Origin of the sequence: Streptomyces sp. CB01201 (genome assembly GCF_002803085.1) — a bacterium.
GTDB lineage: Bacteria > Actinomycetota > Actinomycetes > Streptomycetales > Streptomycetaceae > Streptomyces > Streptomyces hundungensis.
In genome coordinates, this window is the sequence record NZ_NNBJ01000007.1 from 345,616 (window position 1) to 402,109 (window position 56,494).

Annotated in this window: 44 protein-coding genes and 1 pseudogene (1 of these 45 cut by a window edge); 25 read left to right on the forward strand and 20 right to left on the reverse strand. The window is 71.5% G+C overall.

The window, feature by feature from the left end:
* Positions 1–2,363, reverse strand: the 5' portion of a protein-coding gene (locus tag CG740_RS17280) for a GH92 family glycosyl hydrolase (RefSeq protein ID WP_100576028.1). It extends 1,465 nt beyond the left edge of the window; only the first 2,363 of its 3,828 coding nucleotides appear in the window; the start codon lies at positions 2,361–2,363; its stop codon lies off the left edge, out of view.
* A 484-nt stretch (positions 2,364–2,847) separates the two neighbouring features.
* On the opposite strand from CG740_RS17280, the gene ngcE reads away from it, so the two are divergent.
* The 11 genes from ngcE to CG740_RS17335 all read left to right on the forward strand — a co-directional run bounded on the left by ngcE (position 2,848) and on the right by CG740_RS17335 (position 17,787).
* Positions 2,848–4,272 carry an N-acetylglucosamine/diacetylchitobiose ABC transporter substrate-binding protein gene (ngcE, locus tag CG740_RS17285; protein ID WP_100576029.1) on the forward strand — a complete coding sequence of 475 codons (1,425 nt, stop codon included), beginning with the start codon at positions 2,848–2,850 and terminating at the stop codon, positions 4,270–4,272.
* Positions 4,273–4,317: 45 nt separating this feature from the next.
* Positions 4,318–5,244, forward strand: coding sequence for a carbohydrate ABC transporter permease (locus CG740_RS17290; RefSeq protein WP_100576030.1), 927 nt, complete (start codon positions 4,318–4,320; stop codon positions 5,242–5,244).
* A gap of 10 nt (positions 5,245–5,254) precedes the next feature.
* Complete coding sequence (locus tag CG740_RS17295) at positions 5,255–6,169, forward strand: carbohydrate ABC transporter permease (protein ID WP_100576031.1); 915 nt, start codon at positions 5,255–5,257, stop codon at positions 6,167–6,169.
* A gap of 227 nt (positions 6,170–6,396) precedes the next feature.
* Complete coding sequence (locus tag CG740_RS17300) at positions 6,397–7,596, forward strand: ROK family transcriptional regulator (protein WP_100576032.1); 1,200 nt, start codon at positions 6,397–6,399, stop codon at positions 7,594–7,596.
* 133 nt (positions 7,597–7,729) lie between these two features.
* Entirely contained in the window at positions 7,730–8,833 is a 1,104-nt protein-coding gene (locus CG740_RS17305) for a substrate-binding domain-containing protein (RefSeq protein ID WP_199846488.1), read from the forward strand.
* A gap of 194 nt (positions 8,834–9,027) precedes the next feature.
* Positions 9,028–9,816: an ATP-binding cassette domain-containing protein gene (locus CG740_RS17310; RefSeq protein ID WP_100576034.1), complete on the forward strand. Its 789-nt coding sequence runs from the start codon at positions 9,028–9,030 to the stop codon at positions 9,814–9,816.
* A complete protein-coding gene (locus tag CG740_RS17315) occupies positions 9,813–11,117 on the forward strand; it encodes a sugar ABC transporter permease (protein WP_100576035.1) in 1,305 nt (434 codons plus the stop codon). The genes CG740_RS17310 and CG740_RS17315 overlap by 4 nt, the downstream gene beginning before the upstream one ends.
* Positions 11,118–11,294: 177 nt before the next feature.
* Entirely contained in the window at positions 11,295–13,220 is a 1,926-nt protein-coding gene (dxs, locus tag CG740_RS17320) for a 1-deoxy-D-xylulose-5-phosphate synthase (protein WP_100576092.1), read from the forward strand.
* 149 nt (positions 13,221–13,369) lie between these two features.
* Positions 13,370–14,863, forward strand: coding sequence for an amino acid permease (locus tag CG740_RS17325; protein WP_100576036.1), 1,494 nt, complete (start codon positions 13,370–13,372; stop codon positions 14,861–14,863).
* Between the two features lie 73 nt (positions 14,864–14,936).
* Complete coding sequence (locus tag CG740_RS17330) at positions 14,937–16,433, forward strand: ArnT family glycosyltransferase (RefSeq protein ID WP_100576037.1); 1,497 nt, start codon at positions 14,937–14,939, stop codon at positions 16,431–16,433.
* Positions 16,434–16,635: 202 nt separating this feature from the next.
* On the forward strand, positions 16,636–17,787 hold the full coding sequence (locus CG740_RS17335) for a hypothetical protein (protein ID WP_234376303.1): 1,152 nt from the start codon (positions 16,636–16,638) through the stop codon (positions 17,785–17,787).
* Between the two features lie 161 nt (positions 17,788–17,948).
* On the opposite strand, the gene CG740_RS17340 is transcribed toward CG740_RS17335, so the two are convergent.
* The 5 genes from CG740_RS17340 to CG740_RS17360 all read right to left on the reverse strand — a co-directional run bounded on the left by CG740_RS17340 (position 17,949) and on the right by CG740_RS17360 (position 25,081).
* Complete coding sequence (locus CG740_RS17340) at positions 17,949–20,081, reverse strand: 3-hydroxyacyl-CoA dehydrogenase NAD-binding domain-containing protein (RefSeq protein WP_100576038.1); 2,133 nt, start codon at positions 20,079–20,081, stop codon at positions 17,949–17,951.
* Positions 20,078–21,304 carry a thiolase family protein gene (locus CG740_RS17345; RefSeq protein WP_100576039.1) on the reverse strand — a complete coding sequence of 409 codons (1,227 nt, stop codon included), beginning with the start codon at positions 21,302–21,304 and terminating at the stop codon, positions 20,078–20,080. Before CG740_RS17345 ends, CG740_RS17340 begins: the two co-directional genes overlap by 4 nt.
* Before the next feature lie 837 nt (positions 21,305–22,141).
* The gene (locus tag CG740_RS17350; RefSeq protein ID WP_100576040.1) at positions 22,142–23,425 is read right to left on the reverse strand and encodes an HRDC domain-containing protein; all 1,284 of its coding nucleotides are present in this window, start codon (positions 23,423–23,425) and stop codon (positions 22,142–22,144) included.
* 78 nt (positions 23,426–23,503) lie between these two features.
* On the reverse strand, positions 23,504–24,166 hold the full coding sequence (locus CG740_RS17355; RefSeq protein ID WP_100576041.1) for a response regulator transcription factor: 663 nt from the start codon (positions 24,164–24,166) through the stop codon (positions 23,504–23,506).
* Between the two features lie 261 nt (positions 24,167–24,427).
* On the reverse strand, positions 24,428–25,081 hold the full coding sequence (locus tag CG740_RS17360; RefSeq protein ID WP_100576042.1) for a DUF3000 domain-containing protein: 654 nt from the start codon (positions 25,079–25,081) through the stop codon (positions 24,428–24,430).
* Positions 25,082–25,172: 91 nt separating this feature from the next.
* On the opposite strand from CG740_RS17360, the gene hemE reads away from it, so the two are divergent.
* Positions 25,173–26,240, forward strand: coding sequence for a uroporphyrinogen decarboxylase (gene hemE, locus CG740_RS17365; protein ID WP_100576043.1), 1,068 nt, complete (start codon positions 25,173–25,175; stop codon positions 26,238–26,240).
* 28 nt (positions 26,241–26,268) lie between these two features.
* Here hemE and CG740_RS17370 read toward each other — a convergent pair whose 3' ends face one another.
* Positions 26,269–27,663 carry an FAD-dependent oxidoreductase gene (locus tag CG740_RS17370; protein ID WP_100576044.1) on the reverse strand — a complete coding sequence of 465 codons (1,395 nt, stop codon included), beginning with the start codon at positions 27,661–27,663 and terminating at the stop codon, positions 26,269–26,271.
* 206 nt (positions 27,664–27,869) lie between these two features.
* Between CG740_RS17370 and hemG the strand changes: the two genes are divergently transcribed.
* Both hemG and hemQ read left to right on the forward strand, forming a co-directional pair.
* Entirely contained in the window at positions 27,870–29,300 is a 1,431-nt protein-coding gene (gene hemG, locus CG740_RS17375; RefSeq protein WP_100576045.1) for a protoporphyrinogen oxidase, read from the forward strand.
* Positions 29,301–29,304: 4 nt separating this feature from the next.
* Positions 29,305–30,030 (forward strand): hydrogen peroxide-dependent heme synthase, encoded by a 726-nt coding sequence (hemQ, locus tag CG740_RS17380; protein ID WP_100576046.1) that lies wholly within the window; start codon positions 29,305–29,307, stop codon positions 30,028–30,030.
* Between the two features lie 63 nt (positions 30,031–30,093).
* Here hemQ and CG740_RS17385 read toward each other — a convergent pair whose 3' ends face one another.
* The 6 genes and pseudogenes from CG740_RS17385 to CG740_RS17410 form a co-directional block, all read right to left on the reverse strand.
* Positions 30,094–31,692 carry an alpha/beta hydrolase gene (locus tag CG740_RS17385; RefSeq protein ID WP_100576047.1) on the reverse strand — a complete coding sequence of 533 codons (1,599 nt, stop codon included), beginning with the start codon at positions 31,690–31,692 and terminating at the stop codon, positions 30,094–30,096.
* A 106-nt stretch (positions 31,693–31,798) separates the two neighbouring features.
* Positions 31,799–32,557: a TIGR04222 domain-containing membrane protein gene (locus CG740_RS17390; protein WP_100576094.1), complete on the reverse strand. Its 759-nt coding sequence runs from the start codon at positions 32,555–32,557 to the stop codon at positions 31,799–31,801.
* Between the two features lie 74 nt (positions 32,558–32,631).
* Positions 32,632–33,441, reverse strand: a complete 810-nt coding sequence (locus CG740_RS17395; RefSeq protein WP_100576048.1) for a DUF4142 domain-containing protein — start codon at positions 33,439–33,441, stop codon at positions 32,632–32,634.
* 180 nt (positions 33,442–33,621) lie between these two features.
* The gene (locus CG740_RS17400) at positions 33,622–34,902 is read right to left on the reverse strand and encodes a DUF692 domain-containing protein (protein ID WP_100576049.1); all 1,281 of its coding nucleotides are present in this window, start codon (positions 34,900–34,902) and stop codon (positions 33,622–33,624) included.
* 50 nt (positions 34,903–34,952) lie between these two features.
* Positions 34,953–35,668, reverse strand: a pseudogene (locus CG740_RS17405) (DUF4142 domain-containing protein).
* Positions 35,669–35,818: 150 nt separating this feature from the next.
* Positions 35,819–36,568: a peptidyl-tRNA hydrolase gene (locus CG740_RS17410; protein ID WP_234376304.1), complete on the reverse strand. Its 750-nt coding sequence runs from the start codon at positions 36,566–36,568 to the stop codon at positions 35,819–35,821.
* A 70-nt stretch (positions 36,569–36,638) separates the two neighbouring features.
* On the opposite strand from CG740_RS17410, the gene CG740_RS17415 reads away from it, so the two are divergent.
* From CG740_RS17415 to CG740_RS17430, 4 genes are all read left to right on the forward strand, one after another.
* Positions 36,639–37,316 (forward strand): AIM24 family protein, encoded by a 678-nt coding sequence (locus tag CG740_RS17415; protein ID WP_100576051.1) that lies wholly within the window; start codon positions 36,639–36,641, stop codon positions 37,314–37,316.
* A gap of 23 nt (positions 37,317–37,339) precedes the next feature.
* Positions 37,340–38,137: an ATP-binding cassette domain-containing protein gene (locus CG740_RS17420; RefSeq protein WP_376213567.1), complete on the forward strand. Its 798-nt coding sequence runs from the start codon at positions 37,340–37,342 to the stop codon at positions 38,135–38,137.
* A complete protein-coding gene (locus tag CG740_RS17425) occupies positions 38,134–38,811 on the forward strand; it encodes an ABC transporter (RefSeq protein WP_100576052.1) in 678 nt (225 codons plus the stop codon). Before CG740_RS17420 ends, CG740_RS17425 begins: the two co-directional genes overlap by 4 nt.
* Positions 38,812–38,889: 78 nt before the next feature.
* Positions 38,890–39,096 carry a hypothetical protein gene (locus CG740_RS17430; RefSeq protein WP_100576053.1) on the forward strand — a complete coding sequence of 69 codons (207 nt, stop codon included), beginning with the start codon at positions 38,890–38,892 and terminating at the stop codon, positions 39,094–39,096.
* Positions 39,097–39,131: 35 nt separating this feature from the next.
* Here CG740_RS17430 and CG740_RS17435 read toward each other — a convergent pair whose 3' ends face one another.
* A complete protein-coding gene (locus CG740_RS17435) occupies positions 39,132–40,010 on the reverse strand; it encodes a polysaccharide deacetylase family protein (RefSeq protein ID WP_234376305.1) in 879 nt (292 codons plus the stop codon).
* A gap of 247 nt (positions 40,011–40,257) precedes the next feature.
* Here CG740_RS17435 and CG740_RS17440 point away from each other — a divergent pair, with 247 nt between their 5' ends.
* Positions 40,258–41,037, forward strand: a complete 780-nt coding sequence (locus tag CG740_RS17440; protein WP_100576054.1) for a hypothetical protein — start codon at positions 40,258–40,260, stop codon at positions 41,035–41,037.
* Between the two features lie 50 nt (positions 41,038–41,087).
* On the opposite strand, the gene CG740_RS17445 is transcribed toward CG740_RS17440, so the two are convergent.
* From CG740_RS17445 to zapE, 3 genes are all read right to left on the reverse strand, one after another.
* The gene (locus CG740_RS17445; protein WP_100576055.1) at positions 41,088–41,972 is read right to left on the reverse strand and encodes a PPK2 family polyphosphate kinase; all 885 of its coding nucleotides are present in this window, start codon (positions 41,970–41,972) and stop codon (positions 41,088–41,090) included.
* A 78-nt stretch (positions 41,973–42,050) separates the two neighbouring features.
* The gene (locus CG740_RS17450; RefSeq protein ID WP_100576056.1) at positions 42,051–42,476 is read right to left on the reverse strand and encodes an OsmC family protein; all 426 of its coding nucleotides are present in this window, start codon (positions 42,474–42,476) and stop codon (positions 42,051–42,053) included.
* Positions 42,477–42,542: 66 nt separating this feature from the next.
* Entirely contained in the window at positions 42,543–43,649 is a 1,107-nt protein-coding gene (zapE, locus tag CG740_RS17455) for a cell division protein ZapE (protein WP_100576057.1), read from the reverse strand.
* Between zapE and CG740_RS17460 the strand changes: the two genes are divergently transcribed.
* The 6 genes from CG740_RS17460 to CG740_RS17485 all read left to right on the forward strand — a co-directional run bounded on the left by CG740_RS17460 (position 43,648) and on the right by CG740_RS17485 (position 52,305).
* Positions 43,648–44,466: a pyrimidine reductase family protein gene (locus CG740_RS17460; RefSeq protein ID WP_100576058.1), complete on the forward strand. Its 819-nt coding sequence runs from the start codon at positions 43,648–43,650 to the stop codon at positions 44,464–44,466. The genes zapE and CG740_RS17460 overlap by 2 nt on opposite strands.
* Before the next feature lie 152 nt (positions 44,467–44,618).
* Positions 44,619–45,086, forward strand: a complete 468-nt coding sequence (locus CG740_RS17465; RefSeq protein WP_100576059.1) for an indole-3-glycerol phosphate synthase — start codon at positions 44,619–44,621, stop codon at positions 45,084–45,086.
* Positions 45,087–45,184: 98 nt separating this feature from the next.
* Positions 45,185–46,579, forward strand: a complete 1,395-nt coding sequence (gene murC, locus CG740_RS17470; RefSeq protein ID WP_100576060.1) for a UDP-N-acetylmuramate--L-alanine ligase — start codon at positions 45,185–45,187, stop codon at positions 46,577–46,579.
* Positions 46,580–46,618: 39 nt separating this feature from the next.
* Positions 46,619–47,023, forward strand: coding sequence for a peptide-methionine (R)-S-oxide reductase MsrB (gene msrB, locus CG740_RS17475; protein ID WP_100576061.1), 405 nt, complete (start codon positions 46,619–46,621; stop codon positions 47,021–47,023).
* Positions 47,024–47,124: 101 nt separating this feature from the next.
* Positions 47,125–50,115, forward strand: coding sequence for an AfsR/SARP family transcriptional regulator (locus CG740_RS17480; RefSeq protein WP_100576062.1), 2,991 nt, complete (start codon positions 47,125–47,127; stop codon positions 50,113–50,115).
* A gap of 165 nt (positions 50,116–50,280) precedes the next feature.
* Positions 50,281–52,305, forward strand: coding sequence for an AfsR/SARP family transcriptional regulator (locus tag CG740_RS17485; RefSeq protein WP_100576063.1), 2,025 nt, complete (start codon positions 50,281–50,283; stop codon positions 52,303–52,305).
* Positions 52,306–52,373: 68 nt separating this feature from the next.
* Here CG740_RS17485 and CG740_RS17490 read toward each other — a convergent pair whose 3' ends face one another.
* From CG740_RS17490 to CG740_RS17500, 3 genes are all read right to left on the reverse strand, one after another.
* Positions 52,374–54,341, reverse strand: coding sequence for an FtsX-like permease family protein (locus tag CG740_RS17490; RefSeq protein ID WP_100576064.1), 1,968 nt, complete (start codon positions 54,339–54,341; stop codon positions 52,374–52,376).
* Positions 54,341–55,114 (reverse strand): ABC transporter ATP-binding protein, encoded by a 774-nt coding sequence (locus CG740_RS17495; protein ID WP_100576065.1) that lies wholly within the window; start codon positions 55,112–55,114, stop codon positions 54,341–54,343. Before CG740_RS17495 ends, CG740_RS17490 begins: the two co-directional genes overlap by 1 nt.
* A 291-nt stretch (positions 55,115–55,405) precedes the next feature.
* Entirely contained in the window at positions 55,406–56,140 is a 735-nt protein-coding gene (locus CG740_RS17500; RefSeq protein ID WP_234376306.1) for a 4'-phosphopantetheinyl transferase family protein, read from the reverse strand.
* Positions 56,141–56,494 lie beyond the last annotated feature (354 nt).

Sequence of the window (56,494 nt, forward strand, 5' to 3'; positions counted from 1 at the left end):
GTCATCAGGTCCGCGTAGCCGGGCGAGGACCAGCGTGAGATCCAGCCGCCGTCCTTGTACTGCTGCACGAAGCCGTCGATCATCTCGCCGGCCTTCTTCGGGGTGAACAGCGAGTAGGCCGGCCAGGTCGTGCGATAGGTGTCCCAGAAGCCGTTGTTGACGTAGACCGTGCCGTCGACGACCTTCGATCCGGTGCGCGTCGGGGTGTCCTCGCCGGCCTTCGGCGCGAACGGGCTGGCGTACTGGTTCTTGGAACCGACCTTCTCGAAGCCGGAGTTGGGGTACAGGTACAGCCGGTAGAGCGAGGAGTACAGGGTGGTCAGCTGGTCCTGGGAGGCGCCCTCGACCTCGATGCGTCCCATGATCTTGTCCCAGGCTCCCCGGGCCCGGTCCTTGACGGCGTCGAAGCCGGTCCGCGCGGGGATCTCCGCGGCCAGGTTCGCCTTCGCCTGGTCCACGCTGATGAGGGAGGTCGCCAGGCGCAGCGTGACGGTGCGGTCCTTGCCGGGCTCGAACCGCGCGTAGCCGGTGACGTCGGCGCCGCCACCGCCGGGCAGCTTGCCGCTCGCGGTCACCGCCGTGTCGAAGACGCCGTACACGAAGAGCCGTCCGGCGCCCGCGGAGAGACCGCTCTTGACGTCCGAGAAGCCGGTGAAGGAACGCGTCCCCGGATCCAGGGTGAGGCCGCCCTGGTTGGTCACGTTGTCGAGGATCAGGCTCGCGTCGTCACCGGGATAGGTGAACCGCATCATCGCCGCGTGGTCGGTCGGCGTGATCTCCGTCTTCAGGCCGTTCTCGAAGGTGACGCCGTAGTAGTACGGCTTCGCGGTCTCGTTCTCGTGCCGGAAGGGCAGCGCGCGGGCGGTGCGCGATGCGTCCGGGGTGCCGGCCGCCGCCGAGGGCATGACCTGGAAGGTCTGCCGGTCGCCCATCCAGGGGCTCGGCTCGTGGCTGGCGCTGAAGGCCTGGAGCGTGGGCAGGTTGTCGGCGTTGTTGCGCCGCGCGTAGTCGTACAGCCAGTCCTGCGAACCGGCGTTGGTGACCGGGGTCCAGAAGTTGAACCCGTTGGGGACGGCCGTCGCGGGGAAGTTGTTGCCGCGCGAGAAGGAGCCGCTGGAATTGGTGCCGCGGGTGGTCTGCGCGTAGTCCGACAGATGCGCGAGGGGCTTGGCGGGCTTCTTCGGCGCGATGCTGAGGTCGTCGATCCAGCCCTGGAACTTGGCCGGGCCCCTGGGGGAGTCGTAGGCGACCAGGATCCGGTCCACGCGCCTGCCGGCGGCGACCGTGCCGATCACCGAGGAGACCTGGTTCCACTGGTTGACGTAGAGCGTCTTGGCGGCGCCCTGGCCCTGCGGGCTGAGCACCCCGCCGTGCGAGTCGAGCGCCTTCAGGTCACTCAGATAGGTGCCGTCGGTGAAGGCGAGGTCCACGGACACGTTGGTGGCCGGGTAGCTGAGGTCGGTCTCCGCCATCGACGGGAAGACCTTGTAGTCCAGTTCGGTGTCCCGGGTGACCGGCAGGTCGACGTCGAAGACCTTGTTGTAGGAGTAGGCCCGCCCGTCCGCCTTGTGCGTACCGGCGTAGCGAAGCGCCCGCTTCCCGGTGAAGCCCGCGTTCGCCTTGGCGGTGGGGGAGCCGCCCGGTCCGCGGTCCGGCGCGGTGAGCATGTCGGGGGCGGCCGGGGTGGCGGTGTCGCCGTTGGAGAACTGGATGTCGCCGAGCTGGGTGATGGGGGCGCCGCCGTTGGCGGTGATCTCCAGGCGGTAGTGCGCGTAGGCCGTGGTGTTGGCGAAGTCGTACGTCCTGGTCTGGAAGCGGTCCTTGAAGCTCTCGCCGGAGCGGCTGTCCAGGGTCTTCCAGTCCTTGCCGTCCGTCGAGCCCTTCAGGGTCCAGTCCCTGGGGTCGCGTTCGGGGGCGTCGTTGGCCGACGTCAACGCGTAGGTGAGGGTCTTCACCGGTTCGGACAGGTCGAATTCGAGCCAAGCCGTGGGCTGGAAGGCCAGCCATTTCGTGCTGGGCTGGCCGTCGACGAGGTTCTCCTTCACCTCGCCGCCGTCGGTGTTCTCGGCGCTGGCCCGGACATCGGTGACCTTGTCGGTCACATTGCCCGGTATCCCACTGGTGAACGCGCCGTCGACCCCGGAGGCCCGCTTGGTCCCCGTGCGGTCCGTATCTACGGTATTGGTCCAGTCCGGCTGGGGCTGACCGGTTTCGAACGAGGTGCTGAACCGGCCGCCGGACAACGGGGGTTGGGCCGTCGCGGACGGCGCTCCGACGGCGGAGGGGGCCGTCACTACGAGCAGGAACGAGGCGGCGGCCAGGGCGGCCGCCGGCGCTCGTCGGTACCGGGATCTGGGCAGCATGCGGGCCCTTTCCTTCGGCGCCCGCCGGGTTCGGTCGGCGGATGCGAGGTGGACAACGTTGTCAGAGCGGAAACGCAGGATCCAGTAGCGCGGCAAGTGCCGGTTGGTGTCAAGGGCGTTGGGAAGGAATGGATGGCCGGAATCGACGGGGCAATGCGGACGTCAAGGTGTGTAATGCGCGTCAAAAGCAACAGCCTGATCCACATTGGTACGTACCAAGAGATATATCCGCGAGGTCTCAACTCGGGAAAGACTGTCGGCCAACCGTGCTTTCGATCTTGCTCAGTTGACGGGAAGTGGACTATACCTGTCGGCGTCCGGGCAACCCGCTGAACGCGGGCGGGGGGAACGCGTGCGGGCCGGTCGGCCCGGGACCGGGCAGCCTCCGCGATGGATGTACGAGATCACTCACGCTTCAACTGTTCGCGGGCGCCGGCGGATTCCGCTGCACCGCATGAGTCCTGGAGAAGGCGAGGACTTGAGCATGGGATCCGAGATCAACCGCCGTGACGCACTCAAGCGGGCCATGGCAATCGGCCTGTTCGCGGTGCCGGCGACGTCACTGCTGAGCGCATGTGCCAGTTCCGACAGCGGTGACACCAGCAAGAAGCCGAGCTCGCAGGGCACCAAGTCGGCGGACAATCCGCTGGGTGTCAACAAGGGCACGGCTCTTGAGGCGTTCGTCTTCAAGGGCGGCTTCGGTGACGACTACATCAAGTCCGCCGAGGCCGACTACAACGCCAAGTACGGCATCACCATCAAGCACACCGGCACGCAGGCCATCGGCCCGAAGCTCCAGCCGCGGTTCGCCAGCAGCACCCCGCCGGACTTCATGGACAACTCCGGCGCCGACAACCTCGACACCGCGGCCCTCGCCAAGACCGGCAAGCTCCAGGACCTCACCCCCCTCCTGGACGCGCCGACCATCGACGACCCCTCGAAGAAGGTGCGCGACGTCCTGATCGCCGGCACCGTCGAGCAGGGCCAGTTCGGATCCAAGGAGATGTACGCGTTCAACTACGCGTTCACCGTCTACGGCACCTTCTATTCCAACAAGCTGTTCAAGGACAAGGGCTGGACCTACCCCCAGACCTTCTCGGACATGCTGGCGCTCTGCAAGAAGATCAAGGCCGCGGGCATCGCCCCGTTCACGTACCCGGGCAAGTACCCGTACTACGTGCACTTCGACCTGCTGCACCAGATCGGCAAGGTCGGCGGCAAGGAAGCGCTCAACGCGATCGACAACCTCGACGACGGCGCCTTCAAGACCGACGCGGTCAAGGAAGTCATCTCGTACTACGAGGAGCTGGCCGGCCAGGGCTACTTCCTCCAGGGCTCCGAGGGCATGACCCACATCCAGATGCAGACCGCCTGGACGCAGGGCCGCGCCGCGATGGTGGCCGACGGCTCCTGGGTGGAGAACGAGGCCGCGCCCACCATGCCGAAGGACTTCGACCTCGCGGTCGGCTCCCTCATCGGCTCCGGCCCGAACGACAAGCTGCCCTTCGGCGCCCTGTACGCGGCCGCGGGCGAGCCGTTCATCGTGGCCAAGGACGGCAAGAACCCCACCGGTGGCATGGAACTGCTGCGCATCATGCTCAGCAAGAAGCAGACCACCAACTTCACCAACGCCATCAAGTCGCTGACCTGTGTCCAGGGCGCCGCCGACGGCCTCTCCCTGACGCCGGGCCTGACCTCGGCGAACGCCGCGTTGAAGGCGGCGGGGCCCAACGTCCTCAACTCCCGGCTCCAGGACTGGTACAAGAAGCTCAACAACGAAACCATCGGCAACCTGACCCTGGATCTGCTCACCGGCAAGATCAAGGCCGCCGAGTGGATCGACAAGGCCCAGAAGGCCTCGGACGACACCAAGAAGGACTCCTCCGTCCCGAAGTTCAAGCACCTCTGACGAGGTCGCTTACCACTACTGGCTGAGACGAGAGCGACCGGCGACATGCGACACGGCAAGTACCGGTTCATCATCGGATTCCTGGCAATTCCCCTGGCGCTGTACGGGGTCCTCGTGATCTCGCCCTTCCTCCAGGACTTCCAGATTTCGCTGACGAGCTGGAGCGGACTGACCCCCGAGAAAAACTTCATCGGGCTGGACAACTATCAGAAGCTGATGCACAACGACCTCTTCTGGAAGGCGTTGTGGCACAACGTCCTTCTGCTGCTCTTCGTGCCGGTCGTCACGCTCGGTTTCGGTCTCTTCTTCGCCTTCATGCTGAATGTCGGCGGCCGCCGCAGAGGTTCTGCGGGGGTCGCCGGCGTGCGGGGCTCCGGCCTCTACAAGGTGATCTTCTTCTTCCCGCAGGTCCTCTCGATCACGATCATCGCGATCCTGTGGCAGCAGATCTACAACCCCGACCCCGAGAACGGGATGCTCAACTCCCTGCTCTCCAGCGTCGGTCTGAGCTCGCTCCAGCAGTCCTGGCTCGGCGACTCCAGCATCGCGCTGATCTGCATCATGGTCGTGATGGTGTGGGCCAACGTCGGCTTCTACGTCGTCCTGTTCTCCGCCGGAATGGCCTCCATCCCGGGCGAGATCTACGAGGCCGCCCTCCTGGACGGCGCCTCCCGGGTCAAGACGTTCTTCCGGATCACCCTGCCGCTGCTGCGGGACACCGTCGCCACCGCCTGGGTCTACATGGGCATCATCGCGATGGACGCGTTCATCTACGTACAGCTGATGTCGGTGAACGTCGGCGGCCCCGACGAATCCACCGACGTGGTCCCGCTGCTCCTCTACAAGACGGCGTTCCGGGACAACAGCCAGTACGGAATGGCCGCCGCCATGGGTGTCGCGATGCTGATCGTGACCCTGGTGTTCGCCATTCTCAGCATGCGGCTCTCGCGCCGCGAGCGGATCGAATTCTAGGGGTGGCGCGATGACGACCGAAACCATGCAGGTGGACGGCGAGAAGGCCGCCGTACCGCCCACCGCCAGCGCAGCCCGCTGGAAGTGGCGCAGCAGCGAGGGAGGCGTGCTCAACGCCTTTTCCCACGTGTTCCTCCTGGTCTGGGCGCTCATGGTGGGCGTGCCCCTGCTGTGGGCGCTGTGGAGCTCGTTCAAAACCTCCGGCGAGATCCTCACCCACCCCTGGTCGCTGCCCACGGACTTCCACTTCGACAACTGGTCGCGGGCCTGGAGCAAGGCCAACATCGGGCAGTACTTCCTCAACACGGCCTTCGTGGTGGGCCTTTCGACCTTCGGCACGATGCTGCTCGGCTCGATGGCGGCCTATGTGCTGGCCCGCTTCGAGTTCCCCGGCAACCGGTTCATCTACTTCCTGTTCGTCGGCGGCATGGCGTTCCCCGTGGTGATGGTGCTCGTCCCGCTGTTCTTCGTGACCAAGAACCTGGGCATCCTGAACACGCTGCCCGGCCTCGTCCTCATCTACATCGCGTACTCGCTGCCGTTCACGGTCTTCTTCATGACGGCGTTCTTCCGGACGCTGCCGACCACCGTCGCCGAGGCCGCGCTGATCGACGGGGCCTCGCACACCCGGACGTTCTTCCAGATCATGCTGCCGATGGCCAAGCCCGGCATCATCAGCATCGGCATCTTCAACATCCTCGGCCAGTGGAACCAGTACCTGCTGCCCCTGGTGCTCAACCAGGGCGACACCAAGAACTGGGTGCTCACCCAGGGCCTCGCCGACCTCGCCGTGCAGCAGGGCTACCAGGGCGACTGGGGCGCGCTCTTCGCGGGTCTGTCGATCGCGATGCTGCCCGTGCTCGCCGTGTACATCGTCTTCCAGAAGCAGGTCCAGGCGGGCCTGACCGCGGGAGCGCTCAAGTAGCCGCCCCCTCGCAGCCGCCTTCTTCCCCCGACCGCCCGCGGGCCCCGTGCCCGCGGGCGGTCGTGCGTTCCCCGATCGGTACCGCGTCTGCTCAGGTCTTGACGGGAGACCACCCTGAAGGCTGAGCTTAGGGTTCACATGTTGGAGAAAAGACGGGGCCTCATTGCTGCGGCTCCGTGCGGGGGCGGCCGTCGCGCCGCCCGCCTACGGTGGGAGTGGATGAGTCGATGGAGACTCCGGGGTCGCAGACGTCTTTGCACCGGGCCAACCTTGAGCGGGTCGTACGGGCCGTGCGCATGGCGGGCTCGCTCACCCAGGCCGAGATCGCCAGAACGACGGGCCTGTCCGCGGCCACCGTCTCCAACATCGTGCGCGAGCTGAAGGACGGCGGGACCGTCGAGGTCACCCCCACCTCGGCCGGCGGCCGACGGGCCCGCAGCGTCTCGCTCAGCGGCTCGGCCGGCATCGTCATCGGCGTCGATTTCGGCCATACGCACCTGCGGGTCGCGGTCGGCAACCTGGCCCACCAGGTGCTGGCCGAGGAGTCCGAGCCGCTCGACGTCGACGCCTCGTCGGCGCAGGGCTTCGGCCGGGCGGAAGAGCTGGTCAACCGGCTGATCGCGGCCACCGGCATCGGCCAGGACAAGGTCATCGGGGTGGGCCTTGGCGTCCCCGGGCCCATCGACGTCGAGTCGGGCACGCTCGGCTCCACCTCGATCCTGCCGGGCTGGACCGGCATCAACCCCAGCGAGGAGCTCGCCGGACGCCTGGGCGTGCCGGTGTACGTCGACAACGACGCCAACCTGGGCGCGCTCGGCGAGCTGGTCTGGGGCGCCGGGCGGGGGGTGCGCGACCTGGCGTACATCAAGGTCGCCAGCGGTGTGGGCGCAGGCCTGGTGATCGACGGGCAGATCTACCGGGGGCCCGGCGGCACCGCGGGGGAGATCGGGCACATCACCCTGGACGAGTCGGGGCCGGTGTGCCGCTGCGGCAACCGCGGCTGCCTGGAGACGTTCACCGCGGCCCGCTATGTGCTCCCCTTGCTGCAATCCAGCCACGGGGCAGACTTGACCATGGAGCGTGTGGTGCGGATGGCCCGCGAGGGCGACCCGGGCTGCCGCCGGGTGATCGCCGACGTAGGACGCCACATCGGCAGCGGCGTCGCCAACCTGTGCAACCTCCTCAACCCCAGCCGGGTGGTCCTCGGGGGCGATCTGGCGGAGGCCGGGGAGCTGGTTCTGGGTCCCATCAGGGACTCCGTGTCGCGGTATGCGATCCCCAGCGCCGCGCGGCAGTTGTCGGTCCTTCCGGGGGCCCTGGGAGGACGTGCCGAAGTGCTCGGCGCGCTGGCCCTCGTCCTGAGCGAAATGGGGGATTCGACCCTGTTGGACAGTGCACTCCCCGCCTCGGCGCCTGCCTTCACTTAGATAACGGATGGCACCGTTGTCATCTCGTTAAGGATTTACTCCTTGACGGTGGGCTTAACGCCGAGTTGACTTCCAGCCACCTCGGCCGCAACGTCGCGGCCTCGTCAGGGAGGTTTCTGAAGTGAACACGAACATGCGTCGTGCCGCTGTAGCCGTTGCCGCCACCGCGATGGCCGTCACACTCGCCGCCTGTGGCAGCGCCAAGGAGTCGGGCGGCGGCACCAAGTCGTCCGACAGCGCCAAGAAGGGCGACGACCTCAAGATCGGTCTGCTGCTCCCCGAGAACCAGACCGCGCGCTACGAGAAGTTCGACAAGCCGCTCATCGAGGCCAAGGTCAAGGAACTGACCAACGGCAAGGGCCAGATCGTCTACGCGAACGCCAAGCAGGACGCGACGACGCAGAACCAGCAGGCCGACACGATGATCACCAACAAGGTGGACGCGCTCATCGTGGACTCGGTCGACTCCAAGGCCATCGCGGCCTCGGTCAAGAAGGCCAAGCAGGCCGGCATCCCGGTCGTCGCCTTCGACCGCCTCGCCGAGGGCCCCATCGACTCCTACGTGTCCTTCGACAACGAGGAAGTCGGCCATGTGCAGGGCAAGGCCCTCCTTGAGGCCCTGGGCGACAAGGCCAAGTCCGGCGACATCGTCATGATGAACGGCGCCGTCACCGACCCGAATGCCGCGCTCTTCAAGAAGGGCGCCCACGCCGAGCTCGACGGCAAGGTGAACATCGGGAAGGAGTACGACACCAAGGAGTGGAAGCCCGAGAACGCCAACGCCAACATGGAGGGCGCGCTCTCCGCCCTGGGCAAGGACAAGGTCATCGGCGTCTACTCCGCCAACGACGGCATGGCGGGCGGCATCATCACCGCCCTCAAGGCGGCCGGCCTCTCCAAGCTCCCGCCGGTCACCGGCCAGGACGCCGAACTCGCGGGCGTGCAGCGCATCCTCGCGGGCGAGCAGTACATGAGCGTCTACAAGTCCTACCCGCAGGAGGACGCGATCGCCGCCGAGATGGCGGTCAAGCTCGCCAAGGGCCAGGACCTCGGCTCGCTCGCCCCGAAGAAGCTGGACTCGCCGACCACCCAGGGCGTGCCGTCCAACATCGTCCCGGTCGTCTCGCTGACCAAGGCGAACATCAACGACACCGTGATCAAGGACAAGATCTACACCGTCGCCGAGATCTGCACCGCCAACTACAAGGCCGCCTGCGACGCGGCCGGCGTCAAGTAGCTCACCCCGCCAAGTCCCTTGCCACCCAAGGGACTTGAGCCCCCCGAAACCCTCCGGCGCCCCGCGCCCGCTCAGCCCCCGCCGCGGCGGGGGCGCCGGACGGAACGTTTCGGCTCTCGCAGTTCTCTTCTGCTCGACCTCCGCGCCCCCACCCCTTCGGGCGCGGCATCCCCGCCGGTCAGGCGGCGAAGGAGATGGTTCACGTGTCCGCTACGCCCGTGTTGGCGTTGCGCGGGGTCTCCAAGCGGTTCGGTGCCGTTCAGGCGCTCACCGACGTAGAGCTTGAGGTCCACGCCGGTGAAGTGGTCGCCCTGGTGGGCGACAACGGCGCCGGAAAGTCCACGCTGGTCAAGACGATCGCCGGCGTGCACCCCATCGATGACGGCGTCATCGAGTGGGAGGGCAAGGCCGTCCAGATCGGCAAGCCGAACGACGCCCAGACCCTGGGCATCGCGACGGTCTACCAGGACCTCGCGCTGTGCGACAACATCGATGTCGTCGGCAACCTCTACCTCGGACGCGAGCTGAAGAAGCGCGGCGTCCTCGACGAGGTCGAGATGGAGCGCCGCTCGCGCGAACTGCTCACCACGCTGTCGATCCGCATCCCGAGCGTGCGCATCCCGATCGCCTCGCTCTCCGGCGGCCAGCGCCAGACCGTGGCCATCGCCCGCTCGATGCTCGGCGAGCCCAAGCTGGTCATCCTCGACGAGCCGACCGCGGCGCTCGGCGTCGAGCAGACCGCCCAGGTCCTCGACCTGGTGGAGCGGCTGCGCCAGCGCGGCCACGCGGTCGTCCTCATCAGCCACAACATGGCCGATGTGAAGGCCGTCGCCGACAAGGTCGCGGTGCTCCGGCTCGGCCGGAACAACGGTGTCTTCGACGTGAAGACCACCTCGCAGGAAGAGATCATCTCCGCCATCACCGGGGCCACGGACAACGCCGTGACCCGCCGTGCGGCGCGCAACGCGGAGGTTCAGAAGTGAGCACCGACAAGACCTCCTCGCCCGACCTCGGCAAGCCGGCCACCGCCCCGGTCGACGCGCCGCCCGCCGCGGACGCCGCCTCCGCCGCGGTCGACCCGCGCCTGCTCGTGCGCGAGCAGGGCTTCGCCGGCTACCTCGGCGAGCTCAAGCGCAAGGTGCGGGCCGGTGAGCTGGGCGCGCTGCCCGTCATCGTCGGCCTGATCATCATCTGCATCGTCTTCCAGAGCCTCAACTCGAACTTCCTCACCGCGGGCAACCTGTCCGACATCTCGGTGGCGATGGTCGGCACCGGCATGATCGCGGTCGGCATCGTCTTCGTGCTGCTGCTCGGCGAGATCGACCTGTCGGTCGGCTCGGTCAGCGGTGTGGCGGGCGCGTCCTTCGCGGTGCTCAGCGTGCTGCACGGCACGCCCGAGTGGCTGGCGCTGATCCTGGCCGTCCTCACGGGCACGGTCGCCGGGGCCATCCACGGTTTCATCTTCGCGCGCATCGGCGTCCCCGCCTTCGCCGTCACGCTGGCCGGTCTGCTGTTCTGGAACGGCTTCATGCTGAAGATCCTGGGCGACAACGGCACGATCAACACCAGCGGCTCCGGCGTCTTCTACAACCTGTCGAACTACTTCTTCAGCGATGTCGCGGTCGCCTACGGAGCGGCCCTGGTGGCCGTCGCCGTGTACTTCCTGTCCGCGTTCTTCGACAGCCGCCGCCGCGAGGCCGCGGGCGTCCCGTCGCGGCCGCTCAGCGAGATCGTGCTGCGCACGGTGCTGCTCGCCGTGGTGGCCTTCGCGGTGGCCTACATGTTCAACCAGAACAAGGGCCTGCCGCTCGCCGTGGTGATCTTCCTCGCGGTGCTGATCCTCACGGACTTCGTGCTCCGCCGCACCTCGTACGGCCGCATGATCTTCGCGCTCGGCGGCAGCGTCGAGGCCTCGCGCCGGGCCGGCATCAACATCGTGATGGTCCGCACCTCGGTCTACGCCATCTCCGGCACCTTCGCCGCCGTCGGCGGTCTCTTCCTCGCCTCCAAGATCAGCGCGGCCAACCAGGGCGCGGGCAGCGGTGACCTCCTGATGAACGCCATCGCGGCGGCCGTCATCGGCGGCACCAGCCTCTTCGGCGGCCGCGGCCGCACCTGGAACGCGCTCCTGGGTGTGCTGGTGATCACCTCGATCCAGTACGGCCTCGCCCTCGAAGGCGTCGCCGCCGCGATCCAGCAGATGATCACCGGCGGCGTGCTGTTGATCACCGTGATCATCGACGCCGTCACCCGCAAGACCCAGAAGTCCGCGGGCCGCGCCTGACCTGCCCGCTTCCCGACGTGCCCGGTGCCCACGAGGCGCCGGGCACGTGCGTGTGTGCGAGGGCCCGTCAGCCACCCGGGTGACACACAACGCACCGCCCCGGGCCCGCGGCCACGGGCGGAACATTAGACTCAACAGATCGGCATGCTCGACCAGCACGGATGCAAGGAGGCACGGGTGCCGCTGCTTACCCGTATCAGGGGACCGCGCGATCTTGACCGGCTCAGCCCGGAGCAGCTCGACCAGCTGGCGGCAGAGATCCGGACCTTCCTGGTGGACGCGGTCTCCAAGACCGGCGGACACCTCGGTCCGAACCTCGGCGTGGTGGAACTGACCATCGCGCTGCACCGCGTTTTCGAATCGCCCCGGGACCGGGTCCTGTGGGACACCGGACACCAGAGCTACGTCCACAAGCTGCTCACCGGGCGGCAGGACTTCTCCAAGCTGAAGATGAAGGGCGGTCTGTCCGGCTACCCGGCACGCGCCGAGTCGGACCACGACGTCATCGAGAACAGCCACGCCTCGACCGTCCTCGGCTGGGCCGACGGCCTCGCCAAGGCGAACGAGGTGCTGAAGAAGGACGACCACGTGGTGGCCGTCATCGGCGACGGCGCCCTCACCGGCGGCATGGCCTGGGAGGCGCTGAACAACATCGCCGCCGCCAAGGACCGTCCCCTGGTGATCGTCGTCAACGACAACGAGCGCTCCTACGCGCCGACCATCGGCGGCCTCGCCAACCACCTGGCCACCCTGCGCACCACCGACGGCTACGAGCGCTTCCTGGCCAAGGGCAAGGACCTCCTGGAGCGCACCCCGGTCGTCGGCAAGCCGCTGTACGAGACCCTGCACGGCGCCAAGAAGGGCCTGAAGGACTTCATCGCCCCGCAGGGCATGTTCGAGGACCTGGGCCTCAAGTACGTCGGCCCCATCGACGGCCATGACATCGACGCCCTGGAGTCGGCCCTCCAGCGCGCCAAGCGCTTCGGCGGTCCGGTCATCGTGCACTGCCTCACCGAGAAGGGCCGCGGCTACCAGCCGGCGCTCGCGGACGAGGCCGACCGCTTCCACGCGGTCGGCAAGATCCACCCCGACACCGGCCTGCCGGTGTCGACCTCCGGTCTCGACTGGACCTCGGTGTTCGGCGAGGAGATGGTCAAGCTCGGCAAGGAGCGCGAGGACATCGTCGCGATCACCGCGGCCATGCTCCAGCCGGTCGGCCTCGACAAGTTCGCCAAGGCCTTCCCCGAGCGCGTCTACGACGTGGGCATCGCCGAGCAGCACGCCGCGGTCTCCGCCGCGGGCCTGGCCACCGGCGGCCTGCACCCCGTCTTCGCGGTGTACGCCACCTTCCTCAACCGCGCCTTCGACCAGGTCCTGATGGACGTGGCCCTGCACAAGTGCGGGGTGACCTTCGTGCTCGACCGGGCCGGCGTCACCGGCACCGACGGCGCCTCCCACAACGGCATGTGGGACATGTCGATCCTCCAGGTCGTGCCGGGCCTCCGGATCGCCGCCCCGCGCGACGCCGACCAGGTCCGCGCCCAGCTGCGCGAGGCCGTCGAGGTCGAGGACGCCCCGACCGTGGTGCGCTTCTCCAAGGGCGCGGTCGGCCCCGCCGTCCAGGCGGTCGGCCGCATCGGCGGCATGGACGTGCTGCGCGAGCCCGCCGCCGGTGCCGTCCGCCCGGACGTGCTCCTGGTCTCCGTCGGCGCGCTCGCGCCGATGTGCCTGGAGATCGCCGACCTGCTCGACGCCCAGGGCATCTCGACGACCGTGGTCGACCCGCGCTGGGTCAAGCCGGTCGACGAGGCGCTCGCACCGCTCGCCGAGAAGCACCGCGTCGTGGTCACCGTCGAGGACAACAGCCGCGTGGGCGGCGTCGGTTCGGCCGTCAGCCAGGCGCTGCGCGACGCGGGCGTGGACGTCCCGCTGCGCGACTTCGGCATCCCGCCGCGCTTCCTCGACCACGCCTCGCGCGGCGAGGTCATGACCGAGATCGGTCTGACCGCGCCGGACATCGCACGTCAGGTCACCGGTCTGGTCTCCAAGCTGGACGGCCGCTACGAAGAGAGCCGCGCCGCGGTGGAGCCCGCCCGCGACTGATCATGTGACGACGGGTCGAAGGGCCGGACCGATCTGCCTGTACGGGTGATTGGTCCGGCCCGTTCGCGTGAAAAACGCGCTCAGCCCGGTACCCGTACCTCCTCCCCTCCCGATCATGGCGAGGACGATGAGCTAGCGGAGGTGCACGGGTGGCCAGCAGAGGTCTGTTCCGGACCAAATCGATCGAACAGTCAATCCAGGACACAGAGGAGCCAGAACACGCGCTCAAGAAGTCCCTGTCCGCGCTCGACCTCACCGTTTTCGGGGTCGGAGTCGTCATCGGGACCGGCATCTTCGTCCTCACCGGCAAGGTCGCCAAGGAGAACGCCGGGCCCTCGGTCTCCATCGCCTTCGTGGTCGCGGGCGTGGTGTGCGCGCTCGCCGCGCTCTGCTACGCGGAGTTCGCCTCGACGCTGCCGGTGGCCGGATCGGCCTACACCTTCTCCTACGCCTCGCTCGGCGAGCTTCCGGCGTGGACCATCGGCTGGGACCTGGTGCTCGAATTCGCGCTGGGCACGGCGGTGGTGGCGGTCGGCTGGTCCGGGTACGTGCGCTCGCTCCTGGACAACGCGGGCTGGCACCTGCCCGAGGCGCTCAGCGGCCGCGACGGCGCGCACGGCTTCGGCTTCGACATCCTGGCCGCCGCCCTCGTCCTGGTGCTCACCGTCATCCTCGTGCTCGGCATGAAGCTCTCGGCCCGGGTCACCTCGGTCGTCGTCGCCATCAAGGTCGTCGTCGTCCTGATCGTGATCGTCGCGGGCGCCTTCTTCATCACGTCCTCCAACTACTCGCCGTTCATCCCCACGGCGCAGCCGCAGAGCGCGGGCAGCGACCTCAAGGCGCCGCTCATCCAGCTGATGTCCGGGTACGCCCCCACCAACTTCGGCGTGATGGGCATCTTCACCGCAGCCTCCGTCGTCTTCTTCGCCTTCATCGGCTTCGACGTCGTGGCCACCGCCGCCGAGGAGACCAGGAACCCGCAGCGGGACATGCCGCGCGGCATCCTCGGCTCCCTGCTGATCTGCACGATCCTCTACGTGGCCGTGTCCGTCGTCGTCACCGGCATGCAGCACTACACCGAGCTCTCGGTGGACGCGCCGCTCGCCGACGCCTTCAAGGCCGTCGGGCACCCCGTCTTCGCCGGCGTCATCAGCTTCGGCGCCGCCGTGGGCCTCACCACGGTGTGCATGATCCTGCTGCTCGGCCAGACCCGGGTGTTCTTCGCGATGAGCCGGGACGGACTGCTGCCCCGGTTCTTCTCGCACGTCCACCCGCGCTTTCGCACCCCGCACCGGCCGACCATCCTGCTCGGCGTGATCATCGCGATCGTGGCCGGCTTCACCAGCCTCAGCGAGCTCGCCGAACTGGTCAACATCGGCACCCTGTTCGCCTTCGTCATCGTCTCGATCGGCGTCGTCATCCTGCGCCACACCCGCCCCGACCTGCCCCGCGCCTTCCGCACCCCGCTGGTGCCCTGGGTGCCCGGACTCGCGGCGGCCGCCTCGCTGTGGCTGATGATCAACCTGCCCGCGGAGACCTGGATCCGGTTCGCCGTGTGGATGGCGATCGGCATCGTCATCTACTTCGCCTACGGCCGCCGGCACAGCATCGTCGAGAAGCGCGCCGCCCGCGACGCTCCGTAACCGGCGCCCGGATCCATGCGGCCCCCGTATGTCCGCGCGATCGGGACGTACGGGGCCGCATAGGGTGGCTCGCATGCTCGCCGAGCCGTCACCCTCGCTACGATCCGTGACCACGAGCGTGCTGCCGGGCCAGCGCCGCCGCACCACCGAACCGGCCGGCCCCGCCCCGGCCCCCTACTGGCGGCGGCTGCTCCCGGTCCTCGCCGTGCTCGCGCTCGTCACCCGCATCCCCTCGTTCCGGCATCCGCTGTGGAACCCCGACGAGGGCTATCTCGCCGTCCAGGCACGGCAGTTGGCGAGCGGCGGCGCCCTCTACGCCACCGTCGTCGACCGCAAACCGCCGCTGCTGCCCTGGCTGTACGAGGCCGCGTTCGCGCTGTGCGGCGACGGCTCGCTCGGCCCGCTGCGCCTCGCCGCCGTCGCCGCCCAGCTCCTCACCGCGCTCGCGCTGGCCTCCACCGCGCGCCGCCGCTGGGGCGACCGCGCGGGCCGGGCCGCGGGCGTGCTCTATCTGCTCGTCTCGGTGGGGCTGAACCCCGAGGACGCCCAGGCCGCGACCTTCGAGGTGTTCATGCTGCCGTTCACCGCGGCCGCGGTGCGCTGCGCGGACCGCGGCCAGTGGACCCGGGCCGGCCTCGCGATCGCCGGGGCCTGCCTCACCAAGCAGACCGGCGGCGCGGCCCTGGCCCCCGTCCTGTGGCTGCTCTACCGGTACCCCTGCGGCCGCCCAAAGGCCGTGCTGCGCACGGGAGTCGGGGTGGCGTTTCCCGTCGTCGCCGCGGCCCTGCTCACCGGCCCCTCCCGCTTCCTGTTCTGGACGGTCACCGGCTCCTCGTCCTACGCCTCCTTCACCGGCTCCGAACTCCACGTGCTGGCAAGGGGGTTGACCAACGCCCTCATCCTGGCGGCGGGTTGCGCCGGGCTCCTGCCGCCGGTCGTACGGGTGCTGCGCATCGCCCGGACCGGGGCCGCCGACCTGTGGCTCTGGCTGCTCGCGTCGGCCGGTGCGGTGCTGCTCGGCTTCCACTTCTTCGGGCACTACTACCTCCAGCTCATCCCGCCCCTGGTGCTGCTCGCCACCGGCGCCCTCCAGATCCTGCCGCCGTACCGGCTCACCAGCGCCCTGCTCACCTCGGCCTGCGCGTGCGCGCTCTTCCTGCTGTGGGGCCTGCTCGCGCCCCGCCCCGACCTCGCTCACACCGAGCGCCTCGCCGCCGCCGTCGAGGCCCGCACCGGCCCCGCCGACCGGGTCCTGGTGTGGGGCATACACCCCGAGACGTACTGGTTGGCCGGCCGCGCCCCCGCGAGCCGCTATCTGACCGCGGGCCTGCTCACCAACTACAGCGGCGGCCGGGACGGCCCCCAGGTGGGGGAGAGGTATGGGGTCGACGGGGCCTGGCCGGTGTTCCGCGCCGAACTCGCGGGCCGCCCCCCGGCACTCGTCGTCGACGACTCGCGGGGCCTGCCCTTCGCACCCGACCACCTCCCCAGCCTGCGGCGCTTCCTCGACTCCCGGTACCAGCGCGCCGCGGTCGTGGACGGGGCCGTCTTCTACGTGCGCGCGCGCTGAGCGCCGCCTCACCCGGCCGGGCGAACGCCAACGGGTGGAAGCGGGTACGCGGCGCCGGCGACCGGAGGCGAAAAGCCGCACGTCGGGACGGAAATCCCGGGGAAATCGGGGGCCACGACCAGTGTTATGGTCGCTGAAAGTCGCTGGTTTGCTGGACCCGGACGCGTCGCGCGGATCCGGTGGGGAAAGGTGGTCGCGGACCATGGCACAGAGGTCTCGACAGGCATCGGGCGCACAGCCCGCGAGGGCCGGGGGCATCGTCACCGCACCGGTCGCCGCCACCCCCGTCGTGGTGGCCGAGGACGGCCTTCCCACGGTCACCGACTGGCTCCGGCTCGGCAAGGACGGCCGGCTCACCGCGTACGCGCCCGCCACCGAGGGCGTGGCCCGCTGGACCGAGTCCCGGCCGGGCGGCGCCTGGACCGGCCCCGAGCTGGTCGCACCGGGCAAGGGCCTCCAGGGGCACCTCTCGATCGCCCAGGGCGCCGACGGCTACGTCCACCTGACGGCGCTGCGCCACACCCCGATCGAGGACGGCGCCACCTGGACCGAGCTGGTCCACGCGATCCAGTACCAGTCGGGCCGCCCGGTCAAGAACTGGGCCGTGGTGGGCTCCCCCTACCCGCGGCGCGACTGGAAGCTCGGCCTCAGGATGGGCCACCCCTCGGTGGGCGTGGACTCGGGCGGCAACGCGCAGATCGTGGTGCGCAACGCCTTCGGCGGTGTCTCCGCGCGCGGCCAGGAACCGTCCGGCAAGTGGGCCGGCTGGGCCGACCTCAACGGCAACGGCGCCGACCGGTCGATATCGGTCGTCGCGTCGGCGGGCGGCCGGATGGTCATCCACGCCCCGTCCGACAACGGCATCATGCGCTTCGAACGGACCGCGGCGGACGCCAAGTTCGAGCGGATCGAGAAGCTGCCCGGCACCCCGGAGACGGCCACCGTCACCGGCCTGGAGACCGGCGAGGACGGCCGGGTCACCTTCTTCCTGCGCGACGCGAAGTCCGGCGAGGTGCGCGCCTGGCGCGGTGACGGCCCGGTCGAGTCGCTCGGCGGCAAGGGCACCGGCCCGGTCGCGGTGCTGCGCAAGGAGATCGACGGCGTCGACTGCACGGTGCTCGCCCAGCGCGACCGCGACGGGCGGCCCTCGATAGCGGCCTACCCCACCGAGCAGGAGAGCGCCGGGGTCAGCTGGACGCCCACCGGCGAAGTCTGCGCGGGCGCCCCGGCGTTGACGCTGGACGCGCAGGGCCGCGTCGTCCTCGGCGTGTTCACCCCGGACGGCGGCCTGCGGATCACCCGCCAGCGCACCGACGAGCGGGGCCTGGCCCTGGAGGCCTGGCAGCAGGTCTGACCCACGGCGCCCTGTGCGGCGAGGCCCGGAACCGACGCCCGGTTCCGGGCCTCGCCGCATTCCTGACGCCACGTCAACCATCGTGCTACTGACGGTACTTGAGCGCGAAACGGCCCCGCACCGAGGTGCGGGGCCGCTGTCGTGCCGTATCGGCGGGTGCGCTACGCGGGGACGCTCGCGACGCCCTGCGCCAGGAACTTCTTCCCGTTCACGCGCTCCGAGACGCCCTCGCGGTCCAGGTACGGCGTGATGCCGCCCAGGTGGAAGGGCCAGCCGGCGCCGGTGATCAGGCAGAGGTCGATGTCCTGGGCCTCGGCGACGACGCCCTCGTCCAGCATCAGACCGATCTCCTGCGCCACCGCGTCCAGGACGCGGTCACGGGTCTGCTCCTCGGTCAGGGCCACATCGCCCTGCTTGAGGAGGGCGGCGACCTCCGGGTCCAGCTCCGGCTTCCCGGAGTCGTACACGTAGAAGCCGCGCTTGCCGGCCTTCACGACCGCGGCCAGGTTCTCGGAGACCGTGAACCGGTCCGGGAAGGCGCGGTGGAGGGTCTCGGACACATGCAGACCGATGGCCGGGCCGACCAGCTCCAGGAGGACCAGCGGCGACATCGGCAGACCGAGCGGCTCGACGGCCTTCTCGGCGACGGCGACCGGGGTGCCCTCGTCGATGACGTTCTGGATCTCGCCCATGAAGCGGGTCAGGATGCGGTTCACGACGAACGCCGGGGCGTCCTTGACCAGGACCGCGGTCTTCTTCAGCTTGCGCGCCACCCCGAAGGCCGTGGCCAGCGAGACGTCGTCGGTCTGCTCACCGCGGACGATCTCCAGGAGCGGCAGGATCGCGACCGGGTTGAAGAAGTGGAAGCCGACGACCCGCTCGGGGTGCTTCAGCTTCGACGCCATCTCGGTGACCGAGAGCGAGGAGGTGTTGGTGGCGAGGATCGCGTGCGCCGGGGCGACCGCCTCGACCTCCGCGAACACCTGCTGCTTGACGCCGATCTCCTCGAAGACGGCCTCGATGACGAAGTCGGCGTCCGAGAAGCCCTCGGCCTTGTCGAGAACACCCGAGACCAGGCCCTTGAGGCGGTTGGCCTTGTCCTGGTTGATCCGCGACTTGGCGAGCAGCTTGTCGATCTCGGCGTGGACGTACCCCACGCCCTTGTCGATGCGCTCCTGGTCGATGTCGGTCAGGACGACCGGCACTTCGAGGCGGCGCAGGAAGAGCAGGGCCAGCTGCGAGGCCATGAGGCCGGCGCCGACGACACCCACCTTCGTCACCGGGCGCGCCAGGTTCTTGTCCGGGGCGCCGGCCGGGCGCTTGGCGCGCTTCTGGACCAGGTTGAACGCGTAGATGCCGGACCGCAGTTCGCCACCCATGATCAGGTCGGCGAGCGCGCTGTCCTCGGCGTCGAAGCCGGCCTGGAGGTCGCCGTCCTTGGACGCCGCGATGATGTCCAGGGCGCGGTAGGCGGCCGGGGCCGCGCCGTGCACCTTGGAGTCGGCGATGAAGCGGCCCTTGGCGACGGCCTGGTCCCAGCCCTCGCCGCGGTCGACCTCGGGGCGCTCGACGGTGACGTCGCCCTTGAGGACGTTCGCGGTCCAGATGAGGGACTGCTCCAGGAAGTCGGCACCCTCGAACAGGGCGTCCGCGATGCCGAGTTCGAAGACCTGCTTGCCCTTGAGCTGGCGGTTCTGGTTCAGCGAGTTCTCGATGATGACCGAGACGGCCTTCTCGGCGCCGATCAGGTTGGGGAGCAGCGTGCAGCCGCCCCAGCCCGGGACCAGGCCGAGGAAGACCTCGGGCAGCGAGAACGCGGGCAGCGCCTTGGAGACGGTGCGGTAGGTGCAGTGCAGACCGACCTCGACACCGCCGCCCATGGCCGCGCCGTTGTAGTACGCGAAGGTCGGCACGGCCAGCGCGGAGAGGCGCTTGAAGACCTCGTGGCCGCTCTTGCCGATGGCGAGCGCGTCCTCGTGGCGCTTGAGGATCTCGACGCCCTTGAGGTCGGCGCCGACGGCGAAGATGAACGGCTTGCCCGTGACACCGGCGCCGACGATGGAGCCCTCGGCCGCCTCCTTCTCCACCTGGTCGATGGCGGCGTTCAGGTTCGCGAGCGAGCCCGGGCCGAAGGTGGTCGGCTTGGTGTGGTCGAAGCCGTTGTCGAGCGTGATGAGCGCGAAGCGCCCGGCGACGTAGGGCAGTTCGAGGTGGCGTACGTGCGCGGACGTCACGACCTCGTCCGGGAACAGCTCGGCCGCGCCCTTGAGAAGCTCAGCGGTGGTGGTGCTCACTTGCTGCCTCCGGCGTCCTTGTGGTGCGGGTTCTCCCAGATGACCGTGGCGCCCATGCCGAAGCCGACGCACATGGTGGTGAGGCCGTAGCGGACCTCCGGCTGCTCCTCGAACTGCCGGGCCAGCTGCGTCATCAGGCGTACGCCGGACGAGGCGAGCGGGTGGCCGTAGGCGATGGCGCCGCCGTACTGGTTGACGCGCGCGTCGTCGTCGGCGATGCCGTAGTGGTCCAGGAACGCGAGGACCTGGACGGCGAACGCCTCGTTGATCTCGAACAGGTCGATGTCGCCGATGGACAGGCCCGCCTTGGCGAGGGCCTTCTCGGTGGCCGGGATCGGGCCGTAGCCCATGACCTCGGGCTCGACGCCGGCGAAGGCGTAGGAGACGAGGCGCATCTTCACGGGGAGGTTGTTCTCCCGCGCGAACTCCTCGGACGCGATGATCGACGCGGTGGCGCCGTCGTTGAGGCCGGCCGCGTTGCCCGCGGTGACGTTGCCGTGCACGCGGAACGGCGTCTTGAGGCCCGCGAGGCTCTCCAGGGTGGTGCCGGGACGCATCGGCTCGTCGGCGGTGACCAGACCCCAACCGGTCTCGCCCACCTCGGAGTTGGTGTTGCGCACCGAGATCGGGACCAGGTCCTGCTGGATCTTGCCGTCGGCGTACGCCTTGGCGGCCTTCTCCTGCGAGCGCACGGCGTACTCGTCGGCGCGGAGCTTGGTGATCTGGGGGTAGCGGTCGTGCAGGTTCTCGGCGGTCATGCCCATGAAGAGGGCGGACTCGTCGACCAGCTTCTCGCTGACGAACCGCGGGTTGGGGTCGACGCCCTCGCCCATGGGGTGGCGGCCCATGTGCTCGACGCCACCGGCGATCACGGCGTCGTACGCGCCGAACGCGATGGAGCCGGCGACCGAGGTCACGGCGGTCAGGGCGCCCGCGCACATGCGGTCGATGGAGTAGCCGGGCACGGACTGCGGGAGGCCCGCGAGGATGCCGGCCGTACGGCCCAGGGTCAGGCCCTGGTCGCCGATCTGGGTGGTCGCCGCGATGGCGACCTCGTCGATCTTCGCGGGGTCGAGGGCCGGGTTGCGGCGCAGCAGCTCGCGGATCGCCTTGACGACCAGATCGTCGGCCCGGGTCTCGTGGTAGATGCCCTTCGGGCCCGCCTTGCCGAACGGGGTGCGGACGCCGTCGACGAAGACGACGTCCCTGACGGTACGAGGCACGATGGCTCTCCTCCAGGGTGCGGGGTGGCACTGCACTGCTGCGCACGCGACTGAGCGCGCGCTCACTCCACCCATGCTACTTACGAGTAACCAGCCTGCCCACCCCCGGGGCCGGGAGCGGCGAACGTCACACCTCCCGGAGCTCCGCCCCGGCCCGGGCCATTTCGCCCACCCTCCCGCCCGTTGCCCGGGGTTGGTTGGTTCCGGCCCCTGGGGGCTCCGCCCCCAGACCCCGTTCGCGCCTGAAGGGCACTCGTCCCCAATCTCCCCCAAGGCCTTAGGGGCCAGGGGGGGACCCCCATAACGGGCTATAGGCGCCCCCGCGCCGGGCCGACGAGGAACGCGGGGGAACTGCGCGAGAAGCGGGCACGGTCCGCAGTCGGGATGGGGTTTGGGGGCGCGGGGAACTGCGCGAAAAGCGGGCACGGTCCGCAGCCGGGAGGGGGTTAGGGGCGCGGGGAACTGCGCGACCAGCCACGCACGGTCCGCACCCGAACCCGGCCCTTCCGAACCCGGCCCTTCCGAACCCGGCCCTTCCGAACCCGGCCCTTCCGAACCCGGCCCCCTCCAGGCCCTGCACTTCCCTCCGCCCCCAGCCCATCTGCCCCCGGCCCCCTCCTCACCCGGCCCCCTCCTCACACCCCCGGAGGGTTGCGGGAAGGGGTGGGGAGGGGCGCACCCGGGGTCTGGGGCGGAGCCCCAGGGCCGAAGATCCCGGACCGGAGCCCCCAGCCCCAGGGCGGGAAGCCCAGGATTAGCCGGGCGGCGGCAACCGCAATCTGGCCGGAATTCGTCGTCCGGCCAGGGCTCCGCGTCCGGCCAGGGCTTCGCGGCCGGTCAGGGCTTCGCGGGGGCCGCCGCGAGCGCGGCGGTCAGCAGCGGCGTGACCTGGGCGATCTGCCAGGGCCGGGCACCATGCGCGGCCAGCGCGTCGGCCACCGCGGCCGAGGAGCGGTCCCCCGGCGGCTCCCAGCACACCCGCCGCACGGTGTCCGGAGTGATCAGGTTCTCCTGCGGCATGTTCAGCCGCTCGGCAAGCTCGGAGACCGAAGCCCGCGCCGCCGAGAGCCGGGCCGCGGCGGCCGGGTCCTTGTCCGCCCAGGCGCGCGGCGGCGGAGGCCCCTGCAACGCCTGCCCGGGCTGCGGCAGCTCCGCCTCCGACAGGGCCTTGGCGCGGTCGACGGCGGCCTGCCACTGCTCCAGCTGACGCCGCCCCATCCGGTGCCCGAACCCGGGCAGCGCGGTGAGCGCGTTCACATGGGCGGGCAGCGCCAGCGAGGCCTCGATGATCGCGGAGTCGCTGAGCACCTTGCCCGGCGAGACGTCACGTCGCTGCGCCACCTTGTCCCGCGCGGTCCACAGCTCGCGCACGGCCGCCATCTGACGGCGCCTGCGCACCTTGTGCATGCCGGAGGTGCGGCGCCAGGGGTCCTTGCGCGGCGGCGCGGGCGGGGCGGAGGCGATGGCGTCGAACTCCTCGTGCGCCCACTCCAGCTTGCCCTGCCGGTCCAGCTCCGTCTCCAGCGCGTCGCGCAGATCGACCAGGAGCTCCACGTCCAGGGCCGCGTACCGCAGCCAGGGCTCGGGGAGCGGCCGGGTCGACCAGTCGACGGCCGAGTGGCCCTTCTCCAGGGCGTACCCCAGCACGCTCTCGACCATCGCGCCCAGACCCACCCGCGGGAAGCCCGCGAGCCGGCCGGCCAGCTCGGTGTCGAAGATCCGGGAGGGAACCATGCCTATTTCGCGCAGGCACGGCAGATCCTGCGTGGCGGCGTGCAAGATCCACTCAGTGTCCGAAAGTGCCTCCCCCAGAGCGGAGAGATCCGGACAGCCGACCGGGTCGATGAGCGCCGTGCCCGCGCCCTCCCGGCGCATCTGCACCAGATAGGCGCGCTGCCCGTAGCGGTAGCCGGACGCGCGCTCGGCGTCGACGGCGACGGGGCCGGTGCCGGCCGCGAAGGCCGCGACCACCTCGGCCAGGGCCTCGTCGGTGGCAACGACGGGCGGGATGCCCTCTCGGGGCTCCAGCAAGGGAATCGGCGCCTTTTCGACGTCGTCCGGGGGAGCGCCCCCGGTGGTTCGCAGTGCTGTCTCTGCTGCGGTCTTATGGGCGTCGGTCACCTGTCAAGGGTATCTGTGTATGCACCGCGCCCGTCGACGGAACGTTCCGTCGACGGGCGCGTGAGGGTCGTAAACCGGTCAGTGGATGATTCCGGTCCGCAGCGCGACGGCCACCATCCCGGCGCGGTCACCCGTGCCGAGCTTGCGTGCGATCCGGGCGAGGTGGGACTTGACGGTCAGGGCGGACAGGCCCATCGAGACGCCGATGGCCTTGTTGGACTGGCCCTCCGCCACGAGCCGGAGCACCTCGACCTCACGGCCGGAGAGCTCGCGGTAGCCGCCCGGGTGGCTCGGGGCACCCGGGGGGCGGCGGTGCATACGGGCGGCGGCGGAGCCGATGGGGGCGGCGCCGGGGCGGCCGGGGTGCCCGATGTTGGTACGGGTGCCGGTGACGACGTAGCCCTTCACACCGCCCGCGAGGGCGTTGCGCACGGCGCCGATGTCGTCGGCCGCGGACAGGGCCAGGCCGTTGGGCCAGCCGGCGGCTCGGGTCTCGGACAGCAGGGTCAGCCCGGAACCGTCGGGCAGGTGGACGTCGGCAACGCAGATGTCGCGCGGGTTGCCGACGCGGGGACGGGCCTCCGCGATGGACGACGCCTCGATGACGTCACGTACTCCGAGCGCCCACAGGTGCCGGGTGACGGTGGAGCGGACTCGGGGGTCGGCAACGACGACCATGGCCGTCGGCTTGTTCGGGCGGTAGGCGACCAGGCTTGCGGGCTGCTCAAGAAGAACGGACACCAGGCCTCCTGGAAAGGTGCGGGACGAAGCCGGCTCGGGGATGAAGCCGGGGCGAACCGTGCAGTTAGGGTCACAAACCTCTTCGGCACCAAACCCCTCGGCCTTTAGAGAATGATCACGATTTGGTGAGAAACATTTAGGGCAATTCGGACAGACGCTCGATCGTCGAGTAACCGGCGGGGCGCACGGCCCCCCGCGGAGCGCGCCGAAAACGCCCCGCGCCCCGCCGAAGCGGGGCGCGGGGCGCCAGGAAACGCGAGGTCAGCGGGGATCGCGCCGCTGGGGCAGGGTCACCACGCCGCTGCCCCCCTCGGCCGGGCCGGTGACCGGCGGCAGGCCGGCGATCTGGCACAGCAGATCGCACCAGGCGGCGAGATGACCCGCCGTGTCCGGCACCCCGCCGTGGCCCTCGCGCGGGGTCCAGGAGGCGCGGATCTCGATCTGGGTGGCCGGAAGTCGCTCCGAAAGTCCGCCGAAGTAGTGCGATCCGGCCCGGGTGACCGTGCCACTGGCCTCCCCGTAGGACAGCCCGCGCGCCTCCAGGGCGCCGGTCAGCCACGACCAGCACACCTCGGGGAGCAGCGGGTCGGCCGCCATCTCCGGTTCCAGTTCGGCCCGTACGAGGGTGACCAGGCGGAAGGTGCCCTGCCAGGCGTCGTGTCCGGCCGGGTCGTGCAGCAGGACGAGCCGACCGTCGGCCAGATCGTCCTCGCCCTCGACGACCGCCGCCTCCACGGCGTAGGCGTGCGGCGCCAGACGCTGGGGCGGACGCGTCTCGTCCACCTCGATCTCGGGGCGCAGTCGCGCCGTGCGCAGTGCGTCGACGGCCCGACGGAAGGGGATCGGAACGGTCGTCCCGTCCGCGGCTTCCCTGCCGTCAGCGCCATCCGAAGTTCGTCCCTGAGCGGCAGCCATGCGGGGAAGACTAGGCGGAACGGGCGCCCGGCGCCGGTAGGGACACCCGGCCCGGGCCGGCGGCTTGCCGCCACATGCGAAGATTCTGGTCGTGAGCGCCAACGACCGCCCTGTGGGCCAGCCGAACAGCAAGACGCACGACTCCGCGTTCCTCAAGGCATGCAGGCGGGAAGCCGTCCCGCACACGCCGGTCTGGTTCATGCGCCAGGCGGGGCGTTCGCTGCCGGAGTACCTGAAGGTGCGCGAGGGCATCCCCATGCTGGAGTCGTGCATGCGGCCCGAGCTGGTCACCGAGATCACGCTCCAGCCGGTGCGCCGGCACAAGGTCGACGCGGCCATCTACTTCAGCGACATCGTCGTCCCGCTCAAGGCCATCGGCATCGACCTGGACATCAAGCCCGGCGTCGGCCCCGTCGTCGCCGAGCCGATCCGTACCCGGGCCGACCTCGCCCGGCTGCGGGACCTCACCCCCGAGGACGTCCACTACGTCACCGAGGCCATCGGCATGCTGACCGGCGAGCTCGGCTCCACGCCGCTCATCGGCTTCGCCGGCGCCCCCTTCACCCTGGCCAGCTACCTCGTGGAGGGCGGCCCGTCCCGCAACCACGAGAACACCAAGGCCATGATGTACGGCGACCCGGAGCTGTGGGCCGACCTGCTCGACCGCCTCGCCGACATCACCGCCGCCTTCCTCAAGGTGCAGATCGAGGCCGGCGCCTCCGCGGTGCAGCTCTTCGACTCCTGGGTGGGCGCGCTCGCCCCGGCCGACTACCGCCGCTCGATCCTGCCCGCCTCGGCGAAGGTCTTCGACGCGGTCGCCCCCTACGGCGTGCCCCGCATCCACTTCGGCGTCGGCACCGGCGAACTGCTCGGCCTCATGGGCGAGGCCGGTGCGGACGTCGTCGGCGTCGACTGGCGCGTCCCGCTGGACGAGGCGGCCCGCCGGGTCGGCCCCGGCAAGGCGCTCCAGGGCAACCTGGACCCGGCGGTCCTGTTCGCGCCGACCGCGGCCGTCGAGGAGAAGACCCGTGAGGTGCTGGATGCGGCCGCGGGCCTGGAGGGCCACATCTTCAACCTCGGCCACGGCGTACTGCCCTCGATGGACCCGGACTCGCTGACCCGCCTCGTCGCCCACGTCCACGAGCAGACCGCCAAGTAGCGGCTGCCCGGCGGCGCGCACGCTCCCGCTACCCGGCGGCGCGCACCTTCGAGACCGCCTTGCGCGCCGCCACCAGGACCGGGTCCCACACCGAGGAGAACGGCGGGGCGTAGCCGAGGTCGAGGGCGGTCATCTGATCCACCGTCATACGCGCGGTCAGGGCGACCGCCGCGATGTCGATCCGCTTGGCCGAGCCCGTGCCGCCCACGATCTGCACGCCGAGCAGCCGTCCCGTGCGCCGCTCGGCCAGCATCTTCACGGTCATCGGCGCCGCGCCCGGGTAGTAGCCGGCGGTGGTGGTCGATTCGATGGTCGCCGTGACGTACCGCAGCCCCTCCTCGTCGGCCTGCCGTTCCGTGAGGCCGGTGCGGGCCACCTCCGTCTCGCAGACCTTGGTCACGGCGGTGCCGACGACACCCGGGAACGTGGCGTAGTCGCCGGCCACGTTGGACCCGATGATCTGGCCGTGCTTGTTGGCGTGCGTGCCGAGCGCGATGAAGCGGTGCCGGCCCGAGACCAGGTCGAGCACCTCCACACAGTCGCCGCCCGCCCAGATGTCGGCGTGCCCGTGCACCCGCATCGAGGTGTCCGTGAGCAGCCCGCCGGACTCCCCGAGCGGCAGACCGGCCGCGCGGGCCAGGTCCGTACCCGGAGTGACGCCGAGACCGAGCACCACCACGTCCGCCGGATACTCGCCCGGCCCCGCCCCCGCCCCCGACCGCGTCGTCACCGCCCGCACCCGGCCCGAATCCCCGGTCAGCACCTCGGTCACCTCGGCGCCCGTGACCATCCGGATCCCGGAGCGCTCCATCGCCTCGGCCAGCCGGTGCCCCAGGTCCGGGTCGAGCGAGTTCATGGGCTCGGCGCCGCGGGTCAGGAGCGTCACCTCGAAGCCCCGGCCGAGGAGCGCCTCGGCCATTTCGATGCCGATGTATCCGCCGCCCACCACCACCGCGCGCCGCCCCCGGGCCGCCGCCAGGCTCTCCAGGAGGGCCCGTCCGTCGTCGATGGTGTGGACCCCGTGCACCCCGGGCGACTCGATCCCCGGCAGCGCGGGCCGCACCGGCCGGGCCCCGGTCGCGAGGACGAGCTTGTCGTAGGAGGTCCACTCCTCGGCGCCCGACACCAGATCGCGCGAGCGCACCCGGCGCCCCGCCACGTCCAGCTCCGTGACCTCCGTACGCATCCGCAGGCCGATGCCGCGCTCGCGGTGCTCCTCGGGGGTGCGGGCGATCAGGTCGTCGTGCTTCGGTACGTCGCCGCCCACCCAGTACGGGATGCCGCAGGCGGAGTACGACGTGAAGTCCGACCGTTCGAAGGCGACGATCTCCAGTTCCTCGGGGCCCTTCAGCCTGCGGGCCTGGGACGCCGCGGACATGCCCGCCGCGTCACCGCCGATGACCACCAGTCGCTCCGCCGCCATGGGTGTTGCCTCCGCTCGTGAGGGTCGCTGCTCCTGGTGACGATACGTACGGGGGCCGCGCGGTATTCCCCGCCTGCGGGGGAGCGGACCGGGTGTTGACCGAGGGCGGCCCCCAACTCGGCAGCCGGACCGGCGAGTTGAGGTCGGCCGTGGGATGCCGCAGGGCTCGTTTCGGGAGGTCGGCGGGGGTCTGAGACAGTGGAGGCATGGACAACGCCCCCGCCCGCGCCCCGCACATCGTCGTCGTCGGAGGCGGTATCTCCGGCCTCGCCGCAGCCCACCGGCTGCTCGCGTCCGGTGCCCGGGTGACCGTGCTCGAAGGCAGCGCGGTGCTCGGCGGCAAGCTGCTCGCCGGGGAGATCGAGGGCGCGCCCGTCGACCTCGGCGCCGAGTCGATGCTGGCCCGCCGCCCCGAGGGCGTGGACCTCGCCCGCGCGGTCGGCCTCGGCGACCGGATCCAGGCGCCCGCCGCGGCCGGCGCCGCCATCTGGACCCGGGGCGCGCTGCGGCCGATGCCCACGGGCCATGTGATGGGCGTGCCCGCCGAGCCCGGCACCCTCCACGACATCCTGTCCGCCGAGGGCCTGGCCCGCGTCGCGCAGGATCGCGAGCTCGCCCCGAGCGAGGTCGGCGAGGACATCGGCGTCGGCGAGTTCGTCGCCCGGCGGGTCGGCCGCGAGGTCGTCGACCGGCTGGTGGAGCCGCTCCTCGGCGGGGTCTACGCGGGCGACGCGTACAAGATCTCGATGCGGGCCGCCGTGCCCCAGCTCTACGAGGCGGCCCGCACCCACGGCTCGCTCCTCGACGGCGTACGGGACATCCAGGCCAGGGCCGCCGCGAGAGCGCAGAGCGGGCCCGTCTTCGCGGGCCTGGACGGCGGCATCGGCACCCTGCCGGCCGCGGTCGCCGAGGCCGTGCGGGCCCGGGGCGGCGAGATCCGCACCGAGGCCCCCGTCCTGGGGCTCGCCCGGACCGCCGACGGCTGGCGGATCCGTACCGACGCCGAGCTGATCGCCGCCGACGGCGTGATCCTGTCCACCCCCGCCTGGTCCGCGTCCGAGCTGCTCGGCGCCGAGGCGCCGGTCGCCGCCGCCGAACTCGCGGAGGTCGAGTACGCCTCGATGGTCCTGGTCACCCTCGCCTTCCGGCGGGCCGATCTGGCCGGTCTTGAGGAGCGTTCGGGGTTCCTGGTGCCGCCGGTGGACGGCCGCACCATCAAGGCCTCCACCTTCTCCTCGTACAAGTGGAGTTGGGTCAAGGAGCGCGGCTCGGACCTCTTCGTGCTGCGCACCTCGATCGGGCGCTACGGCGAGGAGCGCCATCTGGACTGGGACGACGCCGACCTGGTGGACGTCTCGCTCGGCGATCTCGGCGACGCCGTCGGCCTGTCGGCGCGGCCCGTCGCGAGCCGGGTCAACCGCTGGATCGGCGGCCTTCCGCAGTATCCGGTGGGCCATCTCGCCAAGGTCGCCCGCATCCGCGCGGAGGTCGCCAAGCTGCCCGGACTGCGGGTCTGCGGCGCCGTCTACGACGGTGTCGGCATCCCCGCGTGCATCGCGAGCGCCCGGCGGGCCGCGGACGAGATCATTGCCACGTCGACCCTGGCGCGGAACACCCAGAGTGACGCGGGACAATAGCCACATGAGTGCTGCTCCGGAAAAGATTCCCAACGCGGGGAAGAAGGCGAAGGACCTCAACGAGGTCATCCGCTACACCCTGTGGTCTGTCTTCAAGCTGCGCGACGTACTGCCCTCCGACGAGGCGGTCCGGTCGGGTTACGCCGACGAGGTCCAGGAGCTGTTCGACCAGCTCGCCGCCAAGGACATCACCGTCCGCGGCACCTACGACCTGTCGGGTCTGCGCGCGGACGCCGACATCATGATCTGGTGGCACGCGGAGACCTCCGACGAGCTCCAGAGCGCCTACAACCTGTTCCGCCGCACCAAGCTGGGCCGCGCCCTCGAACCGGTGTGGTCGAACATGGCGCTGCACCGGCCCGCCGAGTTCAACAAGGCGCACATCCCGGCGTTCCTGGCCGACGAGAACCCGCGCGACTACGTGTCGGTGTACCCGTTCGTGCGCAGTTACGACTGGTACCTGCTGCCCGACGAGGACCGTCGCCGGATGCTCGCCGACCACGGCAAGATGGCCCGCGGCTACCCCGACGTACGGGCCAACACGGTCGCCTCGTTCTCGCTCGGCGACTACGAGTGGCTGCTGGCCTTCGAGGCCGACGAACTGCACCGCATCGTCGACCTCATGCGCCACCTGCGCGCCTCCGAGGCCCGGATGCACGTCCGCGAGGAGGTCCCGTTCTACACGGGGCGCCGCAAGAGCGTCGCCGACCTCGTGGCGGGCCTGGCCTAGCAAGACCAGGTGACCGGGGCCCGCGCCACGCGAGCGGGCCCCGGTCATCCCTGACCCGGAAGATCAGAGAGCGGGCAGCACACGCCCCGGCCTGCCGGCTGCCCGCTCGTCCAGCGACACCGGGTTCGGCTCCCGGTGCGGCGCGCACACAGCGCGCCGCACCGGCGTCCGGCCGTTCAGCAAGTAGTCCTCCACATAGCCGTTCACACAGGCGTTGGAGCCACCCGCGATGCCATGCGTACCGGCGTCCTTCTCCGTGATCAGGACGGAGCCCGGCAGCCGCCGCTGGAGTTCCAGGGCCCCCGGGTACGGCGTCGCCGCGTCCCGCTCGGCCGCCAGGATCAGCGTCGTCGGCAGCGCCCCCGGCTTCGCGCCGACGTCCACCGGCTTCTGCTGCGGGGCCGGCCAGTAGGCGCACGGCAGGTTCATCCACGCGTTGTCCCACGTCTCGAACGGCGCGGTCACCGCGAGCCCGGTGTTGTCGCGGTCCCACGTCGCGAAGTCCCTCGGCCAGGGCGCGTCGTTGCACTCGACGGCCGTGTACACCGCGTTCCCGTTCTCGTCGTCGACCGCCGACTCCGGCCTCGGCGAAGCCTGTTGGACCAGCGGGCGCTCATTGCCCTTGAGGTACTCCGAGAGCGCTGTGGCCCGGCTCGACCAGTAGTCGTCGTAGTACCCGGCCTTGAGGAAGGCGGCCTGCAACTGGGCGGGGCCCACCGTGCCGCCGGCCGGTTCGCGGGTCAGCCTGGCCCGCACCCGCTCATAGCTCCCCAGCACCTCCTCGGCCGTACTGCCCAGGTGGTAGACCGCGTCGTGCCTGGCGACCCAGGCGCGGAAGTCGGCCCAGCGGTTCTCGAACGCCCGTGACTGGTCCAGGTTGTTGCGGTACCAGATCTGCTTCGGGTCCGGGTCGACCGCCGAGTCGAAGACCATCCGGCGGATGTGCGAGGGGAACAGCGTCGCGTACACCGCCCCGAAGTAGGTGCCGTACGAGGCGCCCATGAACGTCAGCTTCTGCTCGCCGAGCGCGGCCCGCAGCACGTCCAGGTCACGGGCGTTGTTGATGCTGGTGTAGAACCGCAGGGCGTCCCCGGCGTTGCGCGCACAGCCCTCGGCGTACGCCCGGGCCTGGGCGATCCGCTCCAGCTTGTACGACTCGGAGGGGTAGGTGGGCGACTCGGTGGGCGCCTTGGCGAAGTCGGCCGGGTCCTGGCAGGACAGCGGCGCCGAGCGGGCCACCCCGCGCGGGGCGTAGCCGACCAGGTCGTACGCTCCGGCGATCCGCTTCCAGTCGGAGAGCCCGGCGACCATCGGGAAGTACATGCTGGAGGCGCCGGGTCCGCCCGGGTTGAAGACGAGGGCGCCCTGCCGCTCGGCGGGCTTGCCCTTGGCCTTGGTCCGGCTGACGGTCAGCGAGATCTGACGGCCCGTCGGATGACGGTAGTCCAGCGGGACTTGGACCGTTCCGCACTGCACGGAAGGAGGCAGCGCCTCCGCCTCGGGGCACCGGCCGAAGGCGATCGGCCGGGCGGCGGCGCGCTGGGCGGCGGCCGTCACACCACGGGCCTCGGCGGTCAGCGGGTCGGCGCTGCCCGCGGGGGCGGCGACGAGGGCGGAAAGGACGAGGGAACCCAGGGTTCCGTACAGCGCTACAGCTCTCATCGCCGGTACATCCCTTTCGTGCTGCGGTACTACGGAAGTACATACAGACCAGAAGGGGATACTTCGGACGAGTGAAAGTAAAGCAGCGGGGCCGCGCCGGGCGCGGTCATTGACTCCGATGCGCGAAGCGGCCGCTCGTGAGGGCGCTGCGCAGCTGGGGGTCCTCCACGGCCCGCAGTCCGCGCACGGCGACCGCGGTGAGCGGGTCGCCCGTGGCGTCGAGCCCGCCGAGCAGCGCCTGCCCGTCGGGCGAGGCCCAGCGGGTGTACGGGTGGATCTCCACCCGGGCGATGGCCAGACAGCCCAGGGTGAGGACGAGCGGGAGCGCGAACCAGGCCGCGATCTCGGGCCGCCCGGTGCCCGTCTCGCCCGGCATGAACAGGGCGGCGCAGGCGAGCGCGGTGATGAGCAGGGCGGCGCCGCGCACCGACTTCACCGAGGCGCTGACCCCGGACCGTACGGCGTCGGGGACCGCGAGGCCCGCGCCGGCCAGCCGGTCGGCCAGGGCACGCACCGCGTCCGCCCCGGCGGTGCCGGACCGTATCGTCTCGATCCGCTCCTGGCCGCCGGGGCCGATCGCCGTCAGGACCGAGCGCTCCAGGTCGTCGCGGCCCTCGGGGTCGACGACGGTGGCCCAGCCGGTGTGGGCGAGCAGCAGTCGGCTGGCCCGGTGCATGGAGACGAGGGTCAGGTCGACGACCCGGTAGGGGCCGCCCGCCAGGAACGCGGCCTCGTAGCAGGACAGGCCCCGCCCGTCGTCCGTACGCGGCCGGGGGCGGGCGGCGGCGACGGCGGCCAGACAGAGCCGGCCGCAGGAGAACCCGGCCGCGACCATCGCGGGCAGAAGGAACAGGACCCAGAACATGGCCGAGTTGTATGCGAAGTTGACGCTTCGCCGCCACAGTCTGTCCACAATTTGGACGTCGGGTTATCGCTTCGTTACGGAGTGTGGGGTGTCTCCGGTGCGGGAGATGCCTCGTCCTTCGGGCGGGAGGCGGCCGGGGGCAGCGGGAACGACGGCTCGGTCCCGGCGGGCGGTTCGACGCCGTCGGCGGGCTCCGGCGTGAGCGGTGCGGCGCTCGGTGGTGTCGCCCCCGGCGTGGGCGGCGGGGGGCCGGTGGGGTTCGCCGTCGCCGCCGCCGCGGCGTCCCGGGCGAGCGCGTCGAAATCGACGAACCCGGTGGCCTCCAGCATGGTGATGTGGTCGAGGACGGTCGTGTTCGCGTCGTCGGCGAGCCCGCGGACCAGCGAGTTGCGGGTGTTGGCCCTAATCTGCGCGACCAGGGCGAACACCTTGCCGTGGGCGGCGCGCAGCAGGTTGGCGAAGTCCCGCTCGTAGGCGGTGCCGGAGTCCGCGGTCAACTGGCTCAGCCATCCCCGCTGTTGGGCATTGGGCTGATTCGGCAGCTCCATGCCGAGCTGGGCCGCGACCTCGCGGACCCGGGCGTCGAGGAAGGCGTGCCCGTCGACGAGGTGCTGACCGGCCGCCCTGACGGCGTCGCTGGGATCCCGCTGGATGGCTTGCCGGCCGGCCGGGCCCTCCCAGAGCCCGGCCAGCCGCACCCGGACCACGAAGTCCCGGTCGGCGGCGGTCAGCGGCCCCCAACGGGTGCGCACCGTACCGGCGTTGAAGTCGGCGAGTGGGGTGCCCGCGCGGTCGGCGTACGACCAGACGGGGAAGAGCAGCGCGAGCAGAGTCGCGGCCAACGCGATGATGACGAGTCCGGTACCGGACAGCAAGCGACGCATGGGTGCCTCCTGGTGCGGTGCCGCACGGTAGTGCGGATGCCGCCGGTTTCGGAGGCGGTTCGGTGAAGTGGGTGGCCAGGTGGTGTGGGAGTCGTCACGTGATGCGGGAGTGCACACCAACTCCACTGTCGATGCGCTAGGTTGCCCCGCCGCGGCATCCGCCTGGCGGGGTGGGCCGGGTCAGGCCGCCCGGGTCAGTGTGCGCAGCAGCCGCGAGGCGCGGCCCGGCGGCCTCGGTCCGGCCCGGTCCTTCCACCAGCGGGCCAGGGCTCGGCGCGCCTCGGCGTCGGCGGGCCGCCCCGAGTCGAGCAGGAACCGGGCGAAGTCGAGCGCGTCCTGGCGGTAACCCCCGTACATGGGACGGCACTTGGCGTATTCCAGGAACGCCTCCCGGTAGTCCGGCCCGAGCAGCGTCGCCGGCTCGGGCGCCACCTTGGCCACCACATCGGCCCGCTTGGCCGCGAGCGAGCGGGCCTGTATGCGCAGCCGCCGCCCGTCGAACCCGGTGGGCGCGGGCGTGCCCGCGGTGAGCGAGGAGAGCAGGGCGGCCTGGGCGAGGGCGAGCCGGTCCCGGTACCCGGGGCCGGCCTCCTGGGCGGCGGCCGCAGGTGCGGATCGCGTCACCGGGGCGGGCGGCTCCGCCGATGCCAACGTGGCCCGAATGGCGCCGAGTTCGGCCGCGAGTTCCGCCGCGGGCGGGAACGCGTCGTCGCGCTCAAGCAGCACCCCCGGCGGTGAGACGCGGGCGGCGAGGTCCGCCAGGACATCGAGTACCGCCTGCGGTACGGGGTGCGCGTGCGTGTCGTGCCAGACGCCGTCGCGTTCGATACCGCCCGCCACGTGCACGTACGCGATCGCTTCCAAGGGCAGGTCGGCAAGCACCTTCGCGGGGTTCTCGCCGCGGTTCACCCGGTTCGTGTGCAGATTGGCCACGTCGATGAGCAGCCCGACGCCGGTGCGCTCGACCAGCTCCGACAGGAACTGACCCTCCGTCAACTCCTCGTCCGGCCAGTCGATCAGGGCCGCGATGTTCTCCAGCGCGAGCGGCACCGGCAGGGCGTCCTGCGCGATGCGCACGTTCTCGCACAGCACCCGCAGGGCATCGCGGGTGCGCGGCACCGGCAGCAGATGACCCGCCTCCAGGCGCGGCGACGCGGTCAGCTCGCCGCCCGCGCGCACGAACGCGATGTGCTCCGTGACCAGGGGCGAGCCGAGCGCCTCGGCCCGGGCCGCGAGGTCGGCCAGGCGCCGCGGGTCCGGCCGGTCGGCCCCGCCGAGGCCCAGCGAGACCCCGTGCGGCACCACGGTGACCCCGCGCTCGCGCAGCCGGAGCAGGGAGTCGGGGAGGTGCCCGGGGCAGAGGTTCTCCGCGACCGCCTCGACCCAGTCGATGCCGTCGAGCCCCTCGACCGCCCCGGCGATCTCCGGCCGCCAGCCGATGCCGATGCCCAAATGCTTCATGGACAGGTCATGGCCCCCGGCTCCGGCGACGAACCCTGACCGGGTCACCTTCAGAGCTTGATTTGAGGTTTCCGCGGGGCACGCCCGGTGCGGGGCGGCGACGCCGGCTGGGGGCGGCGGCGCCGGCTTGAGGCGGCCGCGTCAGCCGGGGGTGGCCGCATCAGCTGGGGGTGGCCAGGGCGTCGAAGTCCACCAGGCCGGTGGCCTCCAGCATCGTCATGTGGTCGAGCACGGTGTTGTTGGCATCGGTCGCCAGGTCCCGCACCAGCGAGTTCCGCGTGCTCGCGCGGACCTGGGCGACCAGGGCGAAGACCTTGCCGTGGGCGGCGCGGAGCAGATTCGCGAAGTCCCGTTCGTAGGCGGTGCCGGTGTCCGCGGTCAGCTGGCGCAGCCAGCCCTGCTGCTGGGCGTTGGGCTGGTTCGGCAGCTCGATGCCGAGCTTCGCTGCGACATCCCGGTCGTGTTTGTCCAGCGCGGCGTGGCCCATGACGAGATGGTCCCCGGCCGCCTTGATCGCGGCGCTGGGCGCCCGCTCCTGCGCCTGCTGCCCGGCCGGCCCCTCCCACAGCCCGGCGAGCCGCACCTTGGTGACGAACTCCCGGTCCGTGGCGGACAGCGGTCCCCAAGGGGTGGGCGTGGAAGAGGAGTTGAGGTTCGCCCGGGGGGTGCTGGAGCGGTCGGCGTACGACCACACGGGAAAGGCGAGCGCCCCGATGGTGGCCACGAGTACCGCGATGAGCAGCCCCGTCCCGTTCACGTGGCGCAGGGCGAAACGGCTGGAGCGGACTGTTCCACGCGACAAGATGCCTCCCGGGACGGCCAGTTGAGAGCGCGAGCACTGCTCGGCGTACCGGGGGGTACGGATGGGGCGGGTGGTGTGTTCAGCGCGGAGAAGCCCTGACCGGATGCGCCGTCCTCAGCCAGCCGCGAGACGTGCCCGCAGGGCCGGGTGGTCGGCGACCACCGTGCAGGAGCCCGGGGCGATCTCGGTGAAGCCGGCGTCGCGGACCACCGGCAGCCCGCTGCGTGTCAGCCCGTGCCAGGCGGCCGGGTCCGCGCTGCGTACCGCCAGGGCGAAGTCGGCCTCGCGCCAGGCCTTGCGCTCGGTGTCCGTCAGCTCCCACCAGGCGAGCTGGGCCCCGTGCCCGGCCTGGGCCATGGCCTTGCCCGCGGACATGTCGAGGTCGGGGTTGAGCCAGAGGACGGGGGCGAGCGGATCGGGGGCATCCGGATCGGCCGGGTCGTCCAGGTCCGTACCCGAGACCTGGAGCTTGGCCAGTTCCTTGGGCCAGCCGTCCAGCGGCACCGGCGGGAAGACGCGTACCTCCGCCGACTTGCCGCTCACCGTGATGCCGGGCAGCGCCGAGGCCTTGCGCCACTCGGCGCCGCGTGCCCGCCGCACCACCTTGCGGATCCGGGCGTCCTGCCAGTCCCGCATCACCCGGGCCCACTCGCCCTCGTCGTCCCCCTCGCCGAGCGACCGCTCGTCGGAGAGCATCACGAGCACCGCGCGGGCGGCCGTCTCCAGGGCGTCGGTGCGCGCCGGGGGATCTGCCTTCTCGATGTGGACGACGAGCGGCAGCACGTACTGCCGCGCCTCGTCGCGCGGGGAGGCGTCGTGAAAGGGGCTGTCGGAAGCGGGGGTCTGGGTGTCCTCGGTGCTCACCCCACCAGTCTGCCAGCCGCCGAATCGGTGATTCTTGGCGGAATGAATAGTTCCGGGACAGGATGCGCGCATGAAGAGCGACCTTTTTGCCATCGAGAACATGGCCCAGCCCGCCGCGGCCGCCGGAATGACGCTGGAGAACGCCAAGTCCATCAAGTACGCGGTCAACGGCGAGATGCTCGCGCGCCAGGGTGCGATGATCGCCTACCGCGGCAGCCTCCAGTTCGAGCGGCGCGGCCAGGGCATAGGCGGCATGCTCAAGCGCGCGGTGACCGGCGAGGGCCTGCCGCTGATGGCGGTCACCGGCCAGGGCGAGGCCTGGTTCGCGCACGAGGCGCAGAACTGCTTCATCGTCGACATCGAGCAGGGTGACGCGCTCACCATCAACGGCCGCAACGTGCTGTGCTTCGACGCCTCGCTCAGCTACGAGATCAAGACGGTCAAGGGCTCCGGCATCGCCGGCGGCGGCCTCTTCAACAGCGTCTTCACCGGTTACGGCCGGCTCGGCCTGGTCTGCGAGGGCAACCCGCTGGTCATCCCGGTCTCCCCGCAGCTGCCGGTGTACGTCGACACCGACGCGGTGGTCGGCTGGACCGCCAACCTCCAGACCTCCCTGCACCGCTCGCAGTCCATCGGCTCGATGCTGCGCGGCGGCTCCGGCGAGGCCGTCCAGCTGATGCTCCAGGGCGAGGGCTACGTCATAGTGCGTCCGAGCGAGGCGACGCCCCAGAAGGCCCAGCAGCACTGAGCACCGTCCGGGCCCTGCGCGGGGTGGGCCGCCGGTACACCGTCGGCGGTCCCTGGGTGCTGCGTGCCGTCGACCTGGACCTGCCCGCGGCCGCCCTGATACGGATCGAGGGCACCAACGGCACCGGAAAGTCAACCCTGTTGAGGCTGATCGCCGGAATCGACGCCCCGACGGAGGGCGGCATCACCGGCCGCCCCCGCACCGCCTACGTCCCCGAACGCTTCCCCGCCGCGCTGCCCTTCACGGCGGCCGGATACCTCGCACACCTCGGCCGCGTGCACGGCCTGCCGGGCCGCACGGCGCGGCAGCGCGCGGGTCGGTGGCTGGCGCGGTTCGGCGCGGCGGCGCACGCCGACACCCCGCTCGCCGAACTCTCCAAGGGCACCAGCCAGAAGGTCGCCGTGGCCCAGGCGCTGCTCGCCGAACCCGAACTGCTCGTCCTGGACGAGGCGTGGACCGGCCTGGACACCGCGGCCCGGGCCGAGCTGGACCGCGCGGTGCGCGAGCGCGTGACGGCGGGCGGCACGGTCGTCTTCGTCGACCACGACCCCGCCCGGCTGGCCGGGCAGGAGGACGCCCGGTACGCGGTCGCGGGCACCGGGCTGCACGGCGTGGCCGGACCGCCGCGCGCCGCGCCCGTCCTCGTCGACATCATCGGAACCGGACCGCTTCCGCCCCAACTTCCGGGCGCCCCGAAGGAGTTGACGTCCACCGACGGCCTGCGCACCCTGTGCGTACCGGCCGACCGGTCGGACGATCTGCTGCGCGCCCTGCTCGCGGCCGAGCCGCCCTGGCACATCCGAGGAGTGCGTGGCACATGAGCCCGCTCGTCCCCCTCGTGCGCTACCAGAGCGCCCTCCTCCTGCGCTCCCAGCGCTGGCTCGCCCCCGTCCTGCTGTACGCCGCGCTGCTGGGCATCGGCGTACAGCAGGGGCAGCCGGTCCTGGACTCGATGGGGTACGCGGCCGCCGGCCTGCTGCCGGTGGCGGCCTGGCTCGTGCGGATCTGCGTCACCCAGGAACCGGAGGCCGCCCGCGCCTGCGCGGCCGCCACGGCGGGGCCGGCCCGGGTGCACCTCGCGTCGCTCCTGTCGGCCATGGGCTGCGCGGCACTGCTCGGCGTCGTGGGAACGGCGTACGTCGCCGCCGTGAGCGATCCGGCGAGCGGCGACCACCAGGTCGCGGTGCCGCTCGGTGCCGCGTGTGCGGCGGGTCTGATCGCCGCCGGGGTCTGCGCGCTGACGGGGGCGGCGGTCGGCACCCTGGGCAGCCGTCCGGTGCTGCGCGCCCGCGGCTGGTCCCTCGCGCTCACCGCCCTGGCCGCGCTGCTCGCCCTGGTCCTCGCCCCCTCACCGGCCCGGTACGCGGTGTTCGACCTGGTCACCGGCTCACGGACCGGGGCCGTGCACCTGGCCCTGGTACCACTGGGCGCGGCGCTCGCGCTCGCGGGCACGGCCGCCGCCGGAGCCTGCGCGCTCAGCGCGCGACGCCGATGAGCCCGCCCCCGTACGCCGATGAGCCCGCCTCCTGGACGCCGACGTGCCGGGTCCCCTACCCCGATTAGGCTCGGCCGCATGGACGAGACGCAGCCGCGGGACGACACGACATACTGCGAGGCCGCCCCCTCGGTCGGGGCCCTCGCGCCCGGAGCGTACGAGGGGCCCTTCGCCGAGTGCGTGTTGTGCCGGGCTCCGACCGAGTACCCGGAGTCGACCAAGGGCAGCACGCTCTGCCCGGTGTGCGAGTGGCAGGAGGCGCAGCGCACGGCCTGCTCGGGCTGAGCCCGGTCCGCGCCGGGCTCACGTTGCTACGCCGGTCAGTGCTGCGCGGTGCCGCGGATCAGATCGGAGACCTTCACGAAGCGGTAGCCGCGCTTGCGCAGCTCCGGCACGATGCGCTGGAGCGCCGTGTCGGTGACGGGCGCCGCGCTGCGCGTGCAGTGCATCACCACGAGCGACCCGGGCTTCACGCCGGCCAGGACCTGCTCGGCCACCGCGTTCGCGTCCTTCGCGAAGGCGTCCCCACTCACCACGTCCCACTGGACGGCGGTCATCTTCAGCGGGGCGAGCGCACGCAGCGTCGCGTCGTCATAACACCCGCCGGGGAAGCGGAAGTACGGCACGGTGTTGGTCACCCCGGCCGCCTTGAACTGGGCCGTCGCATTCTCCACGTCGGCCCGCATCGCGTCCTTCTCGACGACGGGCAGCCCGTAGCAGTCCGTCTTGAACGCGTAGTGGCTGTAGGAGTGGTTGCCGACCTCGAAGTTGGGGTCGGTGCCGATCGCACGGGCCTCGGCCGGGTACTCCTGCGCCCACCGCCCGGTCATGAACACGGTGGCGGGTACCTTCATGCGCTTCAGGTCGGCGATGAGTTCCGGGTTGTCGAAGCGCTCGCCGCCCGCCGCGCGCGGGCCCTGGTCGGCCGTCATGTCGGCGTCGAAGCTCAGCGCGACGACCTTCTCGCCCTGGGCGCCTTGGGGACTCCGGGGTGCCCGCTCGAAGACCGGGGTCAGTCCGCCCGGTCCGGGCGCCAGGGTCGCGGCGCTCGCCGTCTTGGGGGCCCCGGCCCCGGCGGGCGCCGAGGGCGCGGCCTTGCCGGCGGCCTGCTGCGGAGGCTTGGCGGGGTCGGATCCGCAGGCCGTGAGCGCGGCACCGAGCAGGGCAACCGTGAGCAGTTTTCGTGCAGTAATGGTCACGAACGGAAAGTAGCCGATCGTATCGGCGTATTTGCCTACGGCACTCCCGGCCGCCCCCGAGATTCCGGCCAATGCCGCACAGCCCGGCCTGCGGGCAGTCCCGGCGCAACCGCCCCCGGCAGCCGCGGCCCGGGGGCGGCCGACGCGCCCCGCTCGCCTCCGCGGACTACGCTCGACCCATACGGATCACACGCCCGAACAGGCCCCTTCGCAGGCAAGGCGCGGTTCAAGGCCCCAGGGAGGCGACGTGTCCGGATCCCGTACCGGAGCATGCTCGGCGGCACTGTGCTCGACCGCCCTGACCGCCCTGACCACACTCGCCGTCCTTGCCCTGTGTCCGGCGGGCGCGACGGCCGCCCCCGCGGACGACACCGGCTCCCTCAGCGCGGACCAGCTCGCGCGGCGCTCGCACGACGCCCTGCTCAGTGCCCGGTCCCTCCACGTGACGGCCCAGGGCGACCTCGGCTCGGGCGCGGGCACCTCCTTCGATCTGACCCTCGACCGATCGGGCAACTGCCGGGGCTCGGTGAGCCTCGGCCCGCAGGGCTCGGTGGAGATCATCCGGCGCGGCACCGACGTGTGGATCAAACCGAACGCGGCGTTCTGGAAGAACGAGGTGCCCGGCGGCGGCAGCGCGCTCGCCTCGCTCGTCGGCGACCGCTATCTGAAGGGCACCACCAACGACCCGGTGCTGCGGAACACGACCGACGTCTGCGACCTCGACACTTTCCAGAAGTACCTCGACACCTCCGCCAAGCTGCCCGCCACCGACCTCACCAAGGGCAGGCCGACCACCGTCGACGGCGTCGCCGCCATCCCCGTCACGGCCACCCGGCAGGGCCGGACCTACACGCTCGACGTGGCCGCGAGCGGAAAGCCCTACCCGGTACGGTTCACCGTCGCCAGGGGCCCCGCGGCACCCGACGCGACCGTACGCTTCGGCGGCTTCGACCAGCCGGTGCCGACCGCCACCCCGGCCGCCGCCGACGCCGTCGACATCTCGGGCCTGATGAGCAAGCAGTCCTGAGGGAAGATCCCAACTCGCCCTGCATCAGGCCTTGTTGAGCAGTCGGCGGGTCAGGCCTTCTTGAGCAGCCGACGCCGGCACTCCTCGACGTCGAAGTCGCCCGGCGGATACTGCGGATCCAACGCCTCCAGGTGCTCAAGAAGCAGCTTGCTGACCGCCCAGTTGCGGTACCACTTGCGGTCGGCCGGCACCAGGTACCAAGGGGCGGCGGCGGTCGAACACCGCTGCAGGGCGATCTCGTACGCCTCCTGGTAGTCGGGCCACAGCGCGCGCTCGTCGATGTCCCCGGGGTTGAACTTCCAGTGCTTGTCCGGGTTGTCGAGGCGGGCGAGCAGCCGGCGGCGCTGCTCCTTGTACCCGAGGTGCAGGAACACCTTGACGACGGTCACCCCGTCGTCGGCCAGGGACTGCTCGAAGCGGTTGATGTGGCCGTAGCGCAGCGTGATCTGCGGGCGCGGGACCAGCTCCCGTACCCGGGCGATGAGTACGTCCTCGTAGTGCGAGCGGTCGAAGATGCCGATCTCGCCGGGCTGCGGCAGCGCCTTGGAGACGCGCCACAAGAAGGGGTGCGCGAGCTCCTCGCGGGTCGGCGCCTTGAAGGCCTTGATACGACAGCCGGAGGGGTTGAACAGGCCGATGACGTGCTTGACCGTGCCGCCCTTGCCGCTGGTGTCCATGCCTTGGAGCACCAGCAGGATCCGCCGCCGGTCGCCGGCGGTGCTCGCCGCGTACAGCCGCTCCTGGAGATCGGCGAGACGTTCACCCATCCGGGCGGTGGCGGCCAGGCCAGCCGCCTTGTCCTTCGGGCAGCCGGGGGTGGCGTCGGTGGCGCAGGAGGAGAGGGTGACGCGTTCGCCCTCGGGGATGCGCAGCAGCTCGCGCAGGTCCTGCCCGGGCTTGCCGCCGCCCTTGCGGGCCTTGCCCTTACCGGCCACTGCGCACCCCTTCCGGCCGCCTCACGTTCCCTCGATCGTGCGATGGAACGGCGGCCGGCGCTACCGCTGGCGGCAGTCTCAGGCGAGCTCGGCGCTGAGCGTGATCGTGGTCCCCGAAAGGGCCTGGCTCACCGGGCAGTTCTTCTTGGCGTCCTCGGCGGCGGCCTGGAAGGCGTCCGCGTCCAGGCCGGGGACCTCGCCGACCACGGTGAGGTGGATCCCGGTGATGCCCTCGCCGGGCTGGAAGGTGACGTCGGCCTTCGTCTCCAGGCGGGTGGGCGGGGTGCCCGCGCCCGTCAGGCCGTGCGAAAGGGCCATCGAGAAGCAGCTGGAGTGGGCGCCCGCGATGAGCTCCTCCGGGCTGGTCCTGCCGTTGGCCTGCTCGGCGCGGGACGGCCAGGAGACCGCCTGCGAGGCGATGCCCGAGGAGTCGAAGGTGACGGTGCCGGAGCCCGTGAGGAGCTCGCCTTCCCAGACCGTGTGCGCCGTGCGCGTGGTGGCCATGATGTTTCCCTTCTGTGGCCGAGGGGGCGGCGGACGGATCAAGCATGGGCCCCCTCGGCCCCAAACCTACTGCCCCACAAGGCCCTTCGCGTCGCGGGCCAGCGCGGTCAGACGGGAGATCGCCCGGAAATACTTCTTGCGGTAGCCGCCGTTCAGCATCTCGTCACTGAACAGCCGGTCGAAGGGGACCCCGGAGGCGAGTACCGGCACCTCGCGGTCGTACAGGCGGTCGGCGAGCACCACGAGCCGCAGCGCGGTCGACTGGTCGGGCACCGGGCGCACATCGGTCAGGCACACCGCGCGCACGCCGTCCGTCAGCGCGCCGTAGCGGCTGGGATGGACGCGCGCGAGATGGTCGAGCAGCTGCGGGAAGTCGTCGAGGGCGGCGCCCTCGGTGGCGTACGCGGCCTGGGTGACCTGCTCGTCGGAGTACGGCGCCGGGGCCTCGGGCAGACCCCGGTGGCGGTAGTCCTCGCCGTCGATCCTGAGCGGCCGGAAGTGGGCCGACAGGCCCTGGATCTCGCGCAGGAAGTCGGCGGCCGCGAACCGGCCCTCGCCGAGCTTGCCCGGCAGCGTGTTGGAGGTCGCGGCCAGCGCCACGCCCTGCTCGACGAGCCGGCGCAGCAGCGAGGACACGAGGACGGTGTCGCCCGGGTCGTCGAGCTCGAACTCGTCGATGCACAGCAGCCGGTGGCCGCTCAGGGTCGCCACGGTCTGCTGGAAGCCGAGCGCGCCGACCAGGTTGGTCAGCTCGACGAACGTGCCGAAGGCCTTCAGGGCGGGCTCGGCCGGGGTGGCGTGCCACAGGGACGCGAGCAGATGCGTCTTGCCGACGCCGTAGCCGCCGTCGAGATACACCCCGCGCGGCCCGGGCGCGGCGGCCGGCTTCTTCGCGAACCAGCGCCGCTTGGACCCCACGGCGTGCGCACCGCCGAGCCCCGCCGCGAAGGAGGACAGGACGGTGACCGCCTCGCTCTGGCTGGGCTGGTTCGGGTCCGGCACGTACGTCTCGAAGCGCACCGAGTCGAACCGCGGCGGCGGCACCATCTCGGCGACCAGACGGTCGGCGGGGACATGCGGCGCGCGGGCGCAGAGCGACACGGGGGCCGCTTCGGTTATGGGGCTGGTCGACACAGTTCCCCACTGTAAGCGCCGTGCCAGACTGCACCGCATGCGACAACTGTTCCCTGTGACCGACCAGACACCGACGGCCGAAGAGGTCGGGGCCGCCGGACCGGCCCAGGGCGCCGACCCCGCGGAACACGCCGCACGCACCGAATGGCCGCTCGACCGGCTGGCCGACGCCTACGCCTACCCCCGGGGCGGCGGCCCCTGGCTGCGGGCCAACATGGTGTCCTCGCTCGACGGGGCCGGCCACCACGAGGGCCGCTCCCAGCCGCTGTCCTCCGACACCGACATGCGGATCTTCGGCGTCCTGCGCGCCCTCGCGGACGTCGTGGTGGTGGGTGCGGAAACGGTACGCCTGGAGGGGTACCGGCCGGCCAGGGCGCGGGCCGGGTTCGCCGAGCGGCGCAGGGCTGCCGGGCAGGGGCCCGCGCCCGCCATCGCCGTCGTCACGGCGAGCCTGGACCTCGATCTCACCCTGCCGCTGTTCACCTCGCCGCTCGTGCCGACCCTGATCCTGACCGGGGCGGCAGCCGACCCCGACCGGGTGAGGGAGGCCGGGCGGGCCGGCTGCGAGGTGGTGGTCGCGGGCGAGGGGACCGGCGTCGAGCCCCGCCGGATGGTCGCGGCGCTGGCCGAGCGCGGACTGCCGCGGATGCTCACCGAGGGCGGACCGCGCCTGCTCGGCCAGTTCGTGGCCGCCGGGGTGCTCGACGAGCTGTGCCTGACCATCTCGCCGACCCTGACCGCGGGCGACGCCCAGCGGATCGCTTCGGGCCCCGCGGTCACGGTCCCGCAGCGGTTCGCCCCGGCGTCCGTACTGGAGGACGCCGGGTTCCTCTACACGCGTTACCGTCGGATCTGACGATCGGCGGAATTTATCGTTCCGGTTAGCTCGCGCTGGGCACACTTATTCACGCAGACCCCGTGCGGATACGGGGAAGGATGGTTTCCGCAGAGGCCGGACCCGCCACTCACGGTGGCGGCGGCCATGGAGAGAACAGAAGGGCGCCTGTCGTGTTCACGAGCGTATTGATGATCGAGAAGCCCCTGACCTCCGTCGACGTGGAATTCGTCACCACTCTGCACGGGGACGAGCCGATTTCCTTCGTCGTTCTCATGCAGCCCAGGGGGGACCAGGACCGGCTCCTGCGCGCGATCGACGACGTGGCGCTCGGCGAGCTCGACGATGCCGTCCACGAGGGCGCCGAACCGGAGGGCTCCGCCGCACAGGGACCCGCCGAAGTGGCCCTCCAGCACTCCCTTCAGTCCCTGCGGAACGCGGGCAGCACCGCCGTGGGCCAGGTGGTCGACGACCATCCCCTGGACAAGCTGAAGGGCGTGGTCGACGAGGTGGGCGCCGATGAGGTCATCGTCCTGACGGCGCCGCACTACGTGGAGGAGTTCTTCCACCGCGACTGGGCCTCGCGCGCCCGGCACAAGGTGGGCGTCCCCGTCCTCAAGCTGTTCGCCCACAGCGAGTAGCCCCCGCGGCCCCCACCGGGAGCCGTGTCGCGGCCGGAGCCCCCACAGGAATTAGGGTGGGGGCTCCTTCTGTACGTCGCACCCCGGGAGAGAACCGCATGGCATCCGCCATTCCCACCGCCATGGAACGGCCGCACTTCATCGGCATCGGCGGTGCCGGCATGTCGGGCATCGCGAAGATCCTGGCCCAGCGAGGGGCCCAGGTCGCGGGCAGCGACGCGAAGGAGTCCGCCACCGCCGAGGCGCTGCGGGCCCTCGGCGCCACCGTGCACATCGGGCACGCGGCCGGCCATCTCGCCGACGACGCCACCTGCGTGGTCGTCTCCAGCGCGATCCGCGCCGACAACCCCGAACTCGCCCGCGCGGCCGAGCTGTCCGTGCCCGTCGTGCACCGCTCGGACGCGCTCGCCTCGCTCATGGGCGGCCTGCGCGCCATCGCGGTGGCGGGCACCCACGGCAAGACGACCACCACCTCGATGCTGGCCGTCGCCCTGACCGAGCTGGGCCTGGACCCGTCGTACGCGATCGGCGGCGACCTCGAAGGGCCCGGCACCAACGCCCGGCACGGCGAGGGCGACATCTTCGTGGCCGAGGCCGACGAGAGCGACCGCAGCTTCCAGAAGTACGACCCCGAGGTCGCCATCGTCCTCAACGTCGAGCTCGACCACCACGCCAACTACGCCTCGATGGACGAGATCTACGACTCCTTCGAGACCTTCGTCGGCAAGGTCCGCCCCGGCGGCACCCTGGTGATCGCGGCCGACCAGCCCGGCGCGGTCGAGCTCACCCAGCGCGTGCGCGACCTGTCCTCGCTGAACGTGGTCACCTACGGCGAGTCCGAGACGGCCGACGTACGCGTCCACAAGGTCACCCCGCGCGGCCTCACCTCCGAGGTGACGGTTCTCCTCAACGGCAAGTTCCTGACCTTCACGGTCTCGGTCCCCGGCCGCCACTACGCCCACAACGCGGTCGCCGCCCTCGCCGCCGGCGTCGCGCTCGGCATCCCCGCGCACAACCTGGCCTCCGCGCTCGGCAAGTACACCGGCGTCAAGCGCCGCCTCCAGCTCAAGGGCGAGGTCAAGGGCGTCCAGGTCATCGACTCGTACGCGCACCACCCCACCGAGATGACCGCGGACCTGGAGGCGATGCGGGGCGCGGCCTCCGACTCCCGCCTCCTCGTGGTCTTCCAGCCGCACCTCTTCTCCCGCACCCAGGAACTCGGCAAGGAGATGGGCCAGGCCCTCGCCCTCGCCGACCTCTCGGTCGTCCTCGACATCTACCCGGCCCGCGAGGACCCGGTCCCCGGCGTCACCAGCGAGCTGATCATCGACGCGGCCAGGGCTGCGGGCGCCCAGGTCACCGCCGTCCACGACAAGGAGACCGTCCCGGACGTCGTCGCGGGAATGGCAGCCCCCGGCGATCTCGTTCTCACCATGGGCGCGGGCGACGTGACGGACCTCGGCCCGGCCATCCTGGCCCGCCTGTCGAACTGACCCGTCCCGAAGCGACCCGATCCGACCGAGGAGCACCCCATGGCGTACGACGTCGAAAAGCCGGACGAGCAGTGGCGCGCGGAGCTGAGCCCCGCCGAGTACCAGGTCCTGCGCCAGGCCGGCACCGAGCCCGCGTTCGTCGGTGAGTACACCGACACCAAGACCGAGGGCGTGTACGCGTGCCGCGCCTGCGGGGCCGAGCTCTTCACCTCCGGCGAGAAGTTCGAGTCGCACTGCGGCTGGCCGAGCTTCTTCGACCCGAAGGACACCGACGCGGTCGAACTCATCGAGGACCGCACCCACGGCATGCTCCGCACCGAGGTCCGCTGCGCCCGCTGTGGTTCCCACCTCGGGCATGTCTTCGAGGGCGAGGGCTATCCGACGCCCACGGACCAGCGGTACTGCATCAACAGCATTTCGCTGCGGCTCGCCCCGAAGGCGTGAGGCATCGCGTGCCGGTCGCCTGAGGCCCGCGGAGCCACCCGGCCCGGCTCCGCGGGGTGGTCGAATGACCCCGGGGGAGGCCGGGACGGGGGGAGCGGGTTGTGCGCAGGATCGTGTTCGGGCTGCTCGGCACGCTGGACGTGCGGGTCGACGGCCGAAGGATCGCCCTCGGCGGCGCACGGCAGCGGACCGTTCTGACGACGCTGCTGCTCGCGCCGGACCGGGTCGTCTCCGTGGACGGCCTGATCGACGCGGTCTGGCACGGCACGCCGCCGACCACCGCGCGCAACCAGATCGCCATCTGCGTCGGGGCGCTCCGCAAGATCTTCAAGGATGCCGCGGGGGTCGACGACCTGATCGTCACCTCACACCCGGGATACCTCCTCTCCGCCGGTGAACACCGCCTGGATGCGCGGGAGTTCGAGGATCTGGCCGGCCGCGCCCGGGACGCCGCCCGGCGCGGACGGGCCGCCGAGGCCGTTGCCCTGGTGGAGGAGGCGCTCGGCCTGTGGCGCGGCCGCGCCCTGGACGGCATCGAGGGCGAGCCCGCCGAATCGGCCGCGGCCCGCCTGGAGGAACTCCGGCTCGACCTGCGCGAGGAGTGGGCCGGGCTGCAGCTCCAGCTCGGCCGGCACCGGGCGCTGATCGGTGAACTGGCCACCCTGGTAAGGGAGAACCCGCTCCGCGAGCAGGCGCGCGGCTTCCTCATGCTGGCCGAGTACCGCTCCGGGCACCGCGCGAAAGCCCTGGAGATCTTCCGGGAGGGGCGCGACATCCTGGTCGACCAGCTCGGCATCGAGCCCGGCCCCGCGCTCCGGGCCCTGCACGACCTCGTACTCCAGGACTCTCCCGACCTGGCGCAGCCCGCGGTCGACGCCCCGCCCGCCCCGCTCACGACCGTACCGTCCCAACTCCCCGCCAACGCTGCGGCGTTCACCGGCAGGCTGGACGAACTCGCCCGCCTCGACCGGATGCTGGACGACAGCTACGGCTCGCGTCCCCTGGCCGTCGGGGTCGTCGCCGGGGTCGCCGGGGTCGGCAAGACCGCCCTCGCGGTGCACTGGGCCAACCAGGTCGCCGCCCGCTTTCCCGACGGCCGGCTCTTCATGGACCTGCGCGGTTACGACGAGAAGGACGACCCCGTCCCGCCCGGGGCGGCCCTGGACCGGCTGCTGCGTTCCCTGGGCGTGCCCGGCCCGCAGATCCCTGCCGACACCGCCGACCGGGCCGCCCTCTACCGCAGCGTGCTCGACACCCGGCGGATGCTGATCCTGCTCGACAACGCCCGCTCCTTCGAGCAGGTGCGCGCCCTGCTGCCCGGCGCCGGAAGGTGCTGTGTGCTGATCACCAGCAGGGACGCCATCGACGACCTGACCGGTGACTACGACGTCCTGCGCCTCGCCCTGCCCACCCTCGCCGAAGGCGAGGCCACCGCGCTGCTCGCCCAAGTGGCCGGGCCGGACCGCTTCACCGCCGACCCGGCAGCCGCGGCCCGGCTCGGCGAGCTGTGCGACCGGCTGCCGCTCGCCCTGCGCATCGCGGGGGCCCGGCTCGCCGCCCGCCCGCACTGGTCGCTGCGGTCCCTGGTCGACCGCCTGGCCGACGAGCGGCACCGGCTCGACGAACTCAGCCCGGGCCAGGGCGGAGTGCGCGCCGGGCTCTGGCTCAGCTACCGCGACCTGGACCCGGCCGCGGCCCGCATGTACCGAAGGCTCGGCCTGCTCAACGCCCCCGACTTCGCGGCCTGGGCCGGGGCGTCCGTACTGGACACCGACCTGTGGGCGGCCGAGGACCTCATCGAGCAGCTGGTGGACGCCCACCTCCTGGAAGCCGTCCCGGGGCCGCCGGGCAGGCCGGCCCGCTACCGCTTCCAGGATCTGCTGCGCCTGTACGCCTGGGAACTCGCGCTCGCCGAGGACGGCGAGGAGGAGCGCACCGAGGCCCTGGACCGGGTGTTCGGCGACTGGCTCGCGCTCGCCGAGGAGGCCCACCGCAGGGTCGAGGGCCACGGCGGGCTCGGCCGCAGACCCGACCGGCCCGCACTGCCGGAGACACTGGTCGACGAACTCCTCGCCGACCCCCTGGGGTGGTTCGAGGAGGAGCGGTCGGCCCTGGTCGGGGTCGTCGGACAGGCCGCCCGGTCGCCGCAGCCGGCCGTCAGCTGGCTGCTCACCGCTGCGGCGACCGCCCTGTTCGAGACCCGGCACTGCCTGGAGGACTGGCAGTCCTGCGCCGAACAGTCGCTGGCCGCCGCGCGAGGCGTCGACGACCGGACGGGCGAGGCGATGATGCTGCGCTCCCTCGGCTCGCTCGCCATCAACCAAAGGCGCTACGAGGCCGCCGTGGAACGCCTGTTGCCGGCACTGCGGCTGTACGGGCAGACCGGCGACGAGTCGGGCGCCGCACGGGTGCGCCGGCTGCTCGGGATCTGCGCCCACTTCGAGGGCGACCTGGACAGCGCCGCCGGACACTACGAGGCCGCGATGGAGGTGCTGCTGCGGATCGGGGAGGTCCGCAGCGCCCTGCACTCGATGGGCCTGCTCGCTCAGATCGAGAGCCAGCGCGGAAACCTCCCCCGCGCCGTCGAACTGACCGAGCGGGCGGTGGCCAGAAGCCGTGAGGGCGGCTTCTGGCGGGCCGAGGCGCAGAGCCTGTACTGGCTGGCCGGCACACTGCTGCGCGACGGCCGGACGCACGACGCGCGCCGGGCGGGACGGCAGGTGATCGCGCTGACCCGGGCGGGCGGCGACCGGGTCGGAGAGATGTACGCGCTGCGCCTGCTGGGTGAAACCAGGTGGCGCCAGGGCGAGTTGACGCAGGCTCGGGAAACCTTGGAGCAGGCCCTCGGCGTCGCGGCTGAGCTGTCCGACGACCTGCTGCGCGGGCGGATCGAGATCGACCTCGGGTGTACGGACGCGATGGCGGGCCGGGCCGGGGCGGTGGACCGGTTCGAGCGGGCTCGCCAGGCGTTCGCGACGGTCGCCGCCAAGGCCTGGCAGGAGCGTGCCGGCCGGCTGATCGCGCTGGTCGAATCGGCCGCACCGGGCGCCCGGATATCGGCCGGGCAGCTGGCCGGGGTGCTCGACGGCTGAGCAATTCGCCGGTGGATGAAGGGCGTTGGGGAGTGGGTGAGCCTTTCCGACTGGGGGAGCCTTTCCGATATCGGGTCGGGGAAATCGATTCAAAATCGGCGGGACACAGCGGCTGGACAGGGTGGGCGCACAGCCGGCACCACGCCCACCGTTGAACGGGGAACCATGGACTTCCACCTGCTCGGCCCGGTCGAGGCCAGACGCGCGGGCGAGCCGATCGCGCTCTCGGGCACGAAGGCACACACCCTCCTCGCGGCCCTGGTGCTCGCCCGGGGCCGTGTGGTGCCCGACTCCCGGCTGAGCCGCCTGCTCTGGGGGACCGCCCCGCCCGCGACGATGAGCGCGCAGATCTACACGTACGTCTCGCGGCTGCGCAAGCTCCTGGAGCCCGAGGCCACCCTGGAGCGCCGCCCGCCCGGCTATGCGCTCAGGACCGGCGACGGCCTGGTGGACATCGTGGAATACGAGCGCCTCGACCGGCTCGGCCGTCAAGCGCTGCACGAGCACCGGTACGAGGATGCCGGAAACATGCTGCGGGATGCGCTGGCGCTCTGGCAGGGACCCCTGTTGGGGAACGTCACGGAGTTTCTCGCGGAGGAGGAGATCCCGCAGTGGGAGGAGGGCCGCGCCGCCACGCTGGAGAATCGGATGGAAGCAGAGCTGGCGCTCGGTCGGCACGCACGGATCGTCGCCGAACTGACCCGTCTGGTGGCGGACTTCCCCCTGCGCGAGCGGATGCGCGCCCAGCTGATGACCGCCCTGTACCGCTGCGGCCGCCGGGCCGATGCCCTGCACGTCTTCCACGAGGGCCGCACGGCGCTCGCCGAGCAACTGGGAGTCGACCCCGGAGTCGATCTGACGCGCACTCACCAGGCCGCACTGCGCGGCACGTTGGACCTGGACGTGGACCTGGACGTGGACCTGGACGTGAGCCCGGTACTGGTCGTGGGCCCGGGCCTGGACGTGGGCCCGGTACTGGACGTGGGTCCGGGCCTTGACCGCGGCGCGAACCCGGAGCCCGTTGAGCGGGGGACTGCGGACCCGGCCGCCGTCCACACCGCCGAGCCCGAGCCGCTCGCCCCGCGGCCGCACGCCGGCCTGCCCGTGCTCCGCGCCCCCGCCATGCTGCCCCCCGCCACCGCCGGATTCACCGGCCGAGGCAGGGAACTCGCCGCTCTGCGCCGTCTGCTCACGCCCGACGGCCGCGCGACGCCCCGCCGCTGCCTGATCACCGGCATGGCAGGCATCGGCAAGACCGCACTGGCCGTGCACGCCGCGTACCAGAACCGCGCACACTTCCCCGATGGCCAGCTCTACGCGGACCTCACCGAGCCGGACGGCACCGCCAAGGACCCGCGCGATGTGCTGGCCCACCTGCTGCGCGCGCTGGGCGAGCAGCCGTCCGGCCCGGCCCCGTACGACCTCGACGACCTCGTCCGCGCCTATCGCACCAGCACGGCGGGACGCCGGATCCTGGTCCTGCTCGACAACGCCACGGACGGCCGTCGGCTCGCCCCGCTCCTGCCGTCCGGTGCGCAGTCGGCCGTGCTGGTCACCGGGCACACCCCGCTCGCCGTCACCGTGGGAGCCGCCACCCTCGGCGTCGTACCCCTGAGCCCGCAGGAGTCCCTCGATCTGCTCGCCGCCACGGCAGGCAGGGCGCGCACGGAAGCCGAGCCCGGCGCCGCCCGCACGATCGCCGAGCACTGTGGGGGACTGCCGCTCGCGCTGCGCCTGGCGGGAGCCCGGCTCGCCGCCCGGTCCCACTGGTCGCTCGCCCGGCTGGCCGGCCGGCTCGCCGAAACCGACACCAGGCTCGATGAACTCGCCTTTGGGGAGATGGAGTTGAGGGATTCGCTGGCGAAATGGCTGGCGCGCACCGACGAGGGGAACCGATGCCTCCTGGCCCGCCTGTCGGCGCTCGGCGCGCGGTCGTTCTCCGCCGCCTCGGCCGCCGCCGTGCTCGGGCTGCCCGACCGGCTCGCGGAGGACCTGGTGGAGCGGCTCACCGACAGTGCACTCCTGGAGATCGTCCACCCATCGGGCGGGGCCGAGGCGGCGGAGAAAGGCCGAGCCGCCTTCCCCCACCGCTCCCACCCCCGCTACCGCTTCCACCCCCTCGTGCTGCTGTACGTCCAGTCCCTGCCGGTGGAGCGTCCCGTACCGGTCACGCTGGTCCAGGCCGGCTGAGCGCCGTACACCTGCCCTCGATCCCGGCCCGTCCGGATGACCGGGCCGAACTCCGTGTGCGGCCCCGCTCACTGGCGAGCCCCGGCGAAAGCGAGCGCGCGGGTGCGCAGCGCGAGCCGGGCGGGTACGAGACTGGAGACGAGCGCGAGGACGAGCCCGGCCGCCGCGGCCGCCCCGATGGCCGGCCAGGGAAGGCCCAGCGAAAGCGGCGAACCGGCTTCCAGGATCCGGCGGTTGACGAGCACCAGGGTGGCGGCCTGGGTGCCCGTGGTGACGAGGAGCGCGAGCACGGTGGCGGTCGCCGCGGTGAGCACCGCCTCCAGGCCCACCATGGAGAGGACCTGGCGGTCGTTGCCGCCGGTCAGACGCAGGGTGGCGAAGTCGCGGAGCCGGTCGCCGGTGGACATCGTCATCGTGTTGACGATCGCGATCAGCGCGTAGAGCAGCGCGGGCCCCAGGATCGCGAGCATCGCGACCCAGTCGGACCGGGCCCGCGGGTCGTTGTCGCCGCTGCCCCAGGCGACGGCCGGTGTGACCTTGGTGCCCGCGGCCTCGGGCGCCGTGCCCTGCCGGGTGGAGACGTAGGCCGCGGTGGGCTGCGGGTCTCCGCGCAGGTGGCCGGCCACCGCGGCGTACGGAAGGAGGACCTCGGAGAGGCTCAGCGGCGTCCTGACCAGGGCGACCAGCGTCAGGGTCGCCGGTGTGCCGTCGGCGAGCGAGGCGGTGAGGCGGTCGCCCACCCGCCAGCCGTTGGACCGGGCGAGCGCCTCGGAGACGGCCACCGTGGATCCGCTGAGGCGGCCCAGCGAACCGGAATCGGTGGGGAGCCGCCACGTGGTGGCCGCGTCCCCGTCGATCACGGTCGCCGCGATGGTGCCCGAAGTGGCTTCGGTGGAACCGGAGTTGGCGCTGTCGAGGCCGGTGAGCAGCGTGCTGCGGACCGTAGTGGTGCGAGCGCCGGGCAGCGCCCGCAGCTGTCCCGTCGCGCCCGCCGGAAGGGTCGCCCCGCTCGTGGGCTCGACGACGTACTGGGCGCTGAGCACCGCCCGGGACTGGATGCTCCTGGCATCCCCGAAGGTCAGCGTGGAGCCGACCACCGTGCCGGTGAGGCCGACCACCAGGAACATCGGGGTCGCCGTGGAAACGGTGCGGCGCACCGCCTTGAGGGCGTTCTGGCGGGCCAGCAGGCCCACCGCGCCGGACGCGAGCGGCACCGGCAGGGTGAGCAGCCGCACCAGCGGCGGCACGAGCAGCGGAGCGAACAGGGCGACCGCCATGATCGCCATGACGTCGATGAGCAGCGCCCACACCGGCAGATTCCGGGGATCGCGCACCTGCGGATCGTGCTGCATCGCGGTCGGCATGGTCATGAAGAGGAGCAGTACGGCGGTGAAGACCGCGAGGTAGCCGATCGCCCACAGCAGGCGGCCGAGCGTCATCACCCGGCCGTCGACCACCGCGTCGCCGAGCGCCTCCACCGGCCGCACCCGGCCGGCCCGGCGGGCCGCCGCGGCGGCGCCGAGCACCGCGACGGCGATCTCGACGGCGGCGGCGATGACCAGCGGACCGGCACCCGGGGCCACGCTGAAGCGCTCCGGGGCGGCACCCCGCGCCACCAGCCAGCGCGCGAACAGCGGCGCCACGCCGAGGCCGAGCAGAGCGCCGCAGACCGAGGCGGCCAGCGAGACGACGACCGCCTCGCCGAGCACGAGCGACCGGATCTGACGGGACGTCGCACCCACCGCCCGCAGCAGCGCGATCTCGCGCCGCCGACCGGCGACCGCGAACGCGAACGTGGACGCCACGACGAAGACGGACACGAAGCCCGACATGCCCGCCATGAAAACGAGCAGCTTCTTCAGAGAGGGCGCCGACGGATCGTCGTTCTCAAGCCCCGCCGAGGTGCTGACCAGCAGCCCCGCCGCGGCGATCAGCGCCACGCCCAGGGTGAGCGCGACGAACGAGCCGATGAAGCCGGACCACCGTTTGCGCAGGGTGGCGACCGCAACCGGAATCAGCAGGCCGAACTCGCCCATCACCGGCCCCCGTTCAGGCCGGCCGGCTGCGGCTGTGCGCCGGCTTCCAGCCGCGCCATGTGCTCGGCGACTCGCTGAACCGTCGGCCGGTGCATCTCGTCGGCTAGCCGGCCGTCGACAAGGAAGACCACCCGGTCCGCGTAGGAGGCGGCGACCGGATCGTGCGTCACCATGATCGTCGTCTGCCCCTGCTCATCCACCAGAGTGCGCAGCAACTCCAGGACCGTACGGCTGGAGCCGCTGTCCAGGGCGCCGGTCGGCTCATCCGCGAACAGCACCTTCGGCCGGGTGATCAGGGCGCGGGCGATGGCCACCCGCTGCTGCTGGCCGCCCGACATCTGCGAGGGCAGATGCCCACCGCGCTCGCCCAGGCCGACCTGGGTGAGCGCGGCCCGCACCGCGGCTGCCCGGGGGCGCCGCCCCGCGAGCCGCAGCGGCAGCCCCACGTTCTGCTCGGCGGTCAGCGCGCCCAGCAGATTGAACGCCTGGAAGATGAAGCCGATCCGGTCCCGGCGCAGTTCGGTGAGCGCCTTCTCACCGAGCGGGCCCAGCTCGAAGCCGTCCACGACCACCCGGCCGGCGTCGGGCCGGTCGAGACCGGCCGCGCACTGCAACAGGGTGCTCTTGCCCGAGCCCGAAGGGCCCATGACCGCGGTGAAGGTCGTGCGGTCGAACCCGACCGTGACCCCGTCGAGCGCGCGCACCGCCGACGACGCCCCGGACGCGTAACACCTGCTGACCTGTTCGAGCCTGACTGCCTGGTCGTTTCCCATGCCTCAACGCCTGTCGAGTGAGGTCGTGCCGGTCGGATGAACTCGTAGGACGGACGCGGCAGTTCAGCACAAGCCCGACGGGGCCGAGACCTTCCTGAGGTCGTCGCCCGTTCCCTACGGACGGCAAGCCTCGCCCCGGGAACCTGCCGGGATCTACGAAATTCCTGTACGCCGCCCGGACCCCGCCTGTAGCTGCCATATAGGGCCCTGGCCGAGAGGGGCCGAGAGGGGCCGAGAGGACCCGAGGGGAGCTGAGGGAGGCCGGGGCCGGCTGCGGCCATCCGTACTGACCTACACGTGCTGGTGGAGGCGGATCTCGGGACGGCTGCCTTCGGCGTCGGCGGGTACGGAAAGGGCCGCGGCCCAGGCGTCCGGCACGGCCAGATCCGCCACCACCCAGGACGAGGGCGTTCCGGGCACGCCGGTGGCCACGACGGCGGGGCCGGAGAGTTCCGGCCGGGTCTCGACGGTGGTGAGATCGGTGGCGATCCCGACCCCGACCGCTTTGAGTACGGCTTCCTTACGGGTCCAGCAGCGCAGGAAGGCCCGGGTACGGGCAGCACCCTCCTCCGTGCCGAGCACGACATGGCGCTCGGACTCGGTCAGGGTGGAAGAGGCGAGCTCCGCGACCGAGAAGTCTCGTACGGCCTCCACGTCAACGCCCACCGGAACGCGGGCCACGGCGAGCATGCCGCAGCTGGTGGTGTGCGAAATGCTGATCCACAGGGGGGTGGCCGGGGCGATGACCGCGGGCGGACCGTGCAGCGGGTCGCCGCAGCCCGGACAGGGCCGACGCCCCAGGCGTATCTCCTCGGGCGCCACATCGAGCAGCCCGGAGAGAATCCGACGACTCGCCGCGCGCCCCGCGACGAAGCTCACCGCACTGCGCTGGTGCACGAACCGCGCGGCACGTTCGCGCTCCTCCTCACTGAGCAGAGCCAGATCGGTCGGAGCAACGGGGCCGTCTCCCGTACGCCACCACCAGGCGTGCGCGACGGCGGTGCTGGTCTCAAGGATCAAGGTCACGAAGGAACGCTACCGCCTCGAAGGAGGCCGGGGCCGGGGTTCAAGTTGACGCGGGATGATCCGGTCCGTAAGGTTCTTCGGGTTGCCACGGAGCCGTATCGGTTCTGCGACAACCATCCGCCGCAGATTCTGCGGCATCCCAACTCAGCACGATCTCCCGCCCGGGATGAATTTCGGTATGCCGAAATTCTATTCGGTCGGACCGGAAGACTCGATTATGAATCGGCCGGGGAAATCCGCTAGAGTTCGGGACGTCGGAACGGCCCAACAGCCGGGAAGGCAACCCCCACTCGACGGGGAATCGGACACGAAAGAGTCTGATAGAGTCGGGAACACGAAATACCGAAGGGAAGC

Excerpts from the sequence above, each read along its gene's own strand:
- ngcE (WP_100576029.1), top strand. The coding sequence starts at position 2,848 with ATGGGATCCGAGATCAACCGCCGTGACGCACTCAAGCGGGCCATGGCA.
- CG740_RS17290 (WP_100576030.1), top strand. The coding sequence starts at position 4,318 with ATGCGACACGGCAAGTACCGGTTCATCATCGGATTCCTGGCAATTCCC.
- CG740_RS17295 (WP_100576031.1), top strand. The coding sequence starts at position 5,255 with ATGACGACCGAAACCATGCAGGTGGACGGCGAGAAGGCCGCCGTACCG.
- CG740_RS17300 (WP_100576032.1), top strand. The coding sequence starts at position 6,397 with ATGGAGACTCCGGGGTCGCAGACGTCTTTGCACCGGGCCAACCTTGAG.
- CG740_RS17305 (WP_199846488.1), top strand. The coding sequence starts at position 7,730 with ATGCGTCGTGCCGCTGTAGCCGTTGCCGCCACCGCGATGGCCGTCACA.
- CG740_RS17310 (WP_100576034.1), top strand. The coding sequence starts at position 9,028 with ATGGTTCACGTGTCCGCTACGCCCGTGTTGGCGTTGCGCGGGGTCTCC.
- CG740_RS17330 (WP_100576037.1), top strand. The coding sequence starts at position 14,937 with ATGCTCGCCGAGCCGTCACCCTCGCTACGATCCGTGACCACGAGCGTG.
- CG740_RS17335 (WP_234376303.1), top strand. The coding sequence starts at position 16,636 with ATGGCACAGAGGTCTCGACAGGCATCGGGCGCACAGCCCGCGAGGGCC.
- CG740_RS17360 (WP_100576042.1), bottom strand. The coding sequence starts at position 25,081 with ATGGCTGCCGCTCAGGGACGAACTTCGGATGGCGCTGACGGCAGGGAA.
- CG740_RS17370 (WP_100576044.1), bottom strand. The coding sequence starts at position 27,663 with ATGGCGGCGGAGCGACTGGTGGTCATCGGCGGTGACGCGGCGGGCATG.
- hemG (WP_100576045.1), top strand. The coding sequence starts at position 27,870 with ATGGACAACGCCCCCGCCCGCGCCCCGCACATCGTCGTCGTCGGAGGC.
- hemQ (WP_100576046.1), top strand. The coding sequence starts at position 29,305 with ATGAGTGCTGCTCCGGAAAAGATTCCCAACGCGGGGAAGAAGGCGAAG.
- CG740_RS17385 (WP_100576047.1), bottom strand. The coding sequence starts at position 31,692 with ATGAGAGCTGTAGCGCTGTACGGAACCCTGGGTTCCCTCGTCCTTTCC.
- CG740_RS17390 (WP_100576094.1), bottom strand. The coding sequence starts at position 32,557 with ATGTTCTGGGTCCTGTTCCTTCTGCCCGCGATGGTCGCGGCCGGGTTC.
- CG740_RS17395 (WP_100576048.1), bottom strand. The coding sequence starts at position 33,441 with ATGCGTCGCTTGCTGTCCGGTACCGGACTCGTCATCATCGCGTTGGCC.
- CG740_RS17400 (WP_100576049.1), bottom strand. The coding sequence starts at position 34,902 with ATGAAGCATTTGGGCATCGGCATCGGCTGGCGGCCGGAGATCGCCGGG.
- CG740_RS17415 (WP_100576051.1), top strand. The coding sequence starts at position 36,639 with ATGAAGAGCGACCTTTTTGCCATCGAGAACATGGCCCAGCCCGCCGCG.
- CG740_RS17425 (WP_100576052.1), top strand. The coding sequence starts at position 38,134 with ATGAGCCCGCTCGTCCCCCTCGTGCGCTACCAGAGCGCCCTCCTCCTG.
- CG740_RS17430 (WP_100576053.1), top strand. The coding sequence starts at position 38,890 with ATGGACGAGACGCAGCCGCGGGACGACACGACATACTGCGAGGCCGCC.
- CG740_RS17450 (WP_100576056.1), bottom strand. The coding sequence starts at position 42,476 with ATGGCCACCACGCGCACGGCGCACACGGTCTGGGAAGGCGAGCTCCTC.
- CG740_RS17460 (WP_100576058.1), top strand. The coding sequence starts at position 43,648 with ATGCGACAACTGTTCCCTGTGACCGACCAGACACCGACGGCCGAAGAG.
- zapE (WP_100576057.1), bottom strand. The coding sequence starts at position 43,649 with ATGCGGTGCAGTCTGGCACGGCGCTTACAGTGGGGAACTGTGTCGACC.
- murC (WP_100576060.1), top strand. The coding sequence starts at position 45,185 with ATGGCATCCGCCATTCCCACCGCCATGGAACGGCCGCACTTCATCGGC.
- msrB (WP_100576061.1), top strand. The coding sequence starts at position 46,619 with ATGGCGTACGACGTCGAAAAGCCGGACGAGCAGTGGCGCGCGGAGCTG.
- CG740_RS17485 (WP_100576063.1), top strand. The coding sequence starts at position 50,281 with ATGGACTTCCACCTGCTCGGCCCGGTCGAGGCCAGACGCGCGGGCGAG.
- CG740_RS17490 (WP_100576064.1), bottom strand. The coding sequence starts at position 54,341 with ATGGGCGAGTTCGGCCTGCTGATTCCGGTTGCGGTCGCCACCCTGCGC.
- CG740_RS17495 (WP_100576065.1), bottom strand. The coding sequence starts at position 55,114 with ATGGGAAACGACCAGGCAGTCAGGCTCGAACAGGTCAGCAGGTGTTAC.